This window comes from Terriglobia bacterium (assembly GCA_020072645.1).
In the GTDB taxonomy this organism is placed as follows: Bacteria; Acidobacteriota; Terriglobia; order Terriglobales; family Acidobacteriaceae; genus Angelobacter.
This window is the reverse complement of the sequence record JAIQGK010000013.1, coordinates 115,344-158,298: the sequence shown is the minus strand read 5'-3', so window position 1 is coordinate 158,298 and position 42,955 is coordinate 115,344. Positions and strand designations below refer to the sequence as shown.

35 protein-coding genes and 1 pseudogene are annotated in these 42,955 nt (G+C 55.6%); 19 read left to right on the top strand and 17 right to left on the bottom strand.

The genetic code is table 11. The annotated features are described in order from the left end of the window. Window positions 1-769 precede the first annotated feature (769 nt). Window positions 770-1,204, top strand: coding sequence for an IS200/IS605 family transposase (gene tnpA, locus LAO76_20420; GenBank protein MBZ5493290.1), 435 nt, complete (start codon window positions 770-772; stop codon window positions 1,202-1,204). Window positions 1,205-1,859: 655 nt separating this feature from the next. Then, complete coding sequence (locus LAO76_20415) at window positions 1,860-2,966, top strand: hypothetical protein (protein MBZ5493289.1); 1,107 nt, start codon at window positions 1,860-1,862, stop codon at window positions 2,964-2,966. 177 nt (window positions 2,967-3,143) lie between these two features. On the opposite strand, the gene LAO76_20410 is transcribed toward LAO76_20415, so the two are convergent. After that, window positions 3,144-5,546, bottom strand: coding sequence for a hypothetical protein (locus tag LAO76_20410; GenBank protein MBZ5493288.1), 2,403 nt, complete (start codon window positions 5,544-5,546; stop codon window positions 3,144-3,146). Window positions 5,547-5,638: 92 nt separating this feature from the next. Here LAO76_20410 and LAO76_20405 point away from each other — a divergent pair, with 92 nt between their 5' ends. Further along, a complete protein-coding gene (locus LAO76_20405; protein ID MBZ5493287.1) occupies window positions 5,639-6,976 on the top strand; it encodes a tetratricopeptide repeat protein in 1,338 nt (445 codons plus the stop codon). A 9-nt stretch (window positions 6,977-6,985) separates the two neighbouring features. Here the strand turns inward: LAO76_20405 and LAO76_20400 are convergent, their stop codons facing one another. Next, window positions 6,986-7,699, bottom strand: coding sequence for a hypothetical protein (locus tag LAO76_20400; protein MBZ5493286.1), 714 nt, complete (start codon window positions 7,697-7,699; stop codon window positions 6,986-6,988). Between the two features lie 74 nt (window positions 7,700-7,773). Here LAO76_20400 and LAO76_20395 point away from each other — a divergent pair, with 74 nt between their 5' ends. Beyond that, window positions 7,774-9,447 (top strand): AsmA family protein, encoded by a 1,674-nt coding sequence (locus LAO76_20395; protein ID MBZ5493285.1) that lies wholly within the window; start codon window positions 7,774-7,776, stop codon window positions 9,445-9,447. 91 nt (window positions 9,448-9,538) lie between these two features. Then, on the top strand, window positions 9,539-10,681 hold the full coding sequence (locus tag LAO76_20390; protein ID MBZ5493284.1) for a peptidylprolyl isomerase: 1,143 nt from the start codon (window positions 9,539-9,541) through the stop codon (window positions 10,679-10,681). A gap of 248 nt (window positions 10,682-10,929) precedes the next feature. Here the strand turns inward: LAO76_20390 and LAO76_20385 are convergent, their stop codons facing one another. Then, entirely contained in the window at window positions 10,930-11,268 is a 339-nt protein-coding gene (locus tag LAO76_20385; protein MBZ5493283.1) for a hypothetical protein, read from the bottom strand. A gap of 273 nt (window positions 11,269-11,541) precedes the next feature. Between LAO76_20385 and LAO76_20380 the strand changes: the two genes are divergently transcribed. From LAO76_20380 to LAO76_20365, 4 genes are all read left to right on the top strand, one after another. Then, window positions 11,542-11,910 (top strand): hypothetical protein, encoded by a 369-nt coding sequence (locus LAO76_20380; protein MBZ5493282.1) that lies wholly within the window; start codon window positions 11,542-11,544, stop codon window positions 11,908-11,910. A gap of 84 nt (window positions 11,911-11,994) precedes the next feature. Further along, window positions 11,995-12,783 carry a hypothetical protein gene (locus LAO76_20375; GenBank protein ID MBZ5493281.1) on the top strand — a complete coding sequence of 263 codons (789 nt, stop codon included), beginning with the start codon at window positions 11,995-11,997 and terminating at the stop codon, window positions 12,781-12,783. 276 nt (window positions 12,784-13,059) lie between these two features. Beyond that, window positions 13,060-13,764: a hypothetical protein gene (locus LAO76_20370; GenBank protein MBZ5493280.1), complete on the top strand. Its 705-nt coding sequence runs from the start codon at window positions 13,060-13,062 to the stop codon at window positions 13,762-13,764. Then, window positions 13,761-14,915 carry a M48 family metallopeptidase gene (locus LAO76_20365; GenBank protein ID MBZ5493279.1) on the top strand — a complete coding sequence of 385 codons (1,155 nt, stop codon included), beginning with the start codon at window positions 13,761-13,763 and terminating at the stop codon, window positions 14,913-14,915. Before LAO76_20370 ends, LAO76_20365 begins: the two co-directional genes overlap by 4 nt. 88 nt (window positions 14,916-15,003) lie before the next feature. On the opposite strand, the gene kdsB is transcribed toward LAO76_20365, so the two are convergent. From kdsB to LAO76_20325, 8 genes and pseudogenes are all read right to left on the bottom strand, one after another. Continuing rightward, window positions 15,004-15,741, bottom strand: a complete 738-nt coding sequence (kdsB, locus tag LAO76_20360) for a 3-deoxy-manno-octulosonate cytidylyltransferase (GenBank protein MBZ5493278.1) — start codon at window positions 15,739-15,741, stop codon at window positions 15,004-15,006. Between the two features lie 39 nt (window positions 15,742-15,780). Further along, a complete protein-coding gene (locus LAO76_20355; GenBank protein ID MBZ5493277.1) occupies window positions 15,781-16,170 on the bottom strand; it encodes a hypothetical protein in 390 nt (129 codons plus the stop codon). Between the two features lie 77 nt (window positions 16,171-16,247). Further along, window positions 16,248-16,760, bottom strand: coding sequence for a 5-(carboxyamino)imidazole ribonucleotide mutase (gene purE, locus LAO76_20350; protein MBZ5493276.1), 513 nt, complete (start codon window positions 16,758-16,760; stop codon window positions 16,248-16,250). Between the two features lie 23 nt (window positions 16,761-16,783). Beyond that, complete coding sequence (purD, locus tag LAO76_20345) at window positions 16,784-18,061, bottom strand: phosphoribosylamine--glycine ligase (GenBank protein ID MBZ5493275.1); 1,278 nt, start codon at window positions 18,059-18,061, stop codon at window positions 16,784-16,786. Window positions 18,062-18,477: 416 nt separating this feature from the next. Next, complete coding sequence (gene acnA / locus LAO76_20340) at window positions 18,478-21,279, bottom strand: aconitate hydratase AcnA (protein ID MBZ5493274.1); 2,802 nt, start codon at window positions 21,277-21,279, stop codon at window positions 18,478-18,480. 57 nt (window positions 21,280-21,336) lie between these two features. Then, window positions 21,337-22,551 carry an Nramp family divalent metal transporter gene (locus LAO76_20335; protein ID MBZ5493273.1) on the bottom strand — a complete coding sequence of 405 codons (1,215 nt, stop codon included), beginning with the start codon at window positions 22,549-22,551 and terminating at the stop codon, window positions 21,337-21,339. Window positions 22,552-22,696: 145 nt separating this feature from the next. Next, window positions 22,697-22,987: a hypothetical protein gene (locus tag LAO76_20330; protein ID MBZ5493272.1), complete on the bottom strand. Its 291-nt coding sequence runs from the start codon at window positions 22,985-22,987 to the stop codon at window positions 22,697-22,699. Window positions 22,988-23,072: 85 nt separating this feature from the next. Beyond that, window positions 23,073-25,771 (bottom strand): annotated as a pseudogene (locus LAO76_20325) (prolyl oligopeptidase family serine peptidase). Between the two features lie 389 nt (window positions 25,772-26,160). On the opposite strand from LAO76_20325, the gene fusA reads away from it, so the two are divergent. Further along, a complete protein-coding gene (gene fusA / locus LAO76_20320) occupies window positions 26,161-28,272 on the top strand; it encodes an elongation factor G (protein MBZ5493271.1) in 2,112 nt (703 codons plus the stop codon). 324 nt (window positions 28,273-28,596) lie between these two features. Here the strand turns inward: fusA and LAO76_20315 are convergent, their stop codons facing one another. Beyond that, complete coding sequence (locus tag LAO76_20315) at window positions 28,597-28,980, bottom strand: hypothetical protein (GenBank protein ID MBZ5493270.1); 384 nt, start codon at window positions 28,978-28,980, stop codon at window positions 28,597-28,599. A 256-nt stretch (window positions 28,981-29,236) separates the two neighbouring features. Between LAO76_20315 and LAO76_20310 the strand changes: the two genes are divergently transcribed. After that, the gene (locus tag LAO76_20310; protein ID MBZ5493269.1) at window positions 29,237-30,247 is read left to right on the top strand and encodes an NADP-dependent oxidoreductase; all 1,011 of its coding nucleotides are present in this window, start codon (window positions 29,237-29,239) and stop codon (window positions 30,245-30,247) included. A gap of 72 nt (window positions 30,248-30,319) precedes the next feature. Here LAO76_20310 and LAO76_20305 read toward each other — a convergent pair whose 3' ends face one another. Next, window positions 30,320-31,324, bottom strand: a complete 1,005-nt coding sequence (locus LAO76_20305; GenBank protein MBZ5493268.1) for a DUF362 domain-containing protein — start codon at window positions 31,322-31,324, stop codon at window positions 30,320-30,322. Between the two features lie 81 nt (window positions 31,325-31,405). Further along, entirely contained in the window at window positions 31,406-32,275 is an 870-nt protein-coding gene (locus LAO76_20300; protein MBZ5493267.1) for an esterase family protein, read from the bottom strand. Window positions 32,276-32,390: 115 nt separating this feature from the next. On the opposite strand from LAO76_20300, the gene LAO76_20295 reads away from it, so the two are divergent. Further along, window positions 32,391-33,176: an enoyl-CoA hydratase/isomerase family protein gene (locus LAO76_20295; protein ID MBZ5493266.1), complete on the top strand. Its 786-nt coding sequence runs from the start codon at window positions 32,391-32,393 to the stop codon at window positions 33,174-33,176. Between the two features lie 17 nt (window positions 33,177-33,193). Here LAO76_20295 and LAO76_20290 read toward each other — a convergent pair whose 3' ends face one another. The 3 genes from LAO76_20290 to LAO76_20280 form a co-directional block, all read right to left on the bottom strand. Beyond that, complete coding sequence (locus LAO76_20290) at window positions 33,194-33,718, bottom strand: GDYXXLXY domain-containing protein (GenBank protein MBZ5493265.1); 525 nt, start codon at window positions 33,716-33,718, stop codon at window positions 33,194-33,196. Continuing rightward, a complete protein-coding gene (locus tag LAO76_20285) occupies window positions 33,715-34,860 on the bottom strand; it encodes a DUF2157 domain-containing protein (protein ID MBZ5493264.1) in 1,146 nt (381 codons plus the stop codon). The genes LAO76_20290 and LAO76_20285 overlap by 4 nt, the downstream gene beginning before the upstream one ends. 145 nt (window positions 34,861-35,005) lie before the next feature. Then, window positions 35,006-35,827: an energy transducer TonB gene (locus LAO76_20280; protein ID MBZ5493263.1), complete on the bottom strand. Its 822-nt coding sequence runs from the start codon at window positions 35,825-35,827 to the stop codon at window positions 35,006-35,008. 375 nt (window positions 35,828-36,202) lie between these two features. Between LAO76_20280 and LAO76_20275 the strand changes: the two genes are divergently transcribed. From LAO76_20275 to LAO76_20245, 7 genes are all read left to right on the top strand, one after another. Next, entirely contained in the window at window positions 36,203-37,078 is an 876-nt protein-coding gene (locus LAO76_20275) for a hypothetical protein (GenBank protein MBZ5493262.1), read from the top strand. Between the two features lie 83 nt (window positions 37,079-37,161). Further along, window positions 37,162-37,401 (top strand): hypothetical protein, encoded by a 240-nt coding sequence (locus LAO76_20270; GenBank protein ID MBZ5493261.1) that lies wholly within the window; start codon window positions 37,162-37,164, stop codon window positions 37,399-37,401. Between the two features lie 762 nt (window positions 37,402-38,163). Continuing rightward, window positions 38,164-38,610, top strand: coding sequence for a 50S ribosomal protein L13 (gene rplM, locus LAO76_20265; GenBank protein ID MBZ5493260.1), 447 nt, complete (start codon window positions 38,164-38,166; stop codon window positions 38,608-38,610). A gap of 223 nt (window positions 38,611-38,833) precedes the next feature. Continuing rightward, on the top strand, window positions 38,834-39,229 hold the full coding sequence (rpsI, locus tag LAO76_20260; GenBank protein MBZ5493259.1) for a 30S ribosomal protein S9: 396 nt from the start codon (window positions 38,834-38,836) through the stop codon (window positions 39,227-39,229). Window positions 39,230-39,438: 209 nt separating this feature from the next. Continuing rightward, window positions 39,439-40,344 carry a 30S ribosomal protein S2 gene (gene rpsB / locus LAO76_20255; GenBank protein ID MBZ5493258.1) on the top strand — a complete coding sequence of 302 codons (906 nt, stop codon included), beginning with the start codon at window positions 39,439-39,441 and terminating at the stop codon, window positions 40,342-40,344. A 205-nt stretch (window positions 40,345-40,549) separates the two neighbouring features. After that, entirely contained in the window at window positions 40,550-41,212 is a 663-nt protein-coding gene (gene tsf, locus LAO76_20250) for a translation elongation factor Ts (protein ID MBZ5493257.1), read from the top strand. Between the two features lie 271 nt (window positions 41,213-41,483). Further along, a complete protein-coding gene (locus tag LAO76_20245) occupies window positions 41,484-42,728 on the top strand; it encodes an ABC transporter permease (GenBank protein ID MBZ5493256.1) in 1,245 nt (414 codons plus the stop codon). Window positions 42,729-42,955: the final 227 nt, after the last annotated feature.

The window sequence follows — 42,955 nt, the reverse complement described above, 5'->3', positions numbered from 1 at the left end:
ATTATGAAAGAGTACGGGTCTTGGTTTCGTGAATAGTTGGAAGAATTTCATCGAGAGCGAAATGGCGCTTCTCCTAACCCGAGGGCGTCGACGCCTTCGTTTGCCCTTGACATCGCCGTCGTTGTTATAGACGGGATGGCACGTCGGTGTGGGAGCAGTTAGGGAGAGCTCTGAGGCGGCGGGACCGGAAAAAGAGGTTGACCCTCGTTCTGATTCTTTAACGCGCTTCACTTCGCTTCGCGCGGGGCCTGCGGCGCGAGGAAGGATTTTTTTTTGAGCTTACCCGGCACTCATTCCTCGTCCCGGTTCGCCGGGACTCGGCAACGTGGCCGGGCTATTTTCAGCCGTCCCGCCCAGGCGGGACTTACAACCAGCAGCGTATTCCTTTGCTCTGCAACCGTCTTATTCAGTCTCCGCGCAAACGCCTTGTCAGCATGATTGATCGCCAATATTGACGACGTGGATTGAGGCATTTAGCTGACGGACGGAGCATTATCATTTGGGCAGGTGGACTTGAGTATTGCGATTGGCCGGGGCGGGACTGGAGCAATATCATTCTCACAATATCGTGATTCTGATATCGAGTGACTGGAGCATCGGCAGGTAGATGCGTGACAGATTAGCCCTGGACCGGGCTTCAAGTTTGAGCGCCGGCAGGCGCGACTGAGAATAGCCCGGCACGCAGAGCGGCTTGGCGCTCAAGTGCCGGGTAACTGTAAACAAAAGAAAAGTCCCGCAAGGGACGGCTGAGCACTAAAATCGCCAGCCTATGTCCTACCACACAAAAACCTGCCTGCTCTTTCATTGTGTTTTTGCCACAAGAAACCGGATCGCCAGCATCCCCGAAGAACTCCAACCGCGACTTTGGGCTTACATGGGCGGGATCGCGCGAACCAACAACATGAAGGCGCTCGCTGTTGGCGGCATTGCCGACCACTCCCACATTCTGTTGTCCCTTCCGCCCACGATTGCGATTGCAAAAGCAACTCAGCTGGTGAAGGCCGGTTCATCGAAGTGGATGCACAAGCAGACCGGGAGCCGTCGTTTCGAGTGGCAGGAAGGGTACGGAGCGTTCACCATTGGGGCGTCACAGGTATCCGCGACAATTCGCTATATCGAGAACCAGCCACGGCATCATAGGAAAACCAGCGTGAGCGAAGAGTGGGAGATGTTTTTGAGACGGCATGCTGTGTTTATGGATTGATTCTCAGTCGTCCCTAACGGGACTCTGTCGTTTTGGTCCAGGCTACCCGGCACTTGAGCGCCCGAGCGGCAACGCCGCCCGAACGCTCGACGTACCGGGCTATTTTCAGACGCGCCTATCGGCGCTCGTCAGGTCATCGTCCCTGAACTTCAGTATTCAGCTCGAGTCGAAATCAAGCAATTCTGAAGGCCGCGAAATGTCAAGACAAACCTACCGCGACTTGGTGGGAACGTTTTGTTTTGCGGAGCGACAAGGGAGTATTCCGGAGATGGCGGAATAATTTATGTAATTTACGAATAGCCGCTAATTATCAGACGAGCAGTGGAGAAATTGCCAAGAATAAAACAGAAATTTTTCCGATGAGCTAAATGAGAAACCGAAGAAAGTGCTTGCATTCGTGGTTTATTCGTGCTATAAAATGATCAGTCCGCCGCACTGGCGGGCCAGTTTTTGGGCCTTCCTGCAACCCTGCTGTCTTTAAGTCGTTTGTTTTTCTTCAATCCTGGTAATTGGTCGAGCCGTTTTTCTTGAGACCTTAGTGTTTTCTTAAAACTTTGTTGTTGCCGTTTTTCAGAGCTTATTTTTAGACCGTTTTTTCAAAACCCATGGGGATTCGAAACCCGGGGGAAAGTGTGTTTTCTACGAAGATGATGCCGTGCATGTTCCCAAGCCACCGAGCAAGAAAGTGGGGAAGACCAAAGAAGAGATCATTGCGGCGATTCAGGAGCTGACCGGACGGCTGGGCCGTGTGCCTACAAGCCGTGAGTTCGGGCCACTATGCGGCATTAGTGTGTGGCAGGTAACGGGGCGCTTTGGCACGTATGGCAATGCGGTCCGGGCCGCCGGATTGGAGCCGAGCCACCAAGGCATAAAAGTGGAAGCGGCGAAGCTCCTGGAGGACTGGGGCAGGGTGGTGCGCAAGGTAGGCATGGTGCCAACGAGGCAACAATATAAAGAGGCTGGAAGCCACTCACCTGATTGCTATTCAGGCCGTTTTAAAAGCTGGATAAAAGTTCCCACGGAGTTCATCCGGTTTGTTGAGAGCGGTTCTCTGGGGAGCGAGTGGACGGATGTAGTGGAAAAAATCAGGAAGGGGCCAATACCGCAGCCGGGACAAACCGCGATGCAGGTGTGGTACAAGGCGACAAAAGCGGCTTACGAAGCGCGAAACCGGAAACAGCGGGAACCCAGCACTAACCAACCAATGATAGCCGGAGCGAGGTGGCAGTTGGGCGCGCGTTTGGATACGCAGCAATTTGATCGGGCCGCCGCGTGCGGAACGCCGCTTCCACCCCCTCTATGGGGCAAGAAATGCGTGACGGAGACAATGCTGGCGGTTTTTGTGGCCGAACTGGCGCCTTCCGCTTTTCCGTTGGTTACAGCGGCATGCTTTACCCGACGCGCGCTGCCGGACCGGCCAATGCTTGGCCCTCCGACACGACCCTGCGGACTGGCGTATGAGCCGGTAAACGAAATGGGAGTGATGGCGCTGTTTTGCATGCTGTCACGGCAGTTGGGATTTGTCATCGAATCAGTGCAGTCGGCGTATCCCGACTGCGAAGCCAAGATGGAAGTGGAGCCTGGACGGTGGCAGCACTTCAGGATCGAGTTTGAGTACGAAAGCCGCAACTTCAGAGATCATCGCCACGATCCCGAGAAATGCGACTTGATCGTGTGCTGGCGGCACAACTGGAAAGACTGTCCGCCGCACTTGCAGGTGCTGGAACTGAGCAAGGTGATGGGAAAAATTCAAAACTTTTAACCACTAAGGACACGAAGGAACACAGAGGAAAGCAAAGACGGAAAGGCAAAGCTTACCGCGGATCAACACGGATAACGCTGATCGGAAAATCAGGAGCAAAACCCACAGCCGAGGGCGGCTGTGCCACACGAGTTTGGTAAAGGTCGAAAGGAGAATTGCCGGGCGGAGAGTATGCTTTCACCTTCTCAGCAACGTCTCTTCCGGATCCAGCAAAATCTGTTTTGTGCTGGCAGGGGCAGTCACGGTGAAATCAGTCTTGGCGTCATCGGCGAAGACGAATGCCAGAAAGCGCTGCTTGCCGGCTGCGTCCACGGCGTAAAGCGGGACAGCTGTCACCATGTCCTTGGCGGCATGGTCTTGAAGAATCGTTCCGGTAACCTTCAGTCGATGCGCGCTGGGCGTCATGTGCACGCCTTCCAGCGAAAATTGTGGAATGGAATTGCCGTTGACCCAGCTATCGAAAAACCAGTCGAGCGACTTATGGCCTTCATAACCGAGCGATGCGGGCATTACCTGCTCAAAGGCGCGCTGAAGGTCGAGCGTGGAGATTTTATGGTTCGGCGCGGCGGCCAGCAGGTCTTTCAAAGCCGAGAAAAACATCGCGTCATTCTTTTCACCGCCAGCTTCACGCAGCATGGTGCGCAGCATATGGATGAGCCATGTGCCTCGGCCATAAAGCACGCGCTCATAGGCATCTGGAAATTTCGACGACGTGAGGCGATGTCCCAGCGTGACCGGGCCGGCTTCCGCAATGATTCCGTTGCGCGTTTCACGCAGCAACTCGCCGCGATAATAGGTGAGGGCCGTCCGCATGTCGCCAGGATGTTGCTTATCGAGCATGACGAGCGCGCTGTAATTGGCCAGCGCCTCAACAATCCATTCGTCGCGATAGCTCACCCAGTCCACGGCGTCACCCCACCACTGGTGCGCGGTTTCATGCGTCAGCATCAGGCGGCTGAGCAGCAGTTCCAGGTATGGATCGCGAACGCCCACGGCGCGGCGCTCGTCGGGCGTGAGAAATGCCGTGCTGGAAAGATAGATCAGCCCCGGCCATGACTGGCTCAACAATCCGGGAAGCTGCGTGATTTCCAGGTTGAGATACGGGAAGGGAGCAAGCTCGGAGGAAAGAAATTGGATTGTGTTTGCGGCCTGGTCGGCGATCTGCTGCGTCTCTCGCGCGGGATCAGGCTTCTTGCCGGCGCGTGCCTCAGCGCCCGCCAACGGTTTTTCCACGGTCCTGGCGCCATAGGCATGGATCTCCACCGCATCGGAAGTGGCGCTGGCCGCAACGAACTTGCCCAGGTTGAATCCGGCGCGGCCAATAGGCTTGCTGGTAACAAAATGCGTGGTCCGCTTGCCTGCGCCCACTGTGCTGCTAACCAGTCTGCCTGTGCCAACAACTTGCCAGTCACTGGGGCACTCAAATGTGAGATCGAAGTTGCTGAAGGTGGGACCGATGTTCGGATACCATGTGCCGCGCGCGCCAACGTAAATCACGTCATTGCCGGCATCGAACATTACGGGCCCGGAATACTTGAATTGCAGTTTTACCGGACGGCCTTTTTCCAGCGGCGCGGGCATCACCACGCCGATCAGGTCATCGCCTCTTCGCGAGAGATCGCTGCCGGAAATCGCCTCATTTTGGATGAACTCCGCCGGAGCGCCATCGACCTGCACCTCACTAAGCTTGAGGTAGCGCGAGAGCTCAAGGATCAACGTCCGCTGGCCGGAGCGCTCAGCCGTGAGGGTAAATTCGGCTTCAGCGCTAAGGTCGGTGGGCGGCTGCACATTCACGTGCAGCTTGTAGTCTGAAACTTCAAAGGAGGCTCGCGTAGCGGGATCCTCCTGGCCCGAGGCTTCCCGTACAGAGCGCATGGGAAAGGAAGTCCACGTGTCATAGTAAGCTGTGTTGTTGACGACGTTGGCCTGGGCCACGCTGATCTGCTCCGAGCCATTGCTGTCGAAAAACACATCGATAATGCCCGCCGTCGTTCCCCCAATGCGCAAGTGCAGGAAGCTTGCAGCGGATTGCGTCGGCACGCTGGTCATTACCTGCAGAATGGGCAAAGCGTCTCCCCGGGCCAAAAGCAGCGCGGGTTGTTGCCAGCGAGTGACAAATTCCTGCGCATTTTCGGCGTGGCCACGCAGGCCGCTTTTCAGCTCATTCGCTATTTTGTCGTCGGCGAACCTCAGATAAGCGGACTGGAAACGCTGCTCCAGCACCGCTGAGCCGGTAAACAGCGCCAGTGAAGTGCGTTCGGCGCGGTTCGGCGGGACCAGCAGGATTTCTCCCACGCCTTCAAACATGGCGCCTGTAATATGGCCATTGACTTCACGCACAAATCCGATGGTTCCATCGCTGATGGAGATGTGCAGGTCTTCCATGATGATGGAAACCTCGCGCACCTGGTAAACGTCTTGCGCGTCAAAAGTCGGATTCAGCAGTTCACGGTAAAGCGCCACGGCGCTCGATTGCGCCGGCGCGGCCTGCCCCAAAGCGGGAATATTCCCCAGAGCAAGGGCAAGGACCAGAACTAGTACCTTCGTTACTTTCAGGATGAAGACACGCTTCATAGACATGCCATAATCGCTTAGACTTTTCTAACTTGAAATCGATTATTACATTTTGCGCCTTCGCACTTCTTTTCGCCCGAGCCGGCGCGGACACAATTGTGTTGAAAAACGGCGACCGTATCCAGGCCGATTCCGCGCAGGAACGAAACGGCCGCGTGGAATACACGCTGGGCGACAACACGATGACGATTCCCAAGTCCATCGTGGTCCGCATTGAAAAAGGTCCGGTTTACGGGCCGTCGCCATCGCGCGCCGCAGCCGCGCCGGAAACGCCACCGGCGCATGAAGAAATGGCCAGTTCAGGGGACATGGTCTCGCGCGTGATCCGCAACGGCGCAATTGACGGCTCGGCCATAAAGGCCATCGAAGAAGAAGGCGATTCTCTGCGCGCTGCCGCCGCCAATTCCATTGCCGCAAACTTTGAAGAAAAACGGCTGAACTATTCCGCTGCCGCGCGCTATCTCCAGGCTGCCATTGCCTTCCTGCCCGATCACGGTGTCCTGCTGGAGAACTACGCTTCCATCTTGCTCAAGCTGGGCCAGCCCGCTGAAGCGTTGCTTCGCGCGCAACAGGCAGCGCGAGCCAGTCCGCAGTCGGCGGACGCATTTCTGCTGCTCGGATATGCCTACTACAAGAACGATCACAACCGTGAAGCCATCGCCGCATTGAAAAAATCCCTGGAGCTTCGTCCTGACGACAAAACGCGCGACCTGCTGGAGCGCGTTGAGCGAGAATCCCGCACAGAAGCCGATTTCCGCCAGCAGGAGAGCAGCCACTTCACGCTCCGTTATGAAGGCTCGCAAGCGCCCGATTCCCTGCGCACGCAGGTGCTCGACGCTCTTGAGTCCGATTACCACGATCTAAGCAATGATCTGGGATCGTCGCCCAGAAATATCTTCGTCTCGCTCTATACAGACCAAGCTTTCTTCGACGTAACACACGCCGCAGCCTGGACAGCAGCGCTGAATGACGGCAAGATCCGCATTCCAATCTCAGGCATTAAAGCCGTTACTCCGGAGATGGCCAGCGTGCTGCGCCATGAGCTGACGCATTCCTTTGTCGCGCAGATCACGCACAACCACGCTCCGGTCTGGCTGAATGAAGGTGTGGCGCAACTGGAACAGGGATCCACTACCGGCGCTATCGGCCCGCGGCTGGCTGCGCTTTATGCCTCAGGCAGGCAGATTCCGCTCAATCAGTTGGAAGGCGGTTTCAACGATTACAGCTCGGCGGAAGCTTCGGTTGCCTATGCTGAAAGTCTGGCTGCCGTGGAATACATCCGCGCCACCTATGGACTGAGTGATCTGGCGCGGCTGCTGCAGCGCCTGGGAGAAGGACAGAGCGTGGAATCAGCGTTGCGCAGCACCGTCCACGGCGGTTATGCGGAGCTGGAAACTGAAATCACAAACTATCTCAGGAAAAATTACGGCACCTAGTCGGCTGATTTATTGGCTGGTGACGCGTAATTCAATTTTCACGCCGCTTTCCAGTTTTACCGTGCGCTGCGTGGAGACGACTGCCTGTGCTCCGTCTTTCGGCGAACTCAGACTCAGTCCATCAATATCCGTCGGTCCGGTTTGTGCAATTTCCCGATCTCGCGACTTCATCTGATCACTCAGTGAAGGATTGGGCCGGCGTGGAACATTGGATCCCTGCGGTGATGGATATTGCCTTTGCATTGATTGCTGAGCGGCATTGCTCCCGGGAGAAGGCGCCTGTGGCACATCAAAGGCGGGGTGCTCGGCCGGACGAATCGCGAGAAGCTTTGATTCAAATGGAACCTCGCCCTCTTTGGTAATGACCTTATCAAAAACGATTCCCAGCCGCGACTCAGGAGTCTCCTTGCTGTGGACTTGGGCTTCAGTAACGTGCCCCAGCAATTTCGCTTCGTGCCGGACCACAATTTTTCCGCGGGCCACAACATCGGAAAGAAGCACCGCATTTACCGGGTCGCCCGCTTTAGCCTTCTTGGCGTCCACGGTCTTCGTCAATTCCGCGTAGAGGATGGAGCCATTTTCCAGGCGAACTTGAGACTGGGCTGGTGCTCCCTGGAGCGCGGATGCCGCGCTTCGAAGGTTTGTTGCCGACCCTCTTTGGGAGACTGCAAATACCGCCAGAAACACGTATGCCAGCAATATCAGAACTTTCCTCGGGGTCATATACAGTATGCTCCGGCAAACCACCCGTCATGTCAATAACATCTATATAGTTGTCTTTCTGATAGCATTTCTCCATGAAGCGTTTGCTCATCATCTCCGGGATTATCGTCGGCGTACTTCTGCTTGTCATCATCGCCGTTCCGCTGTTCATCAATGTTGATAGCTTCCGTCCCGATCTGGAAAAGAAGCTTTCCGCCGCGCTCAACCGTCAGGTGCATATCGGCAAGCTGGATGCTTCATTGCTGAGCGGAGGCGCAAGCGCCAGTGACATTACCATTGCCGATGATCCGGCCTTCAACAAAGGCCCATTCCTGAAAGCGGCTTCAGTGAAAGTGGGCGTGCAGTTGATGCCGCTCATCTTTTCCAAACAGCTCAAAGTCACGTCACTGACAATTCAGAAGCCGGACATCACGCTGCTGAAGAACGCTGCCGGCAAATGGAACTATTCCACGCTCGGCGCTACAGCGCAGACACAAAAGACCAAACCGGAGCCTTCAGGCAAAGCGCCAGATATATCCGTCGATAAATTTGAGATCGCTGGCGGGACCGTCCGTGTGGGCCACAGCAGCGGCCACTCCGCGGGCAAGGAAAGTGATTACCAGAATGTAAACCTGGTGGCGCACAACATTTCCGCCACCAGCGCAATGCCTTTTACTCTGTCCGCGGACATGCCGGGCGGCGGCACACTGGATCTTGAAGGCCAGGCCGGTCCGCTGAATCCCGCTGACTCAGCCAAGAGTCCTCTGGACGCCAAGATCACGCTCAAACATGCCGATCTTGCAGCTACCGGCTTTGTTGATCCCAGTTCCGGCGTTGGCGGCATTCTGGATTTTGATGGCCAGGTGAAATCAGATGGTCACAAGCTGCATTCTGAAGGCAAGGCCAAAGCCGCTGAACTGCGCGTGGTAAAAGGCGGCCAGCCAGCCAAGCAGCCGGTCGCGCTGGATTACAAATCCGATTATGCGCTGGACTCCGATACGGGCACAATCAATGCCAACCTGCATACCGGCAACAGCCTGACCAACGCCAGCGGAACGCTGAGCGCCAAGGGTGAAGACACGCTGGCCAATCTCAAGATCGTTGGCAAGAACATGGCTGTGAATGACGTTGAAGGCCTGCTCCCGGCGTTTGGCGTGGTGCTGCCTTCAGGCGCGTCATTGCAGGGCGGCAACATCAACATGGATCTCAATGCAACAGGGCCGCTGGACCGCCTGGTAATTGATGGCCCGCTAAAAATTGAAGGTACACATCTTTCCGGCTATAACCTGGGCTCCAAGCTCGGCGCCATTGCCGCTTTTACCGGCAACAAGTCCGGTACGGATACGCTGATCCAGACCTTCAGCTCGGCTTTGCGCGTTGCGCCGGAAGGCATAAAGGCTGACAACATTGTTCTGGATGTGCCGTCGCTGGGCATCGTGACCGGCAATGGCGTAATTTCCGGCGATAACTCGCTCGACTTCAAAATGCTGGTGAAGCTCTCCGGAACGGCCAATAATCTTCTGGGTAGCCTGACCGGGGCCTCTGCCTCAGCCCAAAGCAAAGGCCTCCCATTCCTGATTACAGGCAAGACCTCGAACCCTGTGTTCCGTCCGGCAATTGGAGGCGCTGTGGCTGGGGATATTCAGAACTCCCTGCTCCAGGCAGTCCAGGGCAATAAGGGAAACAAGACGGATAGCCAGCAGCAGAAACCGAACCTGCAAGATGCGCTGGGCGGTCTCTTGGGTAAGAAGAAAAAACCGCAACAATAGCGGCCTATAGCGTTCTAGAAATTGGATGCTTCATTTCCCTCGCTGCTAAAATAGGGATAATATCCCTTTCTCTGGAAAAGGTCTTTCAATTATGCCCAGGAAACTCGTTCTGATTGCGTCTGTGCTGCTGCTTGCGGCAATCGCCCTGCGCGCGGATGACATTGTTGATGAAATCATCGCTCGCGTGAATGACCAGATCATTACCCGGTCTGACATGGAAAAGGCCAAGGCGACCACGCTGGAAGAGTTGAAACAGAGATTTCCCTCTGACTGGCAGAGCCACGTGGCTAAAGCGCAATCAGATACCTTGCGTGACCTGATTGACCAGCAGCTCCTGCTGGAACGCGGCAAAGACCTGGGCATCACCGGCGAAACGGAACTGGTGAAACGGCTCAACCAGATGCGGCAACAGATGGGGCTGGCCAGCATTGATGATCTGGAAGCGGAAGCCAAGAAACAGGGTGTCTCTTACGAGGATTTCAAGGAGCAGATACGTATCAGCGTGGTTACACAACAGGTAATTGGCCAGGAAGTGGGCGGCAAACTGCACATTTCCAATGAAGATATTCAGGACTGGTACAACAAGCACCAGAAGGAACTTGAGGGCCCGGAAGAAATTAACTTGAGTGAGATCATGGTTTCAACCCAGCCGGCAAAACAAGACATTGAAAGCAAAGACAATCCGGCCGCTGAGCAGGACAAGAACCTGCCGGAAGATCCTGCCAAAGTAGCGGAAGCAGAGGCCAAAGCGAACCAACTGCTGGACCAGTTAAAAAAGGGCGCGAAATTTGACGATCTGGCCAAGAAGAGCTCTGACGGCCCCACAGCCGCCCAGGGCGGATCGCTGGGCACCTTCAAGCGCGGCGAGCTGGCCAAAGACCTGGAAGAAAAAACATTCTCACTCAAGGCAGGAGAAAACACCGGTGTAATTCGTACGCGGCAGGGCTTCATTATCCTGAAAGTTACAGGCCATCGTCCTGCCGGTATTCCGCCGCTGAAGGATATCTCTGATCGTATCCGCGAGGCCATTTACTCAGAGCGCCTGGAGCCGGCGGCGCGCGTCTATCTAACTAAGCTGCGCGAGCAGGCTTTTATCGACATCAAGCCCGGCTATACGGATACCGGAGCCAGCCCCAACCAAAGCAACAAACCAACAATCGTTGCTGCCAACGGTGAAGGCGGCAGCCGTCCGGGCAAGTCGTCCAAGAAAAAGAAGAAATTCCTGGTCTTCTGATCTTGTTTATGGCTTTTATGTTTTACTGTGTCCCACGGCGGGGTGGAGCAGGTCTTTAGACCTGCGGTAAAGCTGATAAACTCTCCGGCTTCAGCCGCCGAGGTACTTTTTGTCCGGGCCGCATCAGATAAAACGAGAAGCAGCTGTGAATCAATGCGATATTCGCAACAGCTAGCCGCCGTCGCTCACTATAGAAAGAACCCGCCTTGCCGCGGCGGGTCTGTCTGGTTTCAATTTGTAAGCGCGAATCAGCGTTTCTTGCGCTGTTTCGCAAGTTGCTTTCTGCGTTCTTTGGCGTGAATGAAAACGTCGTCAGGATCGCGCAAATACTTTTCCCAGCGTTGTCGCACTTTTCCGTAACGGCCCCAATCGTCAAGCTCAAGCTGGTGCAGGTGTTCCAGAAATTCCTGGTTAAATTCGGCTTGCAGTTCTTGAGTGAAAGCGGGAAACAGTTTGCTGGCTTTGGAGTTGAACAGTCCGGTTTGTTGAAGGGTTTGAAGATGCTGGATGATTCCAGCAAAGGCAAGGTTGAGGCTGGACAATGTTTCGTAAACTTCAGCCTTTTGGGTAACATCAATTGCAGCCAAAGGTCGCCTTTCGAGAGAAGGGGATTTGTGGTTAGGGCTGCGTTCGTGCCTCAAACACGGGCGCGGCCCGTTCTGTGTGTAATGCATCTTGGTGAGGGATGCAACGAAAAAGAAACGAAGGATTGAAGAAATGAATATTGTGAAGCGGACGCTTTAGATTATGAGGCAGCAGCTGAGTGATTTAAAGCGAGAAGCTCGCCTCGGAGATACAGAAGCCGTCTTAATCCAGAGCTTCACAACCCCCGCCATGCCCAATGCTTCCAACCAAAAGTTATGGACGCAAAATCTTGGATAGCGATTGTGGCGAATTTCATCGTCATAGCACTTCTGATCTCCTACGGATTCAACCTCTTTGCGGAGTATCACGCCACAGGCCGCTGGGCGAAAAATGTGACTGGCTTGCTGGCTGGGGTCGGCATGCTGGCTCTTGCGGCATCCATGCTGTTGACGCCGCGCAATGCGCTCGTCATCCTGCAGGTGGCGCAGACCGGCGCCGCGCGCGTCTTCCTGATCATCAGCAGTGTCTTGCTCATGGCGGCCATCGCCGCTTTCGGCATCATCAATTATTCCCGTCCGTTGCGTCTGTGGCACCAGCGCCGCATTGGCAGGGACTTGCGCCGCGGGCTTCCACGCATTCCTTAGTCGTCTTAACTCTGGCCTTTGATTTTTTAGCGGCTCGATGGTTTCCATTGGCATTCGTGCGACCCGCGTCTAGAATGCTTTTCTATGCGAAAACTTTCAATCGTGACTCTGTTTGCCGTTCTTGCGTTGACCGCCTGGACGCAGCAGGCGCAAGCGCCCGTGGAAATCACTTCTGAACCCAGCCATCACCTTGTGTTTGAGAACATGTTTGTTCGCGTCTTTGCCGTCGCTGTCGATCCCGGAAAATCGACCTTGATGCACCACCATGGCCATGACTATCTAGGCGTTACGCTGGGTGACTCCCAGATCACGAATACGAAACCGGGCGCGCAGCCAGCGCAGGTCACTTTGAAAGACGGCGATACCCGCTTCACGCCGGCCGGTCTGGTGCATGCAATCACCAATAACGCCAGCGCTCCGTTCCATAATCGGACGATTGAATTGTTGCAGCCCACCACGAACCAGAAAGCTTGTACCGAATCCTGCGAAATTCCTGTGCCCTGCGACTCCGCGGACAAAACCAAATGCGTGACTGTGACAAAGCTCATTACCGCCGATCAATGGTCGGTCACTCAGATCACGCTGCCCCCGGGCGCAAAATATCCGCAGCACACGCATCTGGCGAATTTCCTTACCATTCCGCTCACTGACGCGGATGTAACCATGAAAAACCAGGACCAGCCAGATGCTCCAGTCCACTCCAAGACAGGTGAGCTCACGTGGAATAATCCCGTGGTCCACACGGTAACGAATTCCGGGAAAACTACCGCGAAGACGATTGTGCTGGAATTCCGCGGCCGCCCTGCCGGAGAAGGATCAGAATCAATGGGGCCGCAGTCCAAGGATGCGCCGAAACCGCACGACCACCACTAAGAGCTGCTAGCCGCTGGCTGCTTGCTACTAGCAAAAACCGCGAGCCCGACTTGCGCGGCGAGCGGCCCGCGGCAGGTGCAGTGCAAGCTAAAGGGCAAGAAGGACTTAAAGCGGTTTGGAGCGCAGCGACAAAAAAAGCAGCGAGCCCCGAGTGGCGGCGAGCTGCGTGCAACGGGTGCAGCACGAACTCAAGGCGAGAAGGAACTTGAGCGGTTTGGAGCGAAGCGACAGAAACAAAGCCTTGCGGGTAAATCCCGTTGTTTTTACAATCTTTATATGAGAAAGTCCCGCGTCGCGGGCCTGTTGTTTCTGGCTTCAGCCGCTTTGGCCCAGCATCAACAGTCCGTGGAGATCACATCTGAGCCCAGCCATCACCTGGTTTTTCAAAACGAATACGTGCGCGTGTTCGATGTGACGGTTGCACCTCATGCAACAACGCTGGTCCATAAGCACAATTATGACTATCTTTTTGTGACGCTGGGCGACTCAGACGTGGTGAGCGTGCGTCCGGGCGAGAAGCCGGTAGCGTTGAAACTCAAGGATGGAGAAGTCCGATTTACACCCGGAAACTTCGCTCATGCAGCCATCAACCAGAGCGAGAGTCCGTTTCACAACATCACCATTGAGTTGCTGAAGCCGTCAAGCGGCGTCGCCCCGTGCCAGATCGATTGTTTGTCTGGTCCCAAGGCGGGCCCTTCAACTACCCTGCGCTATTCTTCAAACCAGTGGCGCGCGTCATTGGATCGCGTGCCCTCTTCAGGCCGAATGGAAGAGCCAGCGAGTTCTTCACCGCTTCTCTTCGTGGCTGTCTCGGATATGGATCTTAGCCTGCTGGGTGGTGGCGCCGCCAAAACCACTCACCGAGCAGTCGGCGATATCACATGGATCCCCGCCGGTACTCCATATGTGGCCCTAAGCAGCGGCAAGGGACCAGCACAATTCGTTACCCTGGAGTTTAAGCAGGAGCAACAAAAGCCATGACCCTCGCCGGCGGCAATACACAACCTGATACGCCCGAGGTCCGCGAATATAACAGCCAGCGCCGCTGGCTTGAGCTTGGCGATCTGGGCGTCAGCTTTGGATTCCTCATCGTGCTGCTTGCCACGGGTTGGACGAAAACGCTCAGCGGCTTAGCCACCCGTATGGCCCCCGATCGCTACTGGCTGGACTTGTTTTACTACGTGATGTTTCTAAGCGTGATCAGCAAGGCACTTGGCTTTGCGCTGGATTTCTACGGCTTCCGTCTGGAGCACCGCTTCAACCTTTCCAGCCAGCGCTTGTTCTCATGGCTTAAGGACGAATTCAAAGGCTGGTTCCTGGGATTGATCATGGCAACCGTGCTGGCTGAGATCGTCTACGCTCTTATCCGCACGTCGCCGCAGTACTGGTGGATTATCGGCTGGCTGATCTTCATGGGCTTGTTTGTCTTTTTCGCGCAGATTGCGCCGGTGGTCCTGTTCCCGCTGTTTTACAAATTTGCTCCCTTGCAGAATGACGAACTCAAAGCCCGCCTCATGCGGCTGGGTGAGCGTGCCGGCACGCGCGTGCGCGGCGTCTACGAATGGAAGCTTTCGGAAAAGAGTAAAAAAGCCAATGCCGCGCTCACGGGGCTCGGCAATACCCGCCGCATCATCCTGGCGGACACGCTGCTGCAAAACTACAGCGACGATGAAATTGAAGCCGTGCTGGCCCACGAACTAGGACATCACGTGCACGGCCACATGGTAAAGATGATCGTGGTGCAGGCGCTGGTCACGCTGGCAGGTTTCTGGGCGGCGAATTACGTGCTGCGTTATGCCATTGACGAGCAGCACATGTTCCAGCATCTGGCAGACTTTGCCAACCTGCCGCTGCTCGCGCTTGTCGCCAGCGGACTTTCGTTGCTGCTGATGCCGGCCCTCAACGCCTACTCGCGCTTCACTGAGCGCCAGGCCGACCTTTATTGCTGGAAATGCGTCTCTGACGTTACGCCGTACATTAGCGCCATGGAAAAGCTGGCGCGCCAGAACCTGAGTGAAAGCCATCCTTCGCGGCTGGTGGAATTGCTGTTCCATTCCCACCCGCCTGTTTCCAAACGCATTGCGGCGGCTGAAGCCTGGGCCAAGAGCCATCGGCCCAGTTTGGCTACATAGTTCAACTTCCGCAGGAAAACTTGCCGCGAATGAACACGAATCAGATGAAATGATTCGCGTATTTCGCGTTGATTCGCGGCTGGATTTTCTACTGTCCACTCCGCAGCATCTCTTCCACTCTGCGCAAGTCTTCTTCTGTATCCACGCCCACTGTATTGAACGGCGTCTCGGCCACATAAATGTCGATTCCGTTGTCCAGAAATCGCAATTGCTCCAGCCGCTCCGCCGCTTCCAGCTTCGACTCCGGCAAGTTACAGAACCGATCCAACGCGGCACGCCGGTAGGCATAAAAGCCCAGATGCTTGAAGTAGCTGATGCCGCCGGTCTTGTCGCGATCAAAAGGAATCGTCGATCGCGAAAAATAAAGCGCGCGGCCATTCAAGTCCGTCACAACCTTAACCGCGTTGGGATTATCAACATCCTGCGGCGGGCACGGCGTCTTGATAGTAGAGACCATCACCTTGGGATCCTGCATTGGCTGTAACAACGCGCCCAGATGCTCAGGGCGAGCCAGAGGTTCATCGCCTTGGATATTTACATACACGTCGGCGGGAATGCGCTGCGCCACCTCATAGACACGGTCAGTGCCACTGCGATGCTTGTCCGATGTCATTTGCGCCTTCCATCCCCGCGCCTGCGCAAATCGCATCACCTCTTCTGAATCCGTAGCGATAATCACGTCTTGCAGCAAAGGAGATTGCTTGGCCGCTTCATACACGCGCGCAATCATCGGCTGCCCGGCGATTTCGCGCAGCACTTTGCGCGGCAGCCGCGTGGAAGCCAGTCGTGCAGGAATAATGGCGACGGCGCTAAAGGCATCTGGCATCGATGATGACCTATTCCTCAGAATTTAAGTCCAAATTCTTCATTTGAAGTCTTCAACGCTTCGATATCTGCCAAGGCCAAGGGAATCAAACTCATCTACGGCGCCAGCATCCAGAGGAACTCCCATTTTCTTGAGGACCGCGTTGATCGGTCCCGGAGTTGCACTTATCAAAGGCCCCATTGCTATTTGTCCATTTTCCCAAATACCAGCTACTTGCTCGCCATCCCCGCCAAAATATCTTGTTCGAATATAGGCAATCGAATGATGCTGAGCGATCGCTTCCAGCAAAGAAGTGGGTACGGGATCAGGTTCAATTTCGCCCCAAATCGCGTCTTCCTGAGTTCCGACCGTTTTGTATGAAGCGCGAAATTCATCCAATAGTTTTTGATCTATCGGAACGGCTACAAAACCATGCTTCAGGTGGACCAATCGTGCTGCCTTCAAGGAAGGCAGCAACGGATTACGATCCCCGCCTTTGTAGACTAGGCATTCAACCCAATGGCCCACTAGCCACGCTTCCTCATCTGCTGCAGCTTCTGTGATTTCTCTTCCACGCTCTTCACCAGTTTGCCCTTCATCTCTTTCAGCTTGCCGGCAATGGTGGCATTGCTGAGCCCTATAATCTGCGCGGCCAGGATTCCCGCATTCGTCGCGCCAGCCTTGCCGATTGCGGTGGTCGCAACCGGAATGCCCGCAGGCATCTGAACGATGGCCAGCAGTGAGTCCATGCCATTCAGCGGTGTAGAAGGGATGGGCACGCCGATTACAGGCAAGGTTGTTTCGGCGGCAATCACGCCCGCCAGATGGGCCGCGCCGCCTGCTCCGGCGATGATGACCTTAACGCCGCGTCCGGCGGCGTTGCGCGCAAATTCTGAAGTCCGCGCGGGCGAACGATGCGCCGAGGTTACGTCGATTTCATAGGCAATGCCAAAGTCATCCAGCGCTTTGGCGGTTTCATTCATGATCTCAAGGTCGGAATCCGATCCCATCACTATCGATACAAGAGGGCTCTCTGCCATAAAAGTTATTTTTCCTGTGAGTTTTATTTCGGCGCTTTCAACGCTCGTGCGCCGATATCTTTGCGGTAGTACATTTCTTCAAAGCTGATCAGCCGCACGGCTTCATACGCGCGGGTGATCGCATCTTCCAAACGCGGCGCTCGCGCCGTTACGCCCAGCACACGTCCGCCGCTGGTATAGAAAACTCCATCGCGCTTGCTGGTACCCGCATGGAAGACCTTCACATTGGTCAAAGTACCCGCGCGGTCCAGGCCGGAAATCTGTTTCCCCGTCATATAGCTTCCCGGGTATCCGCCTGAAGCGACGACTACGCAACACGAGGCATCACTGGACCATTTGAATTCGCCGGGGCTCACGCGCCCTTCCACCGCGGCCTCAATCGCGTCCAACAGGTCACTATCCAGCCGCATCAGCACGGCCTGTGTTTCCGGATCGCCAAAGCGGCAGTTGAATTCCAGCACCATGGGCCCGCGCGCGGTCATCATGAGGCCGCAATACAAAATGCCGCGATACTCCGCTCCCTCTGATTTCATGCCGTCGATCACGGGCCGGGCAATATGATTCAGCAGCCAGTCGCTCATGCCTTCTTCGAGCAGCGCGCCCGTGGAGTAAGCTCCCATGCCTCCGGTGTTTGCGCCTTTATCGCCGTCGCCTATGCGTTTATGGTCCTGCGCCGGCACCAGCGCGGCCATGCGCTCGCCATCGCTCAACACCAGGAAGGAAACTTCCTCGCCTTCAAGAAATTCTTCCAGCACCACGTTGGCCACCGGCATTCCCAGTAGTTTGCCGTTGAACATGGAGACGCCTGCGACGGCAGCTTCTTCCTTGGTTGCGGCAATCACCACGCCTTTGCCGGCGGCAAGACCATCGGCCTTGACTACTACAGGCGTGGAAAACAGACCCAAAGACTTGCGCAAATCTTCTTCTGAAGTGCACACGGCAAAGTGCGCGGTTGGCACCTTGTGCCGCTGCATGAATTCCTTGGCAAAGCTCTTGCTTGTTTCCAGTTGCGCCGCGCGTTGCGTGGGACCAAAAATCCTCAGGCCGCGGCGCTTGAATTCATCCACCACGCCAATGGACAACGCAATCTCCGGCCCGACCACAGTTAAGTCCGGCTGGATTTGGTGCGCGACAGAAAGCAGGCTGGCCAGACTCTTGGGGTCGCCCGGCATGCAGGTGGCTTCATCACAAATGCCGCCATTGCCGGGCAGGCAATACACCTGCGACACGCGCGGCGACTGGCGCAGCTTCCACACCAGCGCGTGCTCCCTGCCTCCACCGCCAATTACCAGGACCTTCATAGATAAGAAAGAGTATTACCAGAAGAGCTTAAAAAGCCAGACAGTGAGGATATAGCATTTAACCGCTGTTCGTCAGCACACGCAGCGAATCATCCTGCAAATATTTTAGACTTAAGCCATGTCTGACACTACCTGCCCTGACTGCGCTGTTGAAATGGATCAGATCGAAAGGACCACGTTCACAGGCCGCGACATGCGCGAATATCAGTGCCCCAAATGCGGCCGCAAACAAATTGTCGATTACGGCAAGGCCTTATGGCAGATCCTGTCAGAGGCGAATCAAGAATCGACTAAGGAATAAAGAACGCAGCAATATGCCGACTTGCCATCACCGCAAAAATCCTCCTTCACCTTAAGTCCTGATTCGCGTTCTTTCGCGTTGATTCGCGGCCAAGCCTGATCTGCGTCCATCTGCGCTAATCTGCGGCCGAGCTCTTTCCTTTTGTCGCCAGCAGCTGCCGCAGCACATATTGCAGAATGCCGCCGTGCTCATAGTAAAGAATCTCCTGCGGCGTATCGATACGCACCAGCGCACTGAATTCATTCACGTTGCCGTCAGCACTGGTTGCCCTGACTTGCACCTGCTTTCCATTGGCAAACTTGCTGGCCAGCAGCGTGGGCAAACCAACGATCTCAAAAACTTCATCGCCTTGCAGCCCCAGTGACTCTGCGTTTTCTTCCGCAAGGAACTGCAGCGGCAGAATGCCCATGCCCACGAGGTTCGACCGATGTATGCGCTCATAGCTTTCGGCGATGACGGCACGGATGCCCAGCAGCAGCGGACCTTTGGCCGCCCAGTCGCGTGACGATCCCGATCCATATTCCTTGCCCGCCAGCACAATCGTCGGCACGCCCGCGGCGATGTACTTTACAGAAGCGTCAAAGATCGACATGATCTCGCCGCTGGGGAAGTGCTTGGTGATGCCGCCTTCCGAGCCCGGCGCGAGCTGGTTGCGCAGGCGCACGTTGGCAAATGTGCCTCGCACCATCACCTCATGGTTGCCGCGGCGCGAGCCGTAAGAGTTGAAGTCGCTCGGCGGCACGCCATGTTCCTGAAGATATTTTCCCGCCGGGCTGTTTGCTTTGATTGATCCTGCGGGAGAAATATGGTCGGTGGTTACGCTATTGCCCAGCTTCGCCAGCACACGCGCGCCTTTGATTTCCTTCACTGGCGCAGGACGTGCCGGCATGTCGTCAAAATACGGCGCGCGTTTGATGTAAGTGGAATCGTTGTCCCAGACATAGGTTTCGCCTTCGGGGACAGACAGCCGTTTCCATTCCTGGTCGCCATCAAAAATCGTCTGGTAATTCGTGGTGAACATGCCGGAATTGATGGAGTGGCTCACCGCGTCCTGCACTTCTTTTTGCGTAGGCCATATATCGCGCAGATAAACCGGCTTGTCCCCGGTGCCAGTGCCTATTGGATCATTGGTGAGATCAAGATCAATCCGCCCAGCCAGCGCATACGCCACCACCAGTGGTGGTGACATCAGGTAATTTGCGCGAACTTCAGAATTAATGCGGCCTTCAAAGTTGCGGTTGCCGGAAAGCACCGAAACGGCGACCAGTTGTTTTTCCGCGATGGCGTAGGAAACATCCTGCGGCAGCGGGCCGGAATTTCCGATGCACGTTGTGCAGCCATAGCCCACAACGTGGAAGCCAAGCTTTTCCAGATAAGGAATGAGTCCCGCATTGCGGTAGTACTCCGTAACCACGCGCGAGCCGGGAGCAAGGGAAGTCTTTACCCAGGGTTTGCGCTTCAGGCCTTTTTCCACGGCCTTTTTTGCCAAGAGCCCAGCGGCCATCATGACTGAAGGATTTGACGTGTTGGTGCAGCTTGTAATGGCAGCAATCACCACGGAGCCATCATGCAGGTACTCAAAAACATTGTCTCCCACATCTTTATGTGCCGCAGGAGCGTTGGGATCTTCCGCCAAGGCTACCGGCGTGCCGCCTTCACCTTCAAACCGTTCTACCTGCTGTGGAGCAACTTTGCGCGCTGGTTGCGCGGGACGCGGACCGATCAAAGTAGGCAACGCCGCTTCAAACGATTCTTTGGTCTTGGAAAGCAGAACGCGGTCCTGCGGCCGCCGTGGCCCGGCAACGCTCGGTTCCACAGTGCTCAAGTCGAGTTCCACGACCTGCGAATACTCGGCGTCCGGTGTTTGCGCCGTGTGGAACAAGCCTTGTTCTTTGCAATAGGTTTCCACCAGCGCAATCTGGTCGGCGGGACGTCCCGTGGTGCGCAGATAACCAAGCGTTGTTTCGTCCACAGGGAAGATGCCGCAGGTAGCGCCATATTCCGGAGCCATGTTGGCAATGGTGGCGCGATCAGCCAGCGGCAATGACGACAGGCCGGGGCCAAAGAACTCCACAAACTTTCCTACCACGGCGGTCTTGCGCAGCATCTCCGTGACAGTGAGGACAAGATCGGTGGCCGTGGATCCTTCACGCAACTGGCCTTTCAACTTGAATCCCACAACCTGAGGCAGCAGCATGGAAACAGGCTGGCCCAGCATGGCGGCCTCGGCTTCAATGCCGCCAACGCCCCAGCCCAGAACGCCCAGACCGTTGATCATGGTAGTGTGCGAGTCTGTGCCTACCAGCGTGTCAGGATACGCCACGGTAGTGCCGTCGCGTTTTTCAGAGAAGACCACGCGCGCCAGATATTCCAGGTTCACCTGGTGGACGATTCCCATGTCCGGCGGAACCACTTTGAAATTACGGAACGCCGATTGGCCCCAGCGCAGAAAGGCATAGCGCTCTTTGTTGCGCTCAAACTCCAGCTGCGCGTTCACGGCGAATGCGCCGATTGTGGCAAATTCATCTACTTGCACAGAATGGTCAATTACCAGTTCCGCGGGCTGCAGCGGATTGATCAGTGTGGGATCGCCGCCCATCTTCTTCATGGCATCGCGCATGGCCCCTAGATCGACAACGGCTGGCACGCCGGTAAAATCCTGCATGAGCACGCGCGCCGGGGTGAATGCAATTTCTTTGTCGGGCACGGCCTGCGGCTTCCATCCGGCGAGAAAACGCACGTCGTTCGCGGTGACGCTGCGGCCATTTTCGGCACGCAAAAGATTTTCCAGAAGGATTTTCAATGAGAAGGGGAGGCGCTGCGGGGCACAATCATGCTTTTCCAGCGCGTCTAAACGGTAGATTTCATATTCCTGATTGCCGGCGCGCAATTTTGAGCGGCTGCCGAAACTATTCATGAGTTCACCTTCTTATTTGGATTCATTTGCCTCGGCGAACGTTTCACAATCTCACCGCTAGAACTGACCGCCCACCATTCTGTAAACCAGCAGAAGATTCAGACCAACAATGATGGCTGTAACGGCATATGCCATGTAGTTGGTGCGCGGGCTATTCACCAGGTCAGACATCACGGCCTTGGAGCGGGTCAGCACGACCAGCGGCACCAGAGCAAATGGAATCGCGAAGCTAAGCACAACCTGTGATAGTAACAAAATTTTAAGGGCGTCGAGGCGGAGCGCGATTACTATGAGCGCGGGAATGATCGTCAAAAGGCGGCGCAGAAAGACGCTGAACTTGATATCTAAAAATCCTTCGATGATCACCTGGCCTGCCATGGTGCCCACCGTGGAAGATGACAAGCCGGAAAACAGCAGCGCCAAAGCAAACGCAGTCCCTGAAACCGCGGGTAACAGAGGATGCAGCGTAAGATGCGCCTCGTCGAATGTGAAGTTTACTCCCTTGTTGTAGAACACCGCAGCGGCCATCACGATCATGGCGGAGTTGATCAGCCATGCGCCGTTCATCGCGGCCAGCACGTCCCACAGCTCATACCGCAGGTGCCGCATGGTGAGCAGCCATTTCTCAGGATGGTCGCTGGCTGCGTCTTCCTTCACCCGGTGTTGCACCAGCGCCGAATGCAAATAAATTACGTGCGGCATCACCGTTGCACCCAGCATGCTTACGGCAACGTAGATGCTCTCTGAATTGATTTTTGGCACGATAACGCCGTGGGCCACCGCGCCCCAGTCTGGATGCACCAGAAACATCTCAAACGCATAGCACGCGGCGATGGCGAACACGAAAACCATGATCAGTTGTTCCAGCCGACGGAAGCCATAGAGTTCAACCGCCAGCATCAGGAAAACCACAACCGCAGTGATCAGAGCCGCCGGAAAAAGCGGGATGTGGAGAAGCAGGTAGAACCCCAAGGCTGCGCCAAGAAATTCAGCCAGATCCGTGGCCAGAGCGGCCAGTTCCGCCGCAACCCACAGCCCGAAATTAATCTTTTTGGAAAAATATGCACGGCAGTTTTGCGGCAGCGTTTTGCCCGTAGCAATGCCCAGCTTGGCGGAAAGATACTGGATCAGAATGGCCATGGCATTCGACCAGAGCAGCACCCACAACAGGGTGTAACCAAACCTGGCCCCGCCTTCAAAGTTGCTGGCGAAATTTCCAGGATCGATGTACGCGACGCTGGCGACGAACGCGGGGCCGAAGTACCGCCACATCTCTCCGCGCTTGAGCGTGGGCAACAGCTTGAACCGAAATTTACTGGGTTCTTGCGGAATACCGGAAGACGACATAAAAGCACTCCAGTATAAGGGATGGAAGGCTGAATCCCACGGCACCTTACTGGCATTGGGCCGCCATGCGCTAATGCCGCTTATATGCCAGCATCACGAAAGAGGCATCGGCGATAAAGGTCAAAATCGCGGCGATCATAAGACCCTTGGCCGTTCTGGGCTTGCCTTTACGTCGCAGCAGTCGCCAGAGCGGGACGACGTAACCCACTTGTACCAGACCAATCGCGCCGACTAATACGTAATAGGCCGGAAGCAAGCGCACATCGGCGACCAGCAGCAGCCAGCCCACGCCGAGTTGCGCCACGTTGAGCAGCCAGCAAATCGCCATGCCAGCAATGATGCTTCCGCGACCTTGATTCATGAATGCAGTTTACCCAAACACAGAAAAGGCCCGCTTCGCGGCGGGCCGTTTCCTGGTTGGTTGAAGAACAACTGATCGGCGACGACTACTGCGTCAGCTCCTGCGTAAGCACTGCTCCTCCCATGGCAGGAAGCACCATGGTTTCTTTGACTGGTTTATGGGAATCGCGCGCCACCCACAGTGTTTCCTTGTCCGGGCCGCCATCGGTCGACGTGATTTCGACCTTGTAAGCATCAAACGTCCCGGCAGGCACGGTTACTTTTTCCACGCCCGTAACTTTCAACTGCATCAGCTTCACGGTCTGCTTTTGCACGTCAAAGTTCCGGAAGGTGGTGCTATAGCCTTCAGCCAGAGGCAGGCATGAGATTGCTTGCTTGGCCCCGGCGGCGTTCGCAAACAGCGGCCCGCCAAGATCGACTGAAACTGGCTTGTCCTGTCCGCCCATGTTTACGTTGCCCGCGGCTTTGTCGCCGGCAAAGTTGAGGTCCATGGATGCTTGCCCACTTTTCAACGTCAGGTTGCGGTTGATTAGCGTTCCTTTTTCCAGCGTGGAAGTTGTGGTCACGTCGCCGTTGGGCGTGGTCATCACGTCCGTGGCGGTCCATGCGCCCGCTGCTTCCGCGATGGTGGTGGAGACGCTGAGTGGAATCTGCTGGCCGCTCACTTCAATCATGGCCTTGTATTTGTAAGAGCCAGGCTGCAAGTCCGTGGCCGGCTTGGGAGAAGTTACAGTGCCCGCGTCTACTTTTTTGGCCAGCACTACGGTCTTGGGATCGACCGTGACTTCCTTCAGTCGCGCAACAACCTCCGGAGTTCCGCCTTCCTGCGCGCGTCCGCCCAGGTATTTGGCGAGGAAGTTTTCCGTGGCCATTAAGCTGGCCATGTTATTCACCGGCCGGGCAAAGCCATGGCCTTCGTCGGGTATCAATAGATATTCCACCGGAAAGCCGCGGTCACGCAGCGCGACCACGATCTGTTCCGATTCAGCATGGTTTACGCGTGGATCATTGGCTCCCTGCGCGATCATCAGCGGCGTCTTGATCTTGGCGGCGGAAGTAAGCGGAGAGCGCTCTACCAGAAGCGCTTTGCCTTCCGGAGTGGTGGGATCGCCCATGCGTTCATGGAACACTTTTCGGATAGGCTCCCAGTACGGCGGAATCGACTCCAGCAGCGTGATCAGGTTGGAAGGCCCAAACAGATCGACCGCAGCAGCATAAACATCCGGAGTAAAAGCGACGCCTGCCAGCGTGGCGTAACCGCCATACGATCCGCCAAAAATGCCAACGCGCTTGGGATCGCTGATACCTTGATCGATCAGGTATTTCACGCCCCAGGTAACGTCATCCTGCATCTTCTTGCCCCACTCTTTGTTGCCGGCATTCAGGAATTTCTTGCCGTAACCGGTAGAGCCGCGGAAGTTGGGGCTCAGCACGGCATATCCGCGATTGGCCAGAAACTGCGCGTAACCGTTGTAGCCCCAGAAGTCGCGCGCCCACGGGCCGCCGTGAGGGAAGATGACCGTAGGAAGGTTCTTGGCGGGAACGCCCTTGGGCAACGTGAGGTAAGCAGGAATCTCGAGCCCATCAGAAGACTTGTATTTCACCGGCGTCATGGTGGCCAGCGCTTCACGCGGGAGCTTTTCGCGACTCTTGTATTGCAGCGCCAGCTTGTGCTTTTTGCGCTGAAAGAGATACGTCTCTCCCGGCTCGGTATCACTGCTGGCGTTGATTAGCCAGGTCTGCTCGTCGCGCGTGTCGGAGACAAGGTTGATTTCTTTGCCAGGAAACTTGGCTTCCAGCCATTTCAGATCGGCTTCAAATCCCTTGTCGCGGTAGTAGAGGCGGCGATGCTCATCCACGTAAACGGTCAGAGCCAACTCGTCAGTAGCCTGAGAGAAACGCGCTCCGCCAAAATCCACACGCTTGAGCGGATCGGATTCAACCAGCTCTGTCTTGCCGGTCTCTGGATCCAGGAGCACCAGCGACACCAGATCGATATCAGCACCTTATTGGTCTCAAAGTACACATGCTTGGCGTCCTTATTGAACCGGATGGCCCCGCAGGTTTCAAAAACGTCGCAAGAGTAGATCTTGGTGAACTTGTCAGGGTCCACGCGGAGAATCTCGGTGTCGCCGTTCTCAGCGGCGCGGCTGGCCAGGCGCAGATTGCCCTTCAGGTCAAAATTCCAGCCGGTGATGCGATCAGTGTTCTTGCGCACCAGCGTTTTTTCACCGGTGGAGATCTTCAGCTTGTAGAGATCATGCCACGCTTTGTCGCGGTCATTGAGGCCGATGTAAACGATATCGGGATCGGACTTAGGCAGGTCATAAAGCGCCACCCGGACGCCCTTGAGACCGGTAAGATCACGGGAAGCAGGCGCGTCAGCTCCGGCGGCGGGCTTGGCCGCGGGATCAACGGCATAGACATTGAAGTTCTCGTCCCCGGCATTGTCTTTTACGTAAAGGACGAATTTGCTGTCCCACGTCCAGAAGAAGCCTGCGACCGGACGCTTGGTTTCCGTGGTCAGCAGACGGGCCGCGCTGAATGGCTCATCCACGCCCTTCACGTAGACATTGCGCGTGTCTTTCCAGGGCTTCAGAAAAGCGACATACTTGCCGTCCGGCGAAAGCTCCGCATTGGCAATCTCTGGATTGCCAAAGATCAGCTCGCGGTCAATGATGGGCGGCAATCCGCTCGCGGCGGGGGCCTTTTTGTCTTTATCTTTCGCTCCTACAGCGGCGACGAAAAGCACAAGGCACAACAGGCTTTTAAACAACTTATTCATGGCAGGAAATTCCTTTCTCTCAGAAGAGAGCTTACGGCAGTGAGAAGCGGGTACAGAGAATTGTGAGCGCATAAGGGGATTGCTGTCTAGTAATAATGGGCCTTAACCTACGCGGCATAGGGGCGAGATTCCCTGATAACAGTACGGAGAAAGACGTTCAGAGTTCCTTCAATCCCGGCGATTTTTGGCAGTGCTGGCATTTTCGGCGCTTTCGCGCCTCCCCTTCCCAAAACCCGCGTCCAGCGGGATAATATCTGTTTAACAGGCACTTATCTTGTCCCGCTGGAGCCCCGGACCCTCTTGACCAACAGCTAGCAGTCCAAGTAGAACTCTTCAGATTTCGAATTGCCTGCTAATCTGGCCGGGCCCCGTTTGTTGAAGGAGGCACTTTGAAGGTTTACGAAGGCAAGGACATCCGCAATCTCGTCGTTATCGGTCACTCTCACTCCGGCAAGACTTCCCTGGTTTCCGCGATGCTGTACACGGGCGGCGCCACGCCCAAGCTGGGCCGCGTGGACGACGGTTCCACGGTTACCGACCACGATGAAGAAGAGATTTCGCGCCAGATGACCATCTCCACGGCCATTGCCTCCGTGGAGTGGCACAACACCAAGATTAACCTGTTTGATTCGCCGGGCTTCACCATGTTTGCGCATGAGGCCAAGATTGCCATGTCCGCGGCTGAAGCGGCGCTCGTTGTGGTGGATGGCGTTTCCGGCGTTGAGGTAGTGACGGAAAAAGTCTGGCAGTATGCCGACGAGATCAACCTGCCGCGCGTGATCTGCGTGAGCCGCATGGACCGCGAACGCGCCAATTGGGAAACGGCGCTGGAAAGCCTGGTGAATGCTTTCGGCCGGTTGGTGGTTCCAGTGCAGATTCCCATCGGCAGCGAGAAGAGCCTGAAGGGCGTAGTGGACTTGGTGACGATGAAGGCTTACACCTACGAGATGGGCGGCAGCGGCAAAGGCAAAGAAGGCCCAATTCCTGCCGAACTGGAAGCGGCCGCCAAGGAAGCGCATGAAAAGCTGGTAGAGATTGTTGCGGAAGGAAAAGACGAGCTGATGGAGGAGTTCTTTGATAAAGGCACCATCGCCGAAGAGCACCTGATTCCGGCGCTGCATGAAGCCATCAAGGAAGACAGAATTTTCCCGGTGCTGTTTGCCTCCGGATTGGGAAACATTGGTACCGACCACTTGCTGGATTTTGTCGTCGATTATTTTCCTACCGCCGCGGAGCACGCCGCAGTACACGCCGATCCAGCCACAGCTTCCGGCAATGGTCATGGAATTGACCTTCAGGTGAGTGATAAGGCCCCTACTTCGCTCTATGTCTTTAAGACCGCCAACGATCCGTTTGCCGGACGCATTACATTCTTCAAGGTGTTTTCCGGCGTGGTAAAGAATGATGCCACGCTGCAGAACTTTACGCGCAGCACGTCAGAAAAACTTGCGCATCTCTCCATCCCGCAGGGCAAGAACCTTGTCCCGGTGACGGAACTGCATGCCGGCGACGTGGGCGCGGTAGCCAAGCTACGTGACACTCTTACCGGTGACACGATGGGAGACAAGGCCAATCCCATTCGCTTTGCCGGCGTCACGCTGCCGGAACCGGCGATTACGTTCGCTATTGAGCCTAAGAGCCGCAATGATGAAGACAAGCTTTCCAACGGCCTGCACAAGCTCATGGAAGAAGATCCCATGGTGCGCTTCTTCCGCGATGAGCAGACCAAGGAATTCCTGATCGCCGGTACCGGACAGCAGCACATTGAGGTGATGGTCTCGAAGCTGAAGCGCCGCTATCACACTGAAGTTATTTTGAAAGCGCCGAAGGTCCCGTATCGTGAAACCATCCGCGGCAAGGCGGATGTGCAGGGCCGCCACAAGAAGCAGAGCGGCGGTCACGGCCAATACGGTGACTGCAAGATCAAGATGGAACCGCTGGAGCGCGGCAAAAACTTTGAGTTTGTGAATGACATTTTTGGCGGAGCCATTCCCAAGAACTACATTCCCGCGGTGGAAAAAGGAATTGTGGAAGCGGCGGCGCGCGGATATCTGGCCGGATTTCCCGTGGTGGATTTCCGTGTGATCCTGTATGACGGCAGCTATCACGACGTCGACTCAAACGAAATGTCCTTCAAGACAGCGGGCCGCATCGCTTTCAAGAAAGCCATGGAGCAGGCCAAACCCACGCTGCTGGAACCGATCATGAAAGTGGAGATCACGATTCCAGACGAGTTCGCAGGCAGCATCATGGGCGATTTGAACTCGCGCCGGGGACGCATCCAGGGCATGGACAACAAGGCCGGCAAGACCGTGGTGAAAGCCGAGTGCCCAATGGCGGAAATGCTGACCTATGGCGCTGACCTGACTTCCATGACGCAGGGCCGCGGCAGCTTCAACATGGAAATGTCGCACTATGACTACGTGCCGGCAGTGTTCCAGGAAAAGATCATTGCGAACTATAAAGCAGAGCGCGGCGAACTGGTGGAAGTGGAAGAGTAAGAATGATTTGGTAATTGGGTAAGTTGGTAATTGAAAACGGGCCGCGAGTGCGCGAAGGAACACGAATTGACGGCACAGAATAAATTCGTGGAATCAGCGTCCAGTCGCGACTATTCTAAGCTGTCGCTGGAAGAGCTGATCCGGAACATCCAGCAGAAATTTCCTGCCATTCAGGTTGGCCGCTAGCCGCCTTTGCCGTTGTCCACGTCCGCAGCCACCAACAATTCAAAGCGCACTTCACCAGCGCACTTTGCGCAAGGCGGGAAGTGGTCTCCCGCCTTGAAGCTGGCCCGGTGAGGCAAGCGGTGTTCGGCGTGCGAGACTCTATATATCCCCGCCTTGGGGACTACCTGCCCAGGTTTGTAAACAGTCTTGCTGGAATCGGAAGCCATGCGCTCGACCGAGTTGCATGGGGAACGTAGAAGTTGGAATCTGCATCTTGTAGGAAGGGTTGTCCGTTCCCGGCGGATCTTCCTGGAAGTCTGGATCTTCAGAAATGTGGGGAACGAGTTCCAGAATTCTGTAGCGGACCATTTCTCCGCAACGCCGGCAAAAAGGAAAGATAGAGTTGCGCATCAGGATCACGCTGGCGCGTGGCTCGTCGTGATGGCATATCTCGTAAATCCCCGATTGCTCGATCAGCTCTCCAGGAGCCAGCGTGCAATCACTCTGATCATATGTTTCTATCTTAGTGTCATTCAATTCCATGATGATTTCTTTTTTCTGTGTCCTTCCTTCCGCCCCAAAGGCGCGATCACAATGGGAGCAACTCGGCCAATCAAAAATGGGATGCGTTGAGGGTAGCCACAAGTTGGAGCGTTCAGGTTTAGACAAGAAGTTTTGCGATTTTGTTTTCAGGCAACCCCAAGCTGCAGGCGCATACAGCAGCTCTGCAAAGTCGGCAGCGACGCGTGACGGCCCAACGAATTTCAAACTTGAAATTTTGTGATTACAATCATCCACTATGCCTGCAACTAATCATCAATTTCGTCTTGCAACCCGTCCCGTGGGCCTGCCCAAGCGCAGCGACTTCAATTACGCGGAAGAACCGGTGCGCAATCCGGGCGCCGGCGAGATCCTGGTCAAGATTCTTTACGTCTCACTGGATCCGGCAATGCGCGGCTGGATGAATGAAGGCAAATCGTATATCCCGCCGGTTGGTATTGGCGAAGTGATGCGCGCGGGCGCTGTAGGCCGCGTGATCGCGTCACAGAATCCCGGCTTCGCTGTGGGCGACCACGTGGTGGGAATGTTTGGCATGCAGGAGTACGCGCTTTCAGACGGCAAAGGCGTGACCAAAGTCGATCCCAAGCTGGCGCCGCTGCCGGTCTTTCTGGGAACGCTGGGCATGCCCGGTCTTACCGCGTACTTTGGTTTGCTGGAAGTTGGAGCGCTCAAAGCCGGAGACACTGTGGTGGTTTCCGGAGCGGCGGGCGCTGTGGGTATGCCTGTGGGACAGATTGCAAAGATCAAAGGAGCGCGCGCGATCGGGTTGGCTGGCAGCAAGGAAAAATGCGACTACGTGGTGAAAGAGCTGGGCTTTGATGCCTGCATCAACTACAAGACTGAAGACGTGAAAGCCGCACTGCGGCAGCACTGCCCCAACGGCATCAACGTGTATTTTGACAACGTGGGCGGCGAGATCCTGGACGCTGCCCTGGCCCAATTGGCGCGTGGCGCGCGTGTGGTGATTTGCGGCGCGATCTCACAGTACAACTCCACCACCGGCGTGAAAGGCCCACAGAACTATCTTTCACTGCTGGTGAACAGCGCGCGCATGGAGGGCTTTGTGGTTTTCAACTATGCAGCGCGCTATGCGGAAGCATTGCGTGAAATGGCGGGCTGGCGCGCTGCGGGCAAGCTGAAATCGCGCGAAGACGTTGTCTCCGGACTGGAGACTTTCCCAGAGACCCTGCTCAAGCTCTTCACCGGCGAGAATTTTGGCAAGCTGGTGCTCAAGGTCGCGGACAACTAGACCAGTTTCGGAGGCTTGCACAGACAGGAGTGTCTGTGCCACATTTCTGTTCCAGACCGGCTCCGAAACTGCCTAAGCCTTGCCGTCGTCCAATACCGCGCGAATCTGCTTTGCGAACTCCGCGCTCTCGCGGTCGCCGGTAACCAGTTCAATCTGCTTTGGGCTGCTCACGCCGATCTTCAACTGCACAGCGCGCGCAATCTGCTCCTGATCAAAGATTGCGCCCTGGCTTACTTCCGGCGTGGTGCCAAAGTGCCGCAGCAGGGCCACGCCAACCGCATCAATGGCCACGCGGTCTGTCCCGGCAAGAATCACGTTGGACTCAACCATCTTTCCGTGGTCCGGACCGCCATTGGTAAATGCCTGAACGCCATCGAGCAGAATCAAGTCAGGTTTATAGGCGGTATTGATCTCGGCGATCATGCGGCGTTGGTTCGGCGAGGAATGCAGCTCTCGCATGAAATTGTAAGAATTCCCGGGAACCTGCTTGGCCGCAAACCCGACAGAATTCTTGAGCGACAGCGTAAAGTGGCCGCCGAAGCGATGCGTCTTGAGGCAGCAGGTTTGGACCACGCCGCCGGCCTTGCGGACAACGCGCGGCAGAGCAAAGCCCTGCTCCCAGTGGCTGTCTTGCGGCTTGAGCAGCTCCCAATCGTTTGAAGCGAGTTCATCAAAAACCACAACCTGTGCGCCGAGTTCCTTTCCCATCTGGAATGCGCTCTTCTTGCCCATGACCTCGCGCGTATCGCCCATGCCGCTGCGGTCGCCCAGCGTGAGCGGCCCAGCGCCCATGGCTTTGAGCTGGCGCAGCAACGCGGCCAATGTTTCTTCACTGGTCGAGCCCGGAGTGGGATCAGAGCTGTTGAAGTTGGGCTTGATGAACAGATCTTTGCCGTGGAATTTATCCATGCCTAGCAGTTCGATGGCGCGCTTTACTCCAGCAGCGCGGTCCGTGGTCTTGACGAAAGCAACGTGAGAGACAGAAGGAGCAGAGTCAAATCCGTGCAGCAGAGAAGGCGCGAACATCACGGCGCCCAGTGTGGTGGAGGCATCTTTGAGGAACTGTCTGCGATTCATCGGAGTCACCTCTTTCGATTCGCTTCTGATATTGGACACCCGCAGGCGGCAGAAAGGCAAGCAGGGGCAGATATGTTTCGATCACTCTGGACTCAGGTGGTTGATTGCGCTTTTCATCAGATCAGGAATGTTGCGGTTCCACTGGTTCCAGTCGTGTCCTCCGACGACGGTGTGGAACTCATAGCTGAAATGCCTTGTTTGCAGCATGGCAGCGAATCTGCGGTTGGTGGGCAACAGGCCTTCCTGGTCGCCACAGGTAAGAAACAGATACGGGGCAGTAGGTGGATCAACGGAGCGGATAAGGACAAAGGGATCACTGGCCCGGCGGCTCTGACTTCCCCACGAGCCAAAGATAGAGCTGTGCTGACGGTATTGTCCGACACGTTTGATAGAGAAAGGGCGGCTGGGAACATCGAGCGCTGAACTTAGTCCGCCGGCAAAAACAAACAGGTCAGGATGCTTGAGAGCAAGCACGATTGCCCCAAAACCTCCCATGGAGACACCTGCTATTGCTCGGTGTTCGCGATCAGACGCGGCAGGAAACCGGCTCTCCACATCAGCGATGAGGTCATGCACGATGTAGTCTTCATAGCGATCCTGCCGTCTATCGGCTGAGTTTGTGTAGTAAGAGCTGTTGCCTTCCGGCATGACCAGGATCAGGCCGCGCTCAGCATAGCCAGCAACGTCAGAATAGTTTGACCAGTCATGAAAGCCACCGCCACCGCCATGAAGCAGGTAAAACACGGGGAGCCTCTGGTTAGCGGGGATGTTTGCCGACACGATTACTCGGTACGGCATGTCTCGGTTGAGCGCGGCAGAGTGAAATGTCACGTCGATCATCCTTACGCCGGAAGTGAGGCGGGGATGATCTGGCGGAGCCGGTTGTTCATGTTTGGTACATGAAGTGGTAGCGCCGAGGGCAAGAAGCAAAAACATCGCCTTATAATTCATCTTCGTCTTCGAGCGCATACCTTGAAATGAGTGAATGACAGCAACATTAATCAACCTGAAACAAGTGGTCAATCCACACAATTGAATTCGCTGCAGAAGCGGTCAAGGAGTAAACATGTCTAACGATCCCGTCCTTTTTGAAGTTCGCGATCAAGTTGCTCACGTCACCCTTAACCGCCCGCAGGCCGGCAATGCGCTTGATCTGGAAATGGCGAAGCAGTTGATGGCGGTGGCCTTACGCTGTGAAGGCGATGCGAACGTGCGCGCGGTCTTGCTGAAAGGCGCAGGCAAGAGTTTTTGTGCGGGCGGTGACGTGAAAGTCTTTGTGGCGCAAAAAGAGTTGCCGGCTTATCTGCGCGAAATCACTTCGTATCTGCATCTGGCCATCTCACGCTTTGCGCGGCTGGATGCGCCGGTGATCGCGGCGGTGCAAGGATCGGCGGCAGGCGGCGGTTTCAGCCTGGCGATTTCCTGCGATCTGGTGATTGCCGCCGAATCGGCGAATTTTCTGATGGCCTATTCGAAGATCGGCATGGCGCCCGATGGCGGCTCGACATATTTTCTGCCCAGACTGGTGGGACTCAAGCGAGCGATGGAGCTGGCGCTGACGAATCGCGCGCTGTCGGCGCGGGAAGCTTGCGACTGTGGAATCGTGACGGAGGTTGTTGCGCCGGAACATTTAGAGTCGCGAGCAGAAGAGCTGGCTCGCTCTCTGGCGCAAGGTCCGACGGGCGCATTTGGATCGACCAAGCGTCTTTTGCACGGCGGATGGAACCAGACATTGGAAACGCAGATGGAACTGGAAAGCCGCGCCATCGCAGAAGCGGGCGGGACTGCGGATGGACAGGAAGGGATCAGAGCTTTTGTAGAGAAACGGAAAGCGCGGTTTGGGGGAAGATAACGCACCGCGCTTTCAAATCACCGATAAGTGAGCGGCGTCCATTCGCTGCCGCGTTTGATGGCGAGTTGAATGGGGCGAGGCGGACCTTTTTTGGGTACCGTGACCTCTGCCCAAAGTTCGCCATCTCTGCCCACCCGCGGAGCGTCAGCGTGCTCGGGAAGAAAAAATACGACTGGAGAGGACAGCACAGAAATATCACCGCCGCGATTGCGCTGCCAGCCCCAGGAATTGATCGTCATCCCGGTGGGCCGGTCAGTTTTGTGAGCCACAAGCCGGCCGTTCTCCACCGCCAGGTCCACATAGTAGCCGCCGTTATACAGGCCCGGATTCTTAGGGTCCGGGGGCTGCACGGGTTCTGCGTTGTGGACTTCGAGGTTGAGCGTGAGGTATCGCCCGCGGATCGGGAGGTCGGGATCAAGAGAGGCGGTGCGCACCCAGACGCGGGGCCTGGTAGCGCGGTCATAAAGCAGTTTTCCGCCCACGCTCAGAACGATCAGGATTTGGATGACGGCAACCGCCAATCCTTTTTGAAGAGTTTTCATCGGCTTGCTCCTGCTGCCGCGGCGCGGGCAATCAAATCACCGCGCAGCCGGTTGAGGACCCAACCTCCGGCAAGGAAAATTACTCCGAGCAAAATCAGGCCCATGGAGCGGCCAAGTTTATCCAGGACGTTGGAGAAGTAGAAGGCAATCAAGTCAATGGCGAACACAGCAGTTCCGTAGTTGATAAAGAGTTTGCGGTTTTCGTGTACGCCCCAATAGCAAAGCGCGCAGGCACCCAAGGCCACCCAGAGATAGATCCAGGGGCTTGATTCAACTTCCTTTTTGCTGCTCAGGATCGCGAGGAGGAAGACCCAGACCGCTGCGCCGAACATGGGAATGGAACGTTGCCCTCGCTTGAATGCCGCCAGCAACAGGACTGGCAGGTATGCGCCTGCATAGCCGAGAATTTTCAATCCAATTGGAAAGTTCAAAGACCGCGAATGCCAGCGCCAGTCGTAGGCCGTCTCTTCCGCGGTAAAGATTACGTCAGCAATCATGGGAATCAGCGATAAAGCTCCGACCCAAACCATGCCGAGACGCAAAAGCCGGTTGGGTTCTTTGGGAGCAGCGGTGAAGTAGAGAATTGCGAGCAGGAGAAGGCCCTGGGCAGCGATATTCCATGCGGCGCGGTAACCTTCCGTGGCCAACGACCACTCGCCAGCAAGCCACCACGGCACTAGCACGGCAGCAAGCAGGGCCTGAGGCCACTGGCGCAGCAGCAACCATCCTACGGCAGCACCCAGAGACCACAGCAGCAGGCCGCCGGGCCAATGCTCCTGCAGATTGAAGATTTGGCCCGCCATGTAAATTCCGGCGCCAAGAGAAGCGGTCCCGGCCAGGTGCAGGGCGATGCCGATGGACGGCACTTTTTGGCCGAGAGCGGCGGCTGCAACGTGAAAAATGCCGACCATGGCCAGCACAAGAAGGAAGCGCTGAGAGGGCGCAAGGTCGTCCCAGTGTGAAGCAACGAAGAGCAGGATGCCGGCGCAGAGCATGAGCGCGCCAAAGCTGATGGCGAGAATGGCGGGCCAGCGCAAACCTTTCTTGTCAGCGGCGTTTTCAAAATCGCGGATGCGGGTGGCGGTGAGCGGATCAATCAGGCGCGCGTCCACCCAGCGCTCAAGGTCCTTTTCCCAGGCCATGGATTCTCCTGTGGCGGATTATGCACTAACCATTAGCAAAGGCAAGAGCTTTGAATAGGCGATGGTCGCGGAGCTTGATTGGGCTTGCGTAATGGTGCGGAGGCTTTCAGCAGTAAAGGCGCTGTTTTTTGACGTGTTTACCCACTCAATGAAGATTGAAACTTACCTCGATGCTCATGGCCACAGCGACGGCTTCACCGTTGCGCATTGCCGGACTAAAGCGCCACTGCTTAACGGTTTCCATCGCGTTTTCATCAAGGCCCATGCCCAGAGGTCTATCTAACCTGATCCGGGAAATCTTTCCGGCTTTGTCAATAACAATGCCCAGAACCACGGTCCCCTGATACTTCGCGTGGCTAGCTTGCGCGGAATACTCCGGCTCAGGGGTATATGTTGGCCGGGGAGGAAGTACCTTGTCATTGTTATCGTTGGAACCCGCCGTGTTCGCACTCGCGGGTTTGAACTCACGCTGTGAAACTTTAGAGATCTCAGAGTCTGGAGTGTTGTCATTGGCCCGGCGGAACTCAGGCCTGATGTGGTCAACAGCGTCGGGACCGAGAAAGAAAATCCGGTCCATGATGGCATCCGCCTCGTCCACGGAGTTGAGAGGTTGGTCGAGATGGATTTCTATGTGCCGGGCCTTGCCAAAGGGCATCACAATGACCTTGCCAATCCTTTTCTCCAGGTAGGATGTGGCACCATCCCCCTCCACCCGCAAGGTGTCCGACGAGAGGTCTATTCTTTTAACGGAGATTCCACCGTAAAGAAGCCAGCCCGAACTCTTGGCGATACTGAGAGAGTGGCCGGCGGAATCAAATTTCTGGTCGCCCTTGGTGAGCGGAGAGCGGAGCGCCAGAATCTGGTCCTTGTATTTGTCGTTGAGGGCGTCCTTGAGGCTGTCGGCATGTGCGATAGCGGTTTGGAGGAGAGAAGCGGCCAGTAAGAGGAAAGCTGCTTTGCGATTCATGGCGGGAAGAAGTGTAAAACAGGATGCGTAAAGTTTGGGTGGTTTTTCTTTGGCGCTCCGGCTTCGCCTGCGCGCGGGCCTACGGCAGTAAGGAGTTTGTGGAAAGGGCGTCTTTCGGCACGACTTCGCAGGCCGCCGCTCAAGTTGTGCTGTGACACTCCCTGACATTTCTTCTCGTTTGGAGGCATTTTCGGATGTGTGAGAGGTTCTTATCGATGGTGAAGCCGCTTACCCTCACTATGTTGGCTAGATTTTTGAAATAATATACCCCGTGTTTTATTGCTGGTGAGAGAAATCACTGCGCAACGGTCCTAATGAACAGCTGATTTTTGATATCCTCCTCCCTTTGGGTCGAGCATCCGTATCAGCTTCTTGGTGAGTGAAAAAATGGAGAGGTTTGCCGCCCGTGCTTTCTATCAAATTGGCCGACTCTTAGAGCAGGTCAAGACCGCGCATACTCTCAATATCTCAAAAACTCTACGGCTCGAAGGGGTCAAGCTTTATACGAGTGCCCCAGATGCGACGCTAAGTAGTGGCGACAAAGAGGGATTGGCACTGTTTTACGCCGCCATCAAAGATCATTGTGAAAAGATCGGCCTACAACTATCTGTAATTCATGTTGAGCGGTTAAGCAGCGAGTTGAGCCAGGATGTAACCAACCAAGATGTCGTCACTGGAATAAACGAGCTGGATTCCCGTATTCGCGATGAGATGGATGCACGCTTATTTTTATTTGTAGCACCCGCTCACGCAGAGTTCTATCTTCAAGAAACGGAAGACGAAAAAGCATCCGCCACATTGGTCGGGACCTCGTCATTACGTGACCGGAAAGAAAAGCTGTGGGGAAAAGGCGTACAGGACGCATTTCCATCAACCGCTTTTGATCTCGAAGAAGCCGGGAAGTGCTTGGCGCTTGGCCGGGCCACAGCCTGTGTAATGCATCTCAGCCGTGTGATCGAAACCGGTCTCAAGGCTCTAGTTAAAGAACTCGGATTGCCTGCGCGTCCCGACTGGGGAAGGAATCTAGCCGACATAGACAAAGCGTTGACGGATCGTTATAAGGCGTCCGGCGCAAGAACACCGGATGAGTTGTTTTTTTCTGAAATGGCGGCACAGATCGGGCACATAAAAACTGCATGGCGCAATCCAACCATGCATGTAGACCGTACCTACATAGATGAAACAGCAGAGGAAATATTTATGGCGGTCAGATCATTTATGCGTCATTTGGCGACGAAACTCCACGAGTAATGCCTAATTGATTAGACTTCCCGTTTGTCTTCGATTATGGCATCATTTCTTCAGGAATGTGTGAAGAAAGGACGAAGGCGAATATGGCAACCTGTGTATTCGATGAAATCGAAAGCAAGCTTGAGGCTGGAACCGGGGAAAAGGATGGCAAGAAAGAGGCGTTAACTTCAAGCGTCAACAAAAACGAGAAAGACGCGCCGTCGCCAACCGCTTCTACCCCACAAGGAAAAACATGGGAGCCCAGCGACTTGCTTTTGGCGGGAATCGTGGTAGCCATCGTGATCCTGTCATGCACAGCATTGGTGTATGCTGCTCGACATTAGGTGAAAAGAAAGCCCTGATCCGCTTTTTAGGATTATGCTTCCCGACCCAAGCGAGGAGCATAGTGGGGATGCCACACGAGCAATCGCCACGCGCAACGGAGATTCCGTTGCGTTTTGTGCTTTATGGGTTGTGACCCTCTGCCTGATCTCTCAGCCAAAATGGGGATCAAATGGGGAGGATTTAGACAAAGGGCTTTGTTTGCAACAAGGACGGATGGGGACACGTGGGGAGGAATCGTGTAAGTCCTTTAGAAATGGGGACCAGGGGAGGGGTAGGGTATTCATGGATCCCCAGCTGCACAAGAAATTGCCGTGATCGCCGACATCGCGCGTGATCGGAAAAACAAAAGCTCACCGCGGAGGCGCGGGGACGCGGAGAAGAACAGGATCGGAATGCAGTCCTGTACGACAGAATTCTACAGCGCAGGCGAGGGCGACTGCGGTCCACAGTTCGAGTTACAAGAATAACGCGGCGGAACAGCAAGGATCGGACACAGGCAAGAGTGCCTGTGCCACAAAAATCACAAGGCCTAAGAATAAAGGTCACATGCCCAAACAATGCCGTAATCGGTTAGAATAAGGGCTGCTGGCCGAATGCCCGGGTTGCTTTCCTGGGTGCTGGCGTTGACATATTTGGGGCAAGTTGGGTATTCTTAAACCTTCACTGCTCTGCAGTTGGCCCGCCTTGTGTCTTCCCCGTCAGGAAGTAAGTGGCGTCATCGAGCGGTCTTTCTTAGTGCTTTTATTCTCAGGAGTTTGGAAATGGTAACCCGTTTTCCAGGCGGGCAGGACATTGCGCGCAAATGGTTTGTGGTGGATGCTTCAGGGCAGACGCTGGGGCGGCTGGCCTCGCGTGTGGCCAGCATTCTGGCTGGTAAAGAGTCGCCTCTTTACACACCGTTTATTGACGCTGGCGATCATGTGATCGTAATCAACGCGGGCAAGATCCGCGTGACCGGCATGAAGACCGAACAGAAGATGTATCGGCATTACACGGGCTTTCCCGGCGGACTGCGCGAAGAGCAGTTCCGCAAGCTGTTTGATCGCAGGCCGGACCGCGTGGTGCAAGAGGCGATTCTGGGCATGCTGCCCAAGAACAAGATGGGCAAGGCCATGGGCAAGAAGCTGAAAGTTTACGTCGGCGACAAGCATGATCATCAGGCGCAGAAGCCACAGGCTCTGGAGCTGGCGGGTCGCAAGCAGGCGTAAGAAAACCGGTATTTAGTAGTTGGTATTTGGCAAGGCGTAGGCGATGCGAGCAAGTTGGAATCGGGCAACGCTGTTCGTGGCTTGACGCCAAATACCGAGAGAGTTCGATTCGCAGCCGAGGGCGTCTGCGGTTTACAAGTTTTGGTTTCGGAAAATCGCAGCGGAGAGTGGCTGCGGTCCACAAGATTTGGTTTACAAGATTATTTGGAGCGATTGAGAAAAGATGGCTGAACAAGTTCAGTATTACGGTACCGGACGCCGCAAGTCGAGCGTGGCCCGGGTTTTCCTGCGTCCCGGCGACGGCAAGTTTGTGGTGAACGGGCGCGAATTTGACAAATATTTCCTGACCGGCGCGCAGCGCGTTGAAGTGAAACAGCCACTCGTCACGAGCGAGACCAGCTCCACCTTCAACATTACCGCAACCGTTTCAGGCGGCGGAATCAACGGCCAGGCCGGCGCTTTAAAGATGGGCATTGCCCGCGCGCTGCTGGAGTTCAACCTGGAACTGCGCAAGAAGCTGAAGGCTGAAGGCTTCCTTTCCCGCGATGCTCGCGGCAAAGAGCGCAAAAAGTATGGACAAAAGGGAGCCCGCAAGAGGTTCCAGTTCAGCAAGCGATAATTTTTTGAGCAGGACGGCATTGGCCGTGCTCTGCTTTTGTCTGACCAAGTTTGCTTTTGCTCAACCGTCCTGGGATCCCGAGGGGCGGAACTGAGCGTTTGATCACCGGGATCAAAAATCTTCCCTCCCGCACCAACGGGAGCGGAGCAGGGAATAAATCCCGAGCGGGCAAGCGAGCCGCAGAGGATGCAATTCAATAAGGAGGTATTTTGGCTAACATCACCATGAAAGAGCTGCTTGAGGCGGGTGTCCACTTTGGCCACCAGACCAAGCGCTGGAACCCCAAGATGAAGGAATACATCTTTGGGGAACGCAACGGGATTTACATCATCGACCTGCAGAAGACGCTCAAGATGTTCAAGGACGCGAGCAAGTTTGTGCAGGACGCCGCCGCGGACGGCCGGACTGTGCTGTTCGTCGGCACCAAACGGCAAGCCCAGGACGCAATCGCAGAAGAAGCCGGACGATGCGGAATGTTCTATGTGAACAACCGCTGGCTGGGCGGATTGCTGACCAACTGGGTCACCGTACAGAAATCAGTAAAACGGCTGAAAGAGCTCGATGAGATGGCCACGGATGGTCGCTACGAGCTGCTGCCGAAAAAAGAAGTCATTAAGCTGGAACGCGAACGCAAGCACCTGCAGGCCAACCTGGCCGGCATCAAGAGCATGACGCGCCTGCCTGACGTGGTCTTTGTGATCGACTCCAATAAGGAAGCCATTGCGGTGAAGGAAGCCCGCAAGCTGGGTATTCCAGTGGTTGCCGTGGTTGATACGAATTGCGATCCCACGGAAGTTGACTGGGTCATCCCGGGCAACGACGACGCGCTGAGAGCGATCCGCTTGTTTGCGTCGAAGGTCGCCGACTCCATTGCTGAAGGCGTACAGGCCGCTACGGACAAGCAGGGCGCGGAAATTGCCGATGCTGCCGCTGCCGGTGAAGCGCGCGCTGCCGCTGCCAATCAGGGCCAGTCTGCTCCCACTTCTGCCGATCTGGCGGAAGAAGAGCAGCTGAACATGGAAGAGGTCCTGGGCGGCAAGGTGCGGAAAGCACCGGAGTCTGAGACGGCAACGCCGGTCGATGTTCCGGAAGCGGACGTGGCCAAGACCGTTTAGGACCTTCCTTGTCGCTTCGCTCCAAACCGCTAGAGAGTGTTCTTAGCCGAAGAATCTTCTGGCACCTGTAGCAGGCGGCTCGGCGCGCAAGTCGGACTCGCCGCAAACGTCAGCTTGAGACAGCAAGATTTATGGCCCGCGTCAGGCGAAGAGCCACGCGGGTCAAAATGTTATAGATCGAAAAGTTTTTATAGAAGGAAACAAAATGAGTACAGAAACGACCACCAACATCACAGCGGCACAGGTAAAAGAACTGCGCGAGCGCAGCGGCGCACCCATGATGGACTGCAAGAACGCGCTGTCTGAAGCCAAGGGCGATATTGAAGGCGCGCTGGTATGGCTGCGCAAAAAGGGCATTGCCACGGCGGCCAAGAAAGCGGCCCGCATGACGAGCGAAGGATCCGTGGCCAGCTACATCCATGCCGGAGGCAAGATTGGCGTGCTGGTGGAGATCAATTGCGAGAGCGATTTTGTGGCGCGCACGGACGATTTCAAAGACCTGATCAAAGACATTGCGATGCACATTGCGGCGGCGGACCCCAAGTTTGTCCGCAAAGAAGATGTCACGCCTGATGCCTATGAGAAGGAAAAAGAAATCTATCGCGCACAGGCTGCCGCAACCGGCAAGCCGGCCAACGTGGTGGAGAAGATCGTGGAAGGCAAGATGTCAAAGTTCTACGAAGAGGTCTGTTTGCTCGATCAGCCTTTCGTGAAAGAACCCGGCATCACCATCCATCAGTTGATCGCCAGCAAGATTGGCAAGCTGGGTGAGAACATCTCTGTCCGGCGCTTTGCTCGCTTTAAGGTCGGCGATGTGGGAGAGACGATCGCCATCACTAAGCCGCAGCAGGACCAGAAAGCGGAATAAGAGCTTCTAGCTGCTGGCTTTTAGCTTTTTAACTTTTAACCATGGCGATCGCTGAAAGGTGATCGCCTTTTGCTTTTTTGTTATTGAATGGCGACGGGCAGATCAAAAAAGATTTTGGCCGCGAATTCACGCGAAAGAATACCAATTAATGTTAGAAAGATTTGTTTGCCCTTGGAGTTCCTGGTTGCGATAGGGATCCCTCGCTGCGCTCGGGAAATAAAACAGACTTCAGTAACCAGCGTCTAACGAACAGGAGACGTACAATAACAACATGACCGGACGTCCGCTGGTGGAAACCGCACGCAACACGATGCTCTTTAGTGAGATCGTTACGCTTGCCGTGGATTCTTTCCGCACCAGCAAGTGGCGCTTCGCGCTGACGGCTCTGGGCATGGTGATCGGCACGGCTTCGCTGATTGTCGTCGTGACGATTGGCCTTACCGGCAAGCAATACGTCATGAACCAGATTCAGGGAATTGGCGCGAACATGGTTTACGCATATTACGAAGGCGGCAGCAATTCTTCCATCAGCACCGGTACCAGAGACGATTTGACCATGGAAGACCTGAGGGCAGTGCAGCAGGAGGTGCCGGGAATCCAGGCGGCTTCGCCGATGGTTGAAATCCATGATCGCGTGAGCGTAGGCGCCGGGAGGGAACGCGACATACAGGTGCTGGGCGTTTCTACCCAATACTCCACGGTGCGGAATCTTGAGATCCTGGCGGGACGTTTCTTTGATGAAGAAGATTCGATGTCGCGAGCGCATGTGGCGGCCGTGACGCAGCAGTTTGCGCAGCGGGTCTACCAGAGCCAGAGCGCGGCCGTGGGAAAAGACATCAAGATCAACGGCCTTCCTTTCGTGATCATTGGCACCTTCCGTGAGCGAGTTGAGACCTTTGGTCAATCGGAAATCTCCGGCGACACCGTGCTCATTCCTTATAACGTGGCGCGATATTTCACTGGCAATGACGCGGTGAAACAGGTCTTCTTTTCCGTCTCTGACGCAGGCGAGGTCACGCACGCCACAGAAATGATCAAGCAAGTGCTGCAGTCGCGGCACCGGCCGCAGTCAGTTTATCGCGTGGAAAACCTCACGCAGTTGCTTGCGGTGGCTTCCAGGGCAGCCAATGGACTTACGCTGATGCTGCTGGCAATTTCTTTGCTGGTGCTGATTGTGAGCGGCGTGGGAATCATGAATATCATGCTGGCCAACGTCCGGACACGCATTCGCGAAATCGGCATACGCAAGGCGATTGGCGCAACGAGCCGTGAAATCCGCCTGCAATTTTTGACCGAAGCGGTCCTGATCTCACTGACCGGCGGCGTCGTAGGCACGATCCTCGGGCTGGCACTTCCTTTCTCTGTGCGCTTTCTTACTGAATATCGAATTCCGATTTCCGGACTCTCCGCCATCATCGCTATTATTGTTGCGGTACTGGTGGGGGTCATCTTTGGAACGCTGCCGGCTACGCGAGCAGCACAGTTGGATCCGGTGGAAGCTCTGCATTACGAATGAGCTTTTGCAACCCCATCAAGGCGAGGGGACGCTGCCATCGCGAAATTGCCAGATTCGATAAAAAAATATAGCCGGGAATTTCGCGCATAATACGGATCATTTGAAGCAGTAGGTTCGCGTGTTATTTCTCTTATTGGTAGATAAAGATGAATATCTTCTAATGGCAGGAAGAGCACAAGGGTAAGTATGCGAGTGCCACTCACATTTCACAGCGAGCGAATTGATGG

Coding starts and splice junctions, on each gene's coding strand:
- tnpA (MBZ5493290.1), top strand. CDS start 770: ATGTCCTACCACACAAAAACCTGCCTGCTCTTTCATTGTGTTTTTGCC.
- LAO76_20410 (MBZ5493288.1), bottom strand. CDS start 5,546: ATGTCTATGAAGCGTGTCTTCATCCTGAAAGTAACGAAGGTACTAGTT.
- LAO76_20400 (MBZ5493286.1), bottom strand. CDS start 7,699: ATGACCCCGAGGAAAGTTCTGATATTGCTGGCATACGTGTTTCTGGCG.
- LAO76_20395 (MBZ5493285.1), top strand. CDS start 7,774: ATGAAGCGTTTGCTCATCATCTCCGGGATTATCGTCGGCGTACTTCTG.
- LAO76_20390 (MBZ5493284.1), top strand. CDS start 9,539: ATGCCCAGGAAACTCGTTCTGATTGCGTCTGTGCTGCTGCTTGCGGCA.
- LAO76_20380 (MBZ5493282.1), top strand. CDS start 11,542: ATGGACGCAAAATCTTGGATAGCGATTGTGGCGAATTTCATCGTCATA.
- LAO76_20375 (MBZ5493281.1), top strand. CDS start 11,995: ATGCGAAAACTTTCAATCGTGACTCTGTTTGCCGTTCTTGCGTTGACC.
- LAO76_20370 (MBZ5493280.1), top strand. CDS start 13,060: ATGAGAAAGTCCCGCGTCGCGGGCCTGTTGTTTCTGGCTTCAGCCGCT.
- LAO76_20365 (MBZ5493279.1), top strand. CDS start 13,761: ATGACCCTCGCCGGCGGCAATACACAACCTGATACGCCCGAGGTCCGC.
- kdsB (MBZ5493278.1), bottom strand. CDS start 15,741: ATGCCAGATGCCTTTAGCGCCGTCGCCATTATTCCTGCACGACTGGCT.
- purE (MBZ5493276.1), bottom strand. CDS start 16,760: ATGGCAGAGAGCCCTCTTGTATCGATAGTGATGGGATCGGATTCCGAC.
- purD (MBZ5493275.1), bottom strand. CDS start 18,061: ATGAAGGTCCTGGTAATTGGCGGTGGAGGCAGGGAGCACGCGCTGGTG.
- acnA (MBZ5493274.1), bottom strand. CDS start 21,279: ATGAATAGTTTCGGCAGCCGCTCAAAATTGCGCGCCGGCAATCAGGAA.
- LAO76_20335 (MBZ5493273.1), bottom strand. CDS start 22,551: ATGTGGCGGTACTTCGGCCCCGCGTTCGTCGCCAGCGTCGCGTACATC.
- LAO76_20330 (MBZ5493272.1), bottom strand. CDS start 22,987: ATGAATCAAGGTCGCGGAAGCATCATTGCTGGCATGGCGATTTGCTGG.
- LAO76_20315 (MBZ5493270.1), bottom strand. CDS start 28,980: ATGGAATTGAATGACACTAAGATAGAAACATATGATCAGAGTGATTGC.
- LAO76_20310 (MBZ5493269.1), top strand. CDS start 29,237: ATGCCTGCAACTAATCATCAATTTCGTCTTGCAACCCGTCCCGTGGGC.
- LAO76_20305 (MBZ5493268.1), bottom strand. CDS start 31,324: ATGAATCGCAGACAGTTCCTCAAAGATGCCTCCACCACACTGGGCGCC.
- LAO76_20300 (MBZ5493267.1), bottom strand. CDS start 32,275: ATGAATTATAAGGCGATGTTTTTGCTTCTTGCCCTCGGCGCTACCACT.
- LAO76_20295 (MBZ5493266.1), top strand. CDS start 32,391: ATGTCTAACGATCCCGTCCTTTTTGAAGTTCGCGATCAAGTTGCTCAC.
- LAO76_20290 (MBZ5493265.1), bottom strand. CDS start 33,718: ATGAAAACTCTTCAAAAAGGATTGGCGGTTGCCGTCATCCAAATCCTG.
- LAO76_20285 (MBZ5493264.1), bottom strand. CDS start 34,860: ATGGCCTGGGAAAAGGACCTTGAGCGCTGGGTGGACGCGCGCCTGATT.
- LAO76_20280 (MBZ5493263.1), bottom strand. CDS start 35,827: ATGAATCGCAAAGCAGCTTTCCTCTTACTGGCCGCTTCTCTCCTCCAA.
- LAO76_20270 (MBZ5493261.1), top strand. CDS start 37,162: ATGGCAACCTGTGTATTCGATGAAATCGAAAGCAAGCTTGAGGCTGGA.
- rplM (MBZ5493260.1), top strand. CDS start 38,164: ATGGTAACCCGTTTTCCAGGCGGGCAGGACATTGCGCGCAAATGGTTT.
- rpsI (MBZ5493259.1), top strand. CDS start 38,834: ATGGCTGAACAAGTTCAGTATTACGGTACCGGACGCCGCAAGTCGAGC.
- tsf (MBZ5493257.1), top strand. CDS start 40,550: ATGAGTACAGAAACGACCACCAACATCACAGCGGCACAGGTAAAAGAA.
- LAO76_20245 (MBZ5493256.1), top strand. CDS start 41,484: ATGACCGGACGTCCGCTGGTGGAAACCGCACGCAACACGATGCTCTTT.